The following is a 43,326-nucleotide window of genomic DNA, read 5'->3' as shown; positions in this document are numbered from 1 at the left end:
CTATCACCGTCTATGGCCAAGCTTTCCAACTTGTTCTAGTTCATCACCGCTCGAACGTCGTGGTCCTACAACCCCGCTGTCGCCGAAACGACAACGGTTTGGACTAATCCGATTTCGCTCGCCGCTACTATCGGAATCACTTTTGTTTTCTCCTCCTCCGGGTACTTAGATGTTTCAGTTCCCCGGGTTTGCCTCCCTTGCGGGATACCATGTCTTCAACATGGTGGGTTGCCCCATTCGGATACCTGCGGATCATATCGTGTGTGCCGATCCCCGCAGCTTTTCGCAGCTTATCACGTCCTTCTTCGCCTCTGAGAGCCTAGGCATTCCCCATACGCCCTTTTCCAGCTTGTCGCCAAACCTTCTTATTGCTTACTTATTATTATGTTCGTACTCTTTACTTTCATCGTACGCACAAGTGCGTACGACTAAGATTCGTGTTTCTTTCTTTTTAGGTATATACGACACTGATGTCGTATATCCTGTTCCAATATGTCAATGAACGTGTGGCGGGGTCGCCACGTACAGATTTAACCGTCGTGTCGACCTTGATACACTAGGGAATAATATAAATTATCCCTAGGCATCGCCTAGTGGAGAATATCGGAGTCGAACCGATGACCTCCTGCGTGCAAGGCAGGCGCTCTAGCCAGCTGAGCTAATCCCCCGTAATTCAGTTGTCGGTTATCAGTTAACAGTTATCGGTTAATTGATGACTATGCGCCAACTGGGGTTACCCAACTTCAAGAATTTCCTTCAATATTTCAATCTCAATGAACGTTCCCCTTCCAAAAAAGGGGGCCTGTAGTCCCAGGCAGACTCGAACTGCCGACCTCTACATTATCAGTGTAGCGCTCTAACCAGCTGAGCTATGGGACTGTCCCTACCACTCTTGGCAATGTACCAAAAGGGCAATTACTTGTATATTATGATTGTGGAGGCTACGTAGAGGGAACGATATCATGAAAAAAATAGACCGAAAGACCGGGACCGGAAACTTGTTTCCGAAAACCGTCGGGGACCGTCCTTAAAAGGACAATCTCTAGAAAGGAGGTGTTCCAGCCGCACCTTCCGGTACGGCTACCTTGTTACGACTTAGCCCTAGTTACCGATCTTGCCCTAGGCCGCTCCTTACGGTGACGGACTTCAGGCACTCCCGGCTTCCATGGCTTGACGGGCGGTGTGTACAAGGCCCGGGAACGTATTCACCGGATCATGGCTGATATCCGATTACTAGCGATTCCAGCTTCACGGGGTCGAGTTGCAGACCCCGATCCGAACTGTGACCGGTTTTGTAGATTCGCTCCGCCTTGCGACGTGGCTGCTCTCTGTACCGGCCATTGTAGCACGTGTGTGGCCCAGGACGTAAGGGCCGTGATGATTTGACGTCATCCCCACCTTCCTCACGGTTTGCACCGGCAGTCCCGTTAGAGTCCCCATCATGACATGCTGGCAACTAACGGTAGGGGTTGCGCTCGTTATAGGACTTAACCTGACACCTCACGGCACGAGCTGACGACAACCATGCAGCACCTTGCAAATTGCCCGAAGGAAAAGGTATCTCTACCCCTGTCAAAATGCATTTAAGCCCTGGTAAGGTTCCTCGCGTATCATCGAATTAAACCACATGCTCCACCGCTTGTGCGGGCCCCCGTCAATTCCTTTGAGTTTCATTCTTGCGAACGTACTCCCCAGGTGGGATACTTATCACTTTCGCTTGGCCGCCCAGGTCTCAAGGACCCGGACAGCTAGTATCCATCGTTTACGGCGTGGACTACCAGGGTATCTAATCCTGTTCGCTCCCCACGCTTTCGTCCATCAGCGTCAGTACATGGTTAGTCAGCTGCCTTCGCAATCGGTGTTCTATGTAATATCTATGCATTTCACCGCTACACTACATATTCCGCCAACTTCACCATGACTCAAGACGATCAGTATCAAAGGCAATTCTACAGTTGAGCTGCAGACTTTCACCACTGACTTAATCGCCCGCCTACGGACCCTTTAAACCCAATAATTCCGGATAACGCTCGGACCCTCCGTATTACCGCGGCTGCTGGCACGGAGTTAGCCGGTCCTTATTCTTACGGTACCGTCAACAGGCCACACGTGGCCCTTTTTCTTCCCGTATAAAAGCAGTTTACTACCCATAGGGCATTCTTCCTGCACGCGGCATGGCTGGATCAGAGTCTCCTCCATTGTCCAATATTCCTCACTGCTGCCTCCCGTAGGAGTCTGGTCCGTGTCTCAGTACCAGTGTGGGGGATCCCCCTCTCAGGGCCCCTACCCATCGTAGCCATGGTAAGCCGTTACCTTACCATCGAGCTAATGGGACGCATGGCCATCTTCTACCGGCCGAAGCCTTTAACCGGTAAACAATGCTGTTAGCCGGTACCACGGGGCATTAATCCAAGTTTCCCTGGGCTATTCCCCTGTAGAAGGTAGGTTCCATACGCGGTGCGCACCCGTGCGCCGGTCGCCGGCAAAGTGCAAGCACTTCCCGCTGCCCCTCGACTTGCATGTGTTAGGCCTGCCGCTAGCGTTCATCCTGAGCCAGGATCAAACTCTTCATCGTTGTTTCATTTGTATTCGTCCCAACGTCTCCGAAATTTCCGTCCCCGGCCCCGATCCGATCGATCTAATTCTTGATATCTTAATATATTCTCTACCGCCACCACCGGAAAAGACCCGAAGACCCCTCCCGATGATAGCTTTGTTCTCCACAATATGTCAATGAACTCCATAAACCCGGGAAAAACTCCCCGGACATCGCCCCAGGTATCTCCCAAAGCGGGTGCAAATATAAGAGTGTTTTTTTAATTAAAAATAAAATTAACCTCTTTTTTACACTTTTTTTTACTCAATTTTTAACCTCTTCAACCCTAGGTTATTATGAACCATAAAAATTTAAAGGGCATTGAATTTAGCAAATAAATGCAATATAAACAACGGAGATAATAGAAAAATTAATTTTGCGTTAGGGACAGAAATGATATCCCCGAGCGCAGTGAGGGATATAATGTGTGGCCCGACCCCATATTACCCCGTGGGGAACGCCCAAAACATAGTTCCAATAAATTGTGGACTTGAATACTAGATATTATCTTTGCCCACTTACATATACAACGATGATTAAAATTACTTTGCCGGACGGCTCTATAAAAGAATTTGAACAAGGCACTACCCCAATGGTGGTTGCCAAGAGTATTAGCGAGGGGCTTGCGAGAAACGTTATTTCCGCAAAGTTCAATGATACCGTCGTTGAAACTTCTACTCCTTTGAACGAGGATGGGGCTTTAATACTTTATACTTGGAACGATAAGGAGGGTAAAACCGCTTTTTGGCATTCTACCTCACATATTGTTGCACAAGCGTTGGAGGAGCTATACCCGGGGGTTAAACTTACTATAGGGCCAGCCATTGAAAATGGGTTCTACTACGACGTAGATTTACCGGATGGCACTATCTCTGAAAAAGATTTTCAGCGTATAGAGCAAAAAGCCATTGATATCGCCCGAGGCAAACATGATTTTAACATGAGGTCCGTTTCCAAATCGGACGCATTGGAATTTTATAAAAGCGAAGGTAACGAGTACAAAGTTGAACTGATCGAAAACTTGGAGGACGGGACCATTACGTTTTGTGACCATGATACATTTACAGATTTGTGCCGCGGGGGACATATACCCAATACGGGTATCGTAAAGGCCATAAAAATCCTGAGTGTTGCGGGCGCCTACTGGCGCGGAAACGAAAACAATCCACAACTAACTAGGGTATACGGAATTTCATTCCCGAAACAGAAAGAGCTCACAGAATATTTGGAGCTTTTGGAAGAAGCAAAAAAACGAGACCATAGGAAGTTGGGCAAGGAACTGGAGTTGTTCACATTTTCACAAAAAGTAGGACAAGGTTTGCCGTTATGGCTTCCTAAAGGAGCAGCTTTGCGGGAACGACTTGAAGATTTTCTGAAAAAGGCCCAGAAAAAAGCAGGCTACGAAATGGTGGTCACTCCTCATATTGGACAAAAAGAGCTGTATGTAACTTCCGGACATTACGAAAAATACGGGGCGGATAGTTTTCAGCCTATCAAAACCCCAAAAGAGGATGAGGAGTTTTTACTGAAACCTATGAACTGTCCTCACCATTGTGAGATATACAACGCCAAACCTTTTAGCTATAGGGAACTACCCAAAAGATATGCCGAATTCGGTACAGTATATAGATACGAACAGAGTGGGGAACTGCATGGACTTACTAGGGTCAGGGGTTTTACCCAAGACGATGCGCATATTTTTTGTACCCCTAATCAGGTAGATCAAGAGTTTAAAAATGTCATTGATCTTTCCCTTTATGTATTAGGGTCCCTTGGTTTTGATAATTTTACCGCCCAAGTGTCTGTTCGTGATCCGGAAAATCCAGATAAATATATAGGAACAAAGGAGAACTGGGAAAAAGCGGAAAACGCCATTATTAATGCCGCCAAGGAAAAGGGACTGGATTTTGTTGTTGAGGAGGGTGAAGCAGCATTTTATGGACCTAAGCTAGATTTTATGGTGAAGGACGCATTGGGAAGGCAATGGCAGTTAGGTACAATACAAGTAGATTATACGCTTCCTGAGCGATTTGACCTAACCTATAAAGGTAGTGACAATGAACTCCATAGGCCTATTATGATACATAGGGCTCCTTTTGGTAGCATGGAAAGGTTCATAGCCCTTTTGTTGGAACATACTGGTGGTAATTTCCCCTTGTGGTTAATTCCAGAACAGGCGATTATACTGCCCGTGAGTGAGAAACATGAAAAATATGCGGAAAAAGTTTTAAAATCCCTAGAAAATAACGAAATTCGCGCCCTCATTGATAATAGGAGCGAGACGGTTGGCAAGAAAATAAGGGAGGCAGAAATGAATAAAATTCCCTTTATGTTGATTGTAGGTGAAAACGATGAAAATGAGAATACAATTTCTGTCCGCAGACATGGCGGTGAAGATTTAGGAGCCATCTCTATAGAACAGTTTACTGACTTGGTCGATACGGAAATAAATAGTACCTTAAAGTCGTTTTGAAATTTATAAGTTTAATTAAAAATAATTAGTCATAGCAATACGTAAAAGATTTAGACCCCAACCTAGAAGGGAAAATAAGAACCCTCACAATATCAATGAAAAAATACTTGCTCCAGAAGTAAGGTTGGTAGGCGACAATGTGGAAGTAGGTGTATACCCCATTCGAAAGGCTTTGGACTTGTCCAATGAATTAGAGTTGGATTTGGTTGAAATTTCGCCAAAAGCGAAACCTCCTGTTTGTAAAATCATAGACTATAAAAAGTTTTTGTACGAGCAGAAAAAAAGGGATAAAGCCATGAAAGCGAAAGCTTCCAAGGTGGTAGTCAAAGAAATAAGATTTGGTCCCAACACGGATGATCACGATTATGAGTTTAAGAAAAAACATGCTGAGAAGTTTCTTAAGGATGGTGCCAAATTAAAGGCATATGTTTTTTTCAAGGGAAGATCTATCGTTTATAAAGACCAGGGTGAAATTTTGCTTTTAAAATTAGCATCCGAACTGGAAGAATTAGGCAAAGTGGAGCAAATGCCTAGATTGGAAGGAAAGAGAATGACAATGTTCATTGCCCCTAAGACAAAGAGCAAATAAAATAAGGATTAGTCCAACATTACACTAAAGTGTAATGATGGAAGCATTTTATCAAGCCCGTTTTAGGGCTTGTTGAATGAAAAAAAATACTGGAACTTGAATTGGCTTTGTAGCTAAAACAGGTTTCGGTACAAAGTGAGATCAATTAATATAAACTAGGAGAAAATGCCTAAACAGAAAACAAAATCCAGTGCCAAAAAGCGTTTTAAGCTTACGGGTACCGGTAAAATTAAAGAAAGCACGCTTTTAAGAGCCATATTCTTACAAAGAAGTCTAAAAAGCGGAAGCTTGCGTTAACTCATGACACATTGGTTCATCCACATGATGTTAACAGTATTAAAGAGCAATTACGTTTAAAGTAAAATAGCTCAAAAGGTAAAATTATTAACCATGGAGTTAGGCCAAAACTTTAACTGTCCACAGTGAGACAACTAGAAGTTAAAAAACAAAGAGTCGATTTTAGACCGCCTACTACAAAAACAATTAGAAAAAAATGCCAAGATCAGTAAATGCAGTAGCTTCCAGAGCCAGAAGAAAAAGGTAATGAAGCAAGCCAAAGGTTACTTTGGAAGACGTAAAAACGTTTGGACAGTAGCAAAAAATGCGGTGGAAAAAGCAATGTTATATGCTTATAGAGACCGTAGAAACAAAAAAAGAACTTTTCGTGCCCTATGGATTACCCGTATTAATGCCGGTGCCAGATTACACGGAATGTCATACAGCCAGTTCATGGGCGGTGTAAAAGCTAAAGGAATAGAATTGAACCGAAAGGTACTTGCCGATTTAGCAATGAACCATCCGGAAGCTTTTAAAGCTGTTGTAGAACAGGTAAAATAAAAATAAGAAATCTCACTTTTAGAAAATCCGGTCCGCCAGTAGGTGGACCGGATTTTTTCTTTTTATTAACCAATAGAATTAGGCCTTTTTAATCTTGGAGACGGCCATTTTAAATTCTTCCCAATCAATCAATTCATCCTTGTTCTTGTCATATCCCTCAATGAGTTTTGAAGAAACAATTCCTCTTAAAAAGCCATTGATTTCTGCTTCTTTCAATAACTTCACGATTTCCCCTTTATTAAGTTTTCTATCGTTGTCCTGGTCAAAAAATTCAAAAGCCTCTTCCGGTGTTTGAAAATGATTGGTAATCAAAATTTGAATTTTATTTAAAATAGATTCTTCCGTTGTCATAAATTATTTTTTTTAATTAATTATTGTAATTACAATACTCCTACCAGAAGCTCGATCCCGATGTTCACAGAGATATATCCCTTGCCAGATACCTAAATTTAATTTTCCCTTTGTAATGGGGATCTGCACGGATGCGCCCATTAAAGATGCCTTTATATGAGCCGGCATATCATCGGCCCCTTCATAGGTGTGAATATAATATGGTGCGTTTTCAGGGACCATTACATTCATATGACTTTCAAAATCGGTTCGAACCGTAGGATCGGCATTTTCATTCATAGTTAAACTTGCGGAAGTGTGTTTGATGAAAATATGGCAGATGCCCATTTCTATATTACCCATTTCACGTAGTGTGTCATTTATCTGATTGGTGATTAAATGAAAACCTCTAGGGTAGGCACGAAGTCTAATTTCCTTTTGAAAAAAACTCATTAGCTGCAAATATGAATTAAAGGTAAAACTTTAGGATGAATACCCATAAATAACCCATATTGAAATACCTTTGCCTACTAATAGTATGAAGTTTATGAATTTATCCAAAGTGAAGATGGTAGTATCGGATATGGATGGGACCTTGTTAAATTCCAAGCATGAGGTGAGCGACCGTTTTTTTGAATTATTTCAACAATTAAAGACTCAGGACATTCAATTCATAGCGGCAAGTGGCAGACAATATAATAGTATTATTGAAAAGCTTCATCCAATTAAGGATGATATAATCGTGATTGCCGAGAATGGGGGATTTGCAATGAACAAAGGGAAGGAAATACTTTCTACGCCATTGCCCCAAAAAAACATCGTTGAAATCCTTGATACCCTGGCAAATGTTCCTAATATTTACCCCATACTATGTGGTAAACATAACGCTTATGTTTCCAGAACCTCCGAAGTGTTCATCAACAAACTCAAAGAATATTATACCGAATTTAGTTTGGTTGATGATTTTTACCATTTTGAAGAGCAAATCATTAAAATAGCCATCTACCATTTTGAAAGCTCCGAACGTTACATCTATCCTTTTGTGAGTCATTTAGAGGATACGCTGCAGGTAAAAATTTCCGGGGAGAATTGGGTGGATATATCCAGTCCTAATGCCAATAAAGGATATGCATTGGATAAAGTCATGTCGCTTTATAACATAAAGCCGGACGAATTAATGGTCTTTGGCGACTACAACAACGATTTAGAAATGTTGGCCTTGGCAGATTTTAGTTTTGCTATGGAAAATGCGCATCCTAATGTAAAAAAAGCCGCGAGCTATTCAACAAGCAGTAATGACAATTATGGTGTTGAGAAAATCTTAGAAAAATTGATTTTTTAGGTCTTTTGCTTTTTCTTTCTTGCGGCAGGAAACAACACATTGTTCAGTATCAAACGATAGCCGGGTGAGGTGGGATGTAGTTCCAATTCTGTTTTCGGGTCCCCTACCCTATGCTGGTAATCCTCAGGATCATGTCCGCCGTAAAAGGTAAAAAAACCTTTTCCCTTTATCCCATGAATGTACCTAGCTTCTGAGTTTAATTTATTCTCTCCTAGAACCAGTACCGTAGGTTTGAGTTCAGAACGTGTAAAAGCTGTCGTTTGCCCCATAAAACCTTTGACTAGGGATGTATGGTTCTGACATAGCATCGTAGGAACAGGGTCCCATTTGGCCGAAAAGTCCATCAAAGAAAAATAGTCCGATTCCTTTGGAACATTGCCCCTTTTGTTTGTCATATCGATTGATGAAAACTCATACTTTAGAGGACTACGTTCCAAAGTAAAATCTTTGAAGGCAAAGGTTCTGGAATAATCCAAACTTGCTTGGTAGTTGGGGTCGGAAGCATCCCCGTCAAACATAGGTTCGCAGATATCTACGCCATCGGCTGCCAATGCAATATCAAAACTATCCGTTGCGGAGCACATGGCAAACATAAATCCACCACCAATAACGTAATTCCTAATCTTTGAGGCTACGGCGCCTTTCTCTTTGGAGACCTTATCATACCCCAACTTCTTGGCCAATTGCTCAGCCTCCTTCTTTCCATCAATATACCAAGGTGTTGCCCTGTAGGCCCCATAAAATTTACCATACTGTCCCGTAAAATCCTCATGATGTAAATGAAGCCAATCATACAGCGCCAATTTATCGTTAAGAACTTCTTCGTCATAAATGGTAACATAAGGAATCTCTGCGTATGTAAGCGCCATAGTAACGGCGTCGTCCCATGGTTGATTTCCTTTTGGGGAATACACCGCTATTTTAGGTGGCTTTTCTAATATGACTGCATCCTGATTTCTAGACGGACTACTAATCTCGTCCAAAATGGCATTAGCCTGGCTATCTGAAAGAATTTCGAACGACACCCCTCGTATTTGACATTCTTTTCGAATGCTTTCCCCGTCAGGAAATAAAAATGAACCTCCTCTATAATTCAATAACCATTGTACCTTCTGCTGCTTTGAAAGCACCCAATACGTTATTCCATATGCCTTTAAATGATTTTTCTGCCCTTCGGCATCCATTGGGATAAGGATGGATGACGCAGTCATTTGCAGGATACTGAAAAGAATAAATAACCAAGAAACAAGACCTTTACTCATGAATTAACTTTGTGGGCGTTATTCAAAGTTAACGAGAAAATCAAATAATGAATTGCGTGGTGAGTTAAAGATTTCGTAATACAGAAGATTCAATGGTTATTGAAGAATAACAATAAACCCAAACGTCTATCTACAAATTATTTTTAAAAAGGCACATCGTTATCGTCCTCAGGGCCCAAACCGTCGTTCAGGGAGCTGCCAAAAGCTTCATCCGTACTAGGTAGATTTTTAGTTAAGAATGGATTCTCCTCATTGGCGTTCATTTTCGATTGAAACTCAAAAGGGGAATCAAAATCATCTAAATTATCGAACTTACCAAGGTTACCAATGAACTTTAATCGAATGTTATCCAACCCACCGTTACGGTGTTTGGCCACAATAAATTCCGCCTGACCCTGAGTAGGTGTTCGTTCTTCATCATCCCATTCTTCAATCTTATAGTACTCCGGCCTGTAGATGAAGGAAACGATATCCGCATCTTGCTCAATGGCCCCGGACTCCCGTAAATCTGAAAGAATAGGTCTTTTGCTACCGCCCCTGGTTTCCACCGCACGGGATAGTTGCGATAGTGCAATCACCGGTACGTTCAATTCTTTGGCCAATGCTTTTAGGTTTCGGGAAATGGTCGAAATTTCCTGTTCCCTGTTTCCGCCCTTCTGACTACCACCAGCTGTCATCAACTGTAAATAATCTACAATGACCATTTTGATACCATGTTGCGATGCCAAACGCCTAGCTTTGGCCCTTAGGTCAAAAATGGAAAGTGAGGGCGTATCGTCTATAAACAAAGGCGCCTTCTCCAGTGTTTTGACTTTAACGTTCAATTGCTCCCACTCATGCTTCTCCAATTTACCTGTTCTTAATTTTTCCGATGACAATCCTGTCTCAGAAGAAATTAACCTTGTAATTAACTGTACAGAAGACATCTCCAGCGAAAAGAATGCTACTGGGATATTGGAGTTAACGGCAATGTTTCTGGCCATTGAAAGTGTCAACGCCGTTTTACCCATACCCGGTCGTGCCGCAACGATTACCAAATCACTTGGTTGCCAGCCAGAAGTAAGCTTATCTACTTTGTCAAATCCGGATGGAATACCGCTCAGGCCTTCCTTATTGGCGATTTCTTCAATTCGCTTTTTGGCCTGGATGACCAAATTTTGGGCAGTTTCGGCGGACCTTTTTAAATTACCCTGGGTTACGTCGTATAATTTGGATTCCGCGTTGTCCAATAAATCGAAAACGTCCGTTCCTTCATCATAGGCATCCTCAATAATTTCATTCGAAATCTTAATAAGGCTACGTTGAATGAACTTTTGTAAAATAATCCGGGCATGAAACTCAATATGAGCAGAAGATGCCACTTTTTGGGTCAGTTTTATAAGATAAAAATCCCCTCCGGCAGCCTCTAATTTTCCTGCTTTCTTTAATTGGGCGGAAACGGTTAATAAATCAACCGGTTGCGATTCCTCGAAGAGAACAAAAATGGCCTCATAAATAAATCTGTGGGAGTCTTTATAGAATACATCTGGATGTAGGATATCTATTACTTCATCCACACCCTTTTTGTCAATCATCATTGCCCCTAACACAACCTCCTCTAAATCAACCGCTTGAGGTGGTATTTTACCTCTTTCAAGATTAATTATAGTAGATTTAGCGATCTTACGACCGATTAAAGGGTTTGTGTTCTCCATGAGTGCGAAAATATGCAATTAACCTTTAGTTAACGTGAAATTTGTGCTTTAGGATGTTCACAGTTGACTAACAATTACGTGTTAATAAGTTACGATTTTATGTTGATAACAAAAAAATCCGAAGGTATATAGCTTCGGATTTTTCTGAGGTTGCTAAAACGGCATATTAGCCATTAAAAACACCCATTTCTGCGTACTTATCCATACGTTGTGTCACCAGTTCTTTTGGTGATAACTTTTGCAACTCCTCAAAAGTAGCAACGATTTTATTCTTTACAATTTCAAAAGTTTTGTCCCTATTGGCATGTGCTCCTCCAGCAGGTTCGCGAACAATTTCATCAATCAGTTTTAATTTTTTCATGTCCGTTGCCGTAAGTTTTAGGGCATCAGCCGCTCTTTCCTTAAATTCCCAGCTGCGCCATAGAATTGATGAACAGGATTCCGGAGAAATAACGGAGTACCACGTATTTTCCAACATAAGGACCTTGTCCCCCACTCCAATACCCAAGGCCCCTCCAGAGGCACCTTCTCCAATAATCACCACAATAATAGGAACCTTAAGACGGGTCATTTCTAGAATATTCCTAGCTATAGCCTCGCCTTGCCCACGTTCCTCGGCTTCAATACCAGGATAAGCACCAGGGGTATCAATAAGGCAAACTACAGGGATACCAAATTTTTCGGCAGATTTCATTAAGCGGAGTGCTTTGCGATAACCCTCCGGGTTCGCCATTCCGAAATTACGGTACTGCCGGGTCTTTGTATTATATCCTTTTTGCTGACCGATAAACATATAGCTTTGATCACCAATTTTTCCTAAACCTCCGATCATGGCCTTGTCGTCCTTTACATTACGATCACCGTGAAGCTCTAAAAAGGTTTCACCGCAAATGGCTCTAATATAATCTAAGGTATAAGGTCTGTTGGGATGCCTGGACAACTGTACTCTTTGCCAAGCGGTGAGGTTCTTATAAATTTCTTTACGGGTCTCCGTAAGTTTTTGCTCTATCTGTTTACAGGTCTCCGTTACATCAACATCACTCTCCTCTCCAATAATCATGCACTTGTCCAATTGCTCCTCCAATTCCTTGATTGGAAGTTCAAAATCCAAATATTCCATAGTAAAAAAGCTTTAGTTTTTTGGTCACCACAAATATAGAACTTTAAGCCGTAAAGTCTTAAATCTTCCTGTTCTTTAAAATTCCATTGGCGATTACAGTGAGTAATATTATTGCGGCACCAACATAAAACAATGGATTCATTTTTTCATCGGTGCCAAAAATAAACCATGCCAGAATTATTCCGTAAACAGGTTCCAAATTGGTTGTAAGCATTACGGTGTAAGGGGTGAGAACGCGCATTATTTTAACCGAAGCAATGAAGGCGTACGCCGTACATGCAAGCGCTAAAACCAATAAATAGGTCCAATCCATAATATTCAAAACAAAAAAAGCACTGTTGAATTTTCCACTTACGCCGAGCACCAGAGAAAGGAATAGCACACCAATTCCCAATTCGTAAAATGAAATGATAGATGGTTTATGGGTTTTGACCAATTTTCCATTGATAAGCGCAAAAACCGCCGCCAAAAATGCTGAAATCAGGGCAATAACCATACCGTAGGCATATTTGGATTCTACTCGGAATATGAGGTATAGCCCTATAATAACCAATAATCCGAAAAAGACTTCATAAACAATAATTTTTCTTCCATACCAGAACGGTTCCATTAACGCCGTGAAAAAAGCTCCGGTAGACATCATGGCCAATGCCACGGAAACAGTAGAAACTTTTATCGCCAAAAAGAAAGTCACCCAATGCAAAGCGACCACAATACCTCCAATAGAAAACCAGCCCAAAGTCCTTTTTGTGATTTTTAAATCAAATTTTGACAAAAAAATGTAAACCAAAATGAATAGCGATGCAAGACCCATACGGTACCAGACCAACGGAAGGGAATCTATGGAGATGAGCTTGCCCAAAATAGCCGTAAAACCCCAGATAAAAACGATAAAGTGAAGGTGGATAAGATTCCCTATTCTATCTTTTTGCATTTTGTAGCAGATAAAAAGCTAAGACGCCGAAAACTACATTGGGAATCACGACTGCCAAAAGTGGTGAAAAGCCAGATTGTTCCGCCAATGTCCCGAATACTTTGTCAAAAAAGATAAAAACGAAAGCCACGAGAATACCAAAGGCTAAATTTACGCCCATTCCACCCCTGCGTTTAACAGAGGAAACGGCTACCGCAATAATGGTCAAGATAAATGCGGTGAGCGGCAAGGCCCATCTTTTATATTTCACCAAAATATAAGTATTGATGTTAGACGCTCCCTTTCTTTTTTGGTCGGCAATGAACTTATCCAGCTCATATAGGTTTTTAGTTTCCGCTACATAGGAAACTGGGGTAAGGTCATCTATTTTAAAGGTGAACAAGGTATCTAACCGTCTTTTGCTTTCAATTATGGATGTATCTCCCCGAACGGTTCTTTTTTTATAGGATGTGAGCCGATAGATACTGTCTTTATCTACCCATCGTATGTTGGCTGCAGAAATCTTAAAATCCAATTCATTATTATTGTCGAACCTTTCAAACGTGAAGTTATGGCCCAACTGTCTGGACGGGTCAAAACTACTTACATAGATAAAATCAGTTTCGTTGAGTTGATTAAAAATATTATTGGTAATCCTATCCTTCTTTCCTTTTTTTAGATATTTATATACAAACTCGTTGAAGCCCACGCTCGCCTTAGGCACAATGAACATAGTCATAAAAAACATAAGAATGGCAACCAAAGTGGCCCCAATCAAATAGGGTCTGAGAAACCTACCGTATGAGACTCCAGAGCTTAAAATTGCCACGATTTCCGTATTGTTCGCCAATTTGGAGGTAAAAAATATGACCGATAAAAAGAGGAAAATAGGGAAAAGCAAGCTCCCAATATAAATGGTGAAATTCATGTAATACACCAGAATTTCGTTCAAGGGTGCCTCATTATCAATCATCTTACCGATCTGCTCCGCAAGATTGGCCATAATTCCTATGGGGATGAACAACAATAGCATCACAGAAAAAGTGACTAAGTAACGTTTTAGTATGTATTTGTCTATGATGGAAAGCATTACAATCGTTTGTCCATTTGTTTAACCATTACCGTTTTCCATTCCATAAAATCACCTGCCAAAATATGTTTCCTTGCTTCGCGTACCAACCAAAGATAGAAACCGAGATTGTGTATGGTTGCTATTTGCTTCCCAAGATACTCATTGGCAGCAAATAGGTGGCGTAGATAGGCCTTTGAATATTCCTTGTCCACGAACGTAGTTCCCATGTCATCCAATACGGAAAAATCATCCTCCCACTTCTTGTTCTTTATATTGATGGTACCATGGGCGGTAAAGAGCATGCCGTTACGGGCATTTCTGGTCGGCATTACACAGTCGAACATATCTATTCCCAAGGCTATATTTTCTAAAATATTTATGGGTGTACCAACACCCATCAGGTATCTAGGTTTGTCCTCTGGTAATATTTCACACACTACCTCCGTCATTCCATACATCTCCTCCGCAGGCTCTCCAACGGAAAGCCCCCCTATAGCATTCCCTTCAGCACCAGCGTTGGCAATATATTCTGCCGATTGTCTTCTTAGGTCTTTATAGGTAGAACCTTGTACGATAGGAAAGAAACCTTGTGCATAATCATATTCAAAAGGAGTTTTCTCCAAATGGGCAATACACCTGTCCAGCCATCTATGGGTCATGTGCATGGACCGCTTCGCGTAATTGTAATCACAAGGATACGGGGTACACTCATCAAAGGCCATAATGATATCCGCACCAATTACCCGTTGTATTTCCATAACATTCTCCGGCGTAAATAAATGTGTGGAACCATCTATATGTGATTTGAACTTTACGCCCTCTTCTTTTATTTTTCGGTTGGCCGAAAGGGAATACACCTGATAACCACCACTATCTGTAAGGATATTACCATCCCAACCCATAAATTTATGAAGGCCGCCAGCGGCTTTGAGTATATCGGTTTTTGGACGTAGAAACAGGTGATAGGTATTTCCAAGAATAATGTCTGGTTTAATCTCTTCCCTCAATTCCTTTTGATGAACTCCTTTAACCGAGGCCACCGTACCTACGGGCATAAAAATCGGAGTTTCTATAACACCATGGTCGGTGACAAGGGTACCAGCCCTTGCCTTAGTTAATAAATCTGTTTTATGTAGTGTAAATTTCAATGGCTAGGAATGAAGTTGCAAAGATAATGAACCGGATTTCTTTTAAGCTTAATAAAAAACTAAAGATGTCTATACCGTTCGCGTCAATATTTCAGTTGAAAAGATACTAGGCCATATGTTACAAATGCGAACTTTAGAAAGCGCAATAAAGGACTATCCTTTACGTTTTGATGGTATAACGAGAATTTGATGATGTGGTATTATTCTTGATGCCCATTTATCACTAAAAACAAAACGATTATGAAAAAAACACTTTTGCTTGCAGCTATGGTATTGTTTGGGCTTTCTGCAACGGCCCAAAGTGAATCTGGTTTTGGTATTAAAGGAGGATTGAATTACAATGCCAACGGAGATTATTTTGAATCGGCCGGGGAGGCCGCTCGCAACCCTGACAGAAATGTAGGCTATCATCTGGGCGTTTTCGGTAAAATAGGTATTTCTAGAATTTATTTCCGTCCTGAATTGGTGTACACGAAGACCAAATCCGATTATGACGGAAATGATTTTGATATGAGTAAATTGGATGCCCCCTTACTACTGGGAGTTAAAGTGATAGGACCTTTGCATCTGTTTGCCGGACCTTCTTTTCAGTATATTCTGAACACAGAATTCGATGGGATTACCATTGATGATGTGAACAATGATTTTACGGTTGGTTTAAACATTGGTGCCGGTGTTAATCTAGGTAAGTTGGGAATAGACTTGCGTTACGAACGTGGTTTTAGTGATAACGAAGCCAATTTCATTAACACGAATCTTACAACGGTTGGTCCTAGCCGCATAGATACGAGACCTGATCAACTAATTATAAGTCTTAGTCTAAAAATATAAGTGTATTTATATTAAACAAAAAAGCCCTCAAGCAAAATCTCGAGGGCTTTTTTTATTTGTGCAATGCCTTAAAGGTCATTATCCAGATGGTCAAAAATACCATCTCCGTCGGTATCTAAAAAACCTACGAAATTTCCTTCGGCATCTAATTCTATTTCTTCTATTGTTGGAATACCATCTCCATCATCATCGGTATCGTTATAATTGGCCAAATAAATAGTTATTGGTTCCGTATCACCATCCGTATTATCGTTATCTAAATTTCCGTCATTATTTAAATCCTCTAAGATTGAAGGAATACCATCGCCATCAAAATCAGTATCCTCCTCATAAGCAAAAGCGTCAATTTTAAAAATTAAAGGTGAATATGACGGTATAGAACTACTCGGGGAAACGTCAAAATATGCAAGCCCTGAAGGCATAAAAATAGCACCAATTCCAAAACCTTCATAACTTATGGTTCCATCCCCATTTTCAATTGGACCCATACCGGTTTGAAAATACTCAACACCGTTTCCAAATCCACGTCTTGTTCCAGCAGATAAATTTAAAACTACTGGCTGGTTCGACGAGGCATCAAACAATGTTCTATTCAACAAGAGACCTTCATATCTTAAAACTACATTATCTCCAATGGTTGGATTTCCTTCTTCAGATCCTTGCCTAGCAACCAAAACATATAATTTATGATCAACTACTTCCTCGTCACTTCTTCCAAAATCCGATGCCGCAACCGAGATGGTTTCGGTGATAAATTCTACACCATCTAGCATTCCGCTTTCCAGAATAGAAACTTTGTCCGCATTCTCACCCGCAATGGTATCGAAACGGATTTTATAGTCAAAATCAGCGGGAGGAGACTGAAACTCTTCGTAATTATAAAAATGAGTGGATAAAAAAGCTTGAATTTCCGCATCGTCCTCAACGGCCACCTCGCTCATCAATCTGGGAGGTACAATTTCTCCAATTGGATTATCATCATCCTTACAGGACCAAATTCCCAAAATAGCGAGTCCTATTAAACAGGCGTTCTTCAATTTCATCAACACAGATTTTTAAGGGCGCAAGATACAATTTTCCCCTATTTTTGCAGGAGACCTTAACAAAGATTTCTAATTACCATGCGAATAGACAAATACTTATGGTGTACGCGCTATTTTAAGACTAGGAACTTGGCTACCACACAGTGTAAAAAAGGTCACGTACAAGTTAACGGACAGGTGGCCAAACCCAGTAGGGAAATATTTCCTATGGACAAGCTTATAGTAAGAAAGAACCAAATTAACTATACCCTAACCGTTTTGGATATCCCAGATAGTAGGGTTGGTGCCAAGTTGGTCGACATGTACCGAAAAGACACCACGCCCGCATCCGCTTTTGAGCATAATGAACTGCTCCAATATTCAAAGGACTATTATAGAAAAAAAGGAGCCGGTAGGCCCACGAAAAAGGACCGTAGGGAAATTGACGATTATCTGGAAAGCCCTTCCCATAGTATGGACCATGAGGTAAATGAATCTCCCAAGTCTACAAAAGACGAAAAGGATTGAATCTTTTTTAAAAACATCCCTATCTTTAATTCTTATTGAAATCTTATGGAGCAGACTATACTTTCGCATCAGCAAATACAGCATAAAATTGAGCGCATTGCCTATCAAATTTATGAAGCAAATGTTTCCCAGAAAGAAATAATCATTGCTGGGATTGAAGGGGGAGGAATTAATTTTGCCAAAAAAATTGTGGCTGTTCTAAAAAAGATTACTGAAGCAGAAATCATTCTGTGCAAAGTTCATATGGACAAAAATAATCCATTAGAGAGCGGAGTTACCACCTCGATTCCTGAAGCAGACTATAAAAATAAATCGGTTGTACTGGTGGATGACGTCCTTAATTCTGGAACTACATTGATTTACGGGGTCCAGCATTTTTTAAAAACTCCACTGAAGCAACTAAAGACCGCTGTGCTCGTTAATAGAAACCATAAAAAATATCCCGTGAAGGCAGATTTTAAGGGAATCTCGTTAAGTACATCTTTACAAGAACATGTTAATGTGAGGTTTGAAGCCAAAAACGACCGCGTCTACTTAAACTAAGATTTGTTTTATTTCTTCCGATAGCTCCATTGGATTTTTTTGGTCCGCATTAATGGTATGAAAAGCTTGACTATAATAGAAACTACGTTCAAAGAGATGTTTACCAATGAATTCCGGTAGCTCTTCCACATCAATATTCTTTATCAGCGGTCTGGTTTCTTTTTGATTGGCTAGTCTGGCAACCAGTTCAGCGATAGACACTTTAATATAGCACACATTTGGTGTAGCCGCCAGTATGATTTTCATGTTATTTCCATAACATGGAGTTCCCCCACCGGATGAGAGCACAAAATCATGCTCTAAGGCTAAAATTTCCTTTAAATATTGAAATTCCAATTTTCTAAAATATATCTCTCCCCTTTCCTTAAAAATAGTTTTTATTGAAATGGATTCGGATTCCTCTATGTAATCGTCCAAGTCTAAGAATTTAATATTCAAATCCTTGGCGAGTATTTTACCGATTGTGGTCTTACCACTCCCCATATAACCTACAAGTACTATTTTCACTTATTTGCTTTGTGTAAAATTGAACTAAATTATACTCATTTCAAAAAAAAAGAAATTTCTATTAAAATCGACTTGGAAAATAAATGAATCCCCTTATATTTGCACCCGCATTCAGAGAATTGAATGCTTATTTTTTGACCTGGTAGCTCAGTTGGTAGAGCATCTCCCTTTTAAGGAGAGGGTCCTGGGTTCGAGCCCCAGCCAGGTCACAAAAAACCTTCCTTTTCGGAAGGTTTTTTCTTTTTAAGAGCGGTGGCTTTACTTTTTGAATACTGGTTTTTTACGAATTTTCTAATCCTCATAAATAGCGCTTATTTCGCTACTATACTTTTCCCTTATAATTCTTCTTTTCAATTTTAAAGTAGGCGTTAATTCGGCATCGGAACCGTCTTCGTGAATGGGTAGCCAAGCAGTAGCAATCAATCTAAACTTCTTGATTTGCTCAATATGTCCGAATTCGGGATTATATCGATCTATTACTTTCTGATATTTTCGCGTCACTTTTTCATGCAGAATCATCTCCTCTAAAGTGGTCCAATTCATTTTTTTATGAATACACCAATTCTTTAGTGCTTCTTCTGAAGGAACTATTAATGCCGAAACGAATTTTTGTTTATCGCCGATCACCATCATCTGTTCAACTAGAAAATCTTCCCTTATCCTATTTTCAATGGGTGCAGGGGCTACATACTTTCCTCCAGAGGTTTTTAATAATTCCTTTTTCCTGTCCGTAATCTTTAAAAATTTTCTCCCGCCGGGTCCGTTTACTAATTTTCCAATATCTCCTGTACAAAACCATCTTTTACCATCAATTGTTTTAAAAACTCGCTCATTAATTTCTGGTTTCTTGTAGTAGCCAAGCATTACGTTAGGGCCGTGAGCCAAAATTTCTCCTTCATCCTCTTTGTAATCCCCAGATGTTTTATCTATGAACAACTCAACACCATCAATAGGGTATCCAACCGTTCCGATCAAGGTGCCATTCGGCTCCATAGTGTTTCCGGTCAATGTGGGTGAAGTTTCCGTCAATCCGTAAGCCTCCCGAATGGGTATACCTGCAGCACAAAATACACGTAATATTTTTATGGGGCATGGAGCAGCACCGGTAACAATCTGCCTAACATTTCCGCCTAAAGCAGCTCGCCATTTGCTGAAAATTAATTTGTCCGCTAATTTCCATTTCAATTTCTCGAAAAAAGACAAACGTTGCTCTATTTCATAATCGTCCGTTAAGCTTAAAGCCCAGAAGAAGAGTTTTCTTTTGACACCTTCCAGTGCCAGACCTTTATTATAAATAGCTTCATATATTTTTTCCAATAATCGTGGTACTGTTGTAAAAGCTACGGGCTGCACAGCTGCCAAGTCGCCCTCGGGTCCACTGAGATTGTCCGTTCCGCAGAAAAATACTGAAACTCCTTTATAACAATAGCAAAAAGAAACCGCCCTTTCATAAATATGACAAAGCGGAAGAAAACTTAAAACTTTCTCCTCTGGCTTTGCCACAAGCAAATCAGAAGTCGCAATCACGACATGCATTATATTATTATGACTCAGCATCACTCCTTTAGGATTTCCGGTAGTCCCAGATGTGTAGATAATCGTTACCAAATCCTCCCCTTTTATTTCAGATTTGATACTTTCAAGACCCAAAACACCATCAGGATAAAACATTGTTTCCCAAAAAGGGCTGCCTTCGAAACCATCAAAAGTGAAAATATGTTCCAATGTAGATACCGCTTTCTGCGTTTTGGATAACTTATCGTAAAGGTCCAAACCGCCACAAAAAGCCGCTTTCACTTCTGCCTCGGTCAAAATATATTCATATTCCGATACGCTTATGGTCGGATATAATGGTATACTAATCATACCTGCCATTTGAATGGCGTAATCCATTATGACCCATTCCGGCCTGTTCTTGTACGCTACAATGGCCACCTTGTCGCCAGGCACGAGGCCAAGTTTGAGCAAGCCTGCTCCGGCCTTATTGGCAGCATCCTTTAATTCTTGGGTACTGTAGGATTGCCAATTCCCGCTATTATCCCTTCCGCTTATGGAAGCTTCCAAGGGTGTATTTTCTAATTGATAGTCTAATAAATCGAAGAGTCTGGTCATTGGTTTGGTATATTTTGGCAACCTTGGAATATACAAAATAATGTATATTCAATTTTGTAAAAATCTCTGGAATCGGTTGATTTTACTCGAACATTAAGCTTATAAATTCTGCGACACAGGCCGGTTTATCCGCCCCATCAATTTCTACAGAACATTGCCATGTAACTTTTACACCCGTATCAGCATAGTCCTCAATAGTAGTTATTTTCGCATGTAACCTTAATTTACTGTCCACCGTAACCGGATGGGGAAACCTGACTTTGTTCAACCCGTAGTTTACACCCATCTGGACCGATTGTACCTCAATCAAATCTCCCAACATTTTGGATAAGAGGGATACTGACATAAAACCATGTGCAACAGGTTTTTTAAACGGTGAATGTTTGGTAGCCTTTTCAACGTCTACATGTATCCACTGGAAATCTAGTGTAGCCTTGGCGAAATTATTGATCATTTCCTGAGTGATAGGAATCCACTCCCCAGTGGGAGGAGACTTACCCTCGAAACTGCGAAACTCATTTAAATCCTTCAAAACTAATTTTCCCATACTATGTATTTTATCTTGAGGTCCCGCCGTCAATAGTCAAACAAATTCCAGAGACGAAGCGTGCTTCGTCCGATGCCAGATATAAGTACCCATATGCAATATCAATAGGTTGCGCTACGGTCTTTAGCGGAATGCTAGCCTTTATAGCATCAAAATGCTCAGTCGGAATCTTATCCACCATATCGGTCATGGTGAAGCCCGGAGCTATGGCATTAGCGGTGATACCGTACTTTCCCAATTCCATCGTCCATGTCTTGGACATGGCAATTACCCCTGCCTTGGTTGCGGCGTAGTTCGTTTGTCCAAAATTGCCACGCAATCCGACATTGGAGGCAGCGCTTACGATTCTGCCGTACTTATTTGCCTTCATATAGGGTGCAACGGCCTGTGTACAGATAAAGACCCCCTTTAGGTTTACATCGATTACGGCATCAAATTCTTCCTCACTCATTTTTTCCAAGGTGCGGTCACGCGTAATCCCGGCGTTATTGATTAGTATATCAATTTTACCATGTTTGGAATTCACTTGTTTAAAAAGTTTTTCGACAGCTGATTTATCCGTTACCGAAACATCGTGAAATTCAGCTTTTCCTCCAGATGCGTTAATATCATCCGCTACGTCTTGACCTTGAGGCAATAGGTCCATAATAATTACGGTAGCGCCTTCCTTGGCAAATAATTCTGAAACAGCCTTTCCGATTCCTCTAGAACCACCCGTTACTACTGCAATCTTATCCTTTAATCTCATATCGATATTTTTATTAGATTTTAACCACCATTTTTCCCTTTACCTTTCTATCCATCATCTCTTCTAAGGCTTCCTTAGTATTTTCTAAGGAGACTATTTTGTGAATGTGCGGCTTTAGTTTTCCTTCGGTATACCACTGCATTAAATTTATGGTATTGGCCATATTTTCTTTCGGATATTTCATAGCAAATCCGCCCCAAAAAACACCAACTATTGATGCTCCTTTAAGTAAGGGGAGATTTAGTGGAATTTTTGGAATCTTCCCAGCCGCAAACCCTACGACCAAAAATCGTCCGTTCCATGCCGTACCTCTTAGCGCCTGTTCTGAAAAATCTCCCCCAACAGGATCATAAACGACATCCACTCCTTTACCACCTGTGATATCTTTTAAAGTAGATTTTAAATCCTGTGTAGTATAATTGATAAGTTCGTCGGCACCATACTGTTTGCATAGTGATAACTTTTCGTCCGTTGATGCAGCTGCAATTACTTTTGCGCCCATCAATTTTCCCAATTCAACAGCTGCCAGACCTACTCCGCCAGAAGCGCCCAGTACCAGCAAGGTCTCTCCTTCCATCAAAATTGCCCTGTCTTTTAAAGCATGATATGATGTGCCATAGGCCATCATGAAGGATGCTGCTATGGGAAAATCCATTTGGTCAGGTTTTGGAAAACAAGCATTACCCGGTACAATGACTTCTTCCGCAAGCCCTCCATGTGCTACAAATCCAAAAACTTCATCCCCCACTTTTAAATGACTTATCCCCTCTCCAACTTCCTTTACAATACCAGAAATATCGCTTCCTGGAGTGAATGGTAATTCAGGCTTAAACTGATACAAGCCTTGAATGATCAAGGTGTCCGGAAAATTTAGACCGCACGCCTTAACTTCGACTAAAACCTCTTTGGGACCTGCATGCAGCCCATCAATTTCCTCCAACTTTAAATTGGATGGTGGTCCATAAGATGTACACCGAATTGCTTTCATTTTTTAGATTTTGCTCTTTTATTTTTAAAATAGGGCTTATCTGCAATATAAATTGTTTTCCATACCTCACAGAATACAATGTCCCTCTCTTTATTGGTGAGTGCTGTCTTCTTAACGATTTCCGTTTCATTTTTAAGCGCAACGCTTTCCCTTATCCTATCAATCTCTTCTATGGAATAAGAGAAGTGCGCATAGAGGTTTTCCTTTGCGGGACGCTTAAAAAATATTTCAGCGGACTTATCCCAAACCACATAGTCGGAGCCTAAAATATCCATGAGTTGCACCATTGGAATCGGATCCACGGCAGCAAACATACTTCCACCAAAAATAGTGTTCACATAATTCCGGTTTTTATAGCTGATGGGTAGCTTAATTCTTATATCCATCATATCCTCAGAAACATCTACAATTCGACCGGTGCTACGCCTGTACATTGGTGAAAGGTTAAAACCATACTTGAACATCTTAGGTTTCCCGATAAACTTTGAGCCTATTTTCGCTATTTTTTGATAGAACGACATGCTTCGAAATCAATCTTCAATAACCTTTAATACTAATTTTCCTAGTTTTTCCCCTGTGAAAAGTCGGTTATACGTTTCTAGAAAGTTCTCGATTCCCTCATAGACATCTTCACGGGATTTCAACTTTCCTTCGGCCATCCATTTGCCCATTTGCTGACTGGCTTCTCCATATCTATCCGCCCAATCAAATACGATCATTCCTTGCATGGTAGCCCTGTTCACCAACAAGGATAAATAATTGGCAGGCCCTCTCATATTTTCTTTGTTGTTGTATTGTGAAATTGCGCCGCATATCACTACTCTAGCGTGCATCCGCAATCTTCCCAACGCAGCGTCCAATATTTCACCACCCACATTATCAAAATACACATCCAATCCTTTGGGGCACTCCTCCTTTAGTCGCTCCTTGATGTCTTCATTTTTATAATCGATACAGGCATCGAATCCAAGTTCATCCACTACATATTTACATTTTTCCGATCCACCGGCAATGCCAATTACCTTACAGCTCTTTATCTTGGCAATTTGTCCTACGATACTACCTACCGCACCAGCTGCACCAGAAACCAGAACAATGTCACCTTCCTTTATTTTACCAACCTCCAAAATTCCAAAATAGGCCGTCATTCCTGGCATGCCCAACGTACCAATGTAGGTGGGTAAGGAAGCTAAGTTCGGATCAACCTTGTAATAGCCCTTTCCATCAGTGGCAACATATTGCTGAACTCCCCCATGCCCTGAAATATAATCCCCCTCTTTAAACGTTGGATGGTTTTTGGCCTTTATGACTTCGCCAACCGAGCCTGCCCGCATAACGTCTCCGATTTCTACGGGCGCTATATAGGATTTTCCTTCGTTCATCCAGCCTCGCATGGCTGGATCCAGAGAGATGTAATGATTCCGCACCAATACTTGGCCTTCTTCTATTTCTGGAATAGGGTTCTCTTCTAAGGACCATGTATTTTCATCTGCGGCCCCTACTGGTCTTTCTTTAAATATGAGTTGTTTGTTCATCTTTTTATTCTTTTATTTTTTGTTCTTATTTGTAAAACTCTCTAGATAAGCCTTCATTTTTGCCCTAATTTCTGGTTTCCACCATAAAACAGAAGCTTCTTGTAATGCATTCTCTGCATTCAAATCCAACTTATCCCAAAGGCGCTTCCGTAGTTTTTTCTTTGTATTTATCAAGATTTCCTGATCGGCTTTCATGTAGTGTTTCATCTGTCTCTCCGACCGCTCAAAAACCTGATCTAAAGGAACCAATTCATCGACGAGACCAGCATCTAGAGCCTCTTTTCCACTCAACAATTTTCCTTCCAAAATATACCGATGCGCAAGTCCATCACCCATCCAAAAAGCATAAATTTCCGTAAGGTTTTGGCTTATTTGAATATTTACGGCCACTTCATTAAGACCTATTACGTAGGCCTCTCCATCGGCCATAAAGCGATTGTCACTTGTAACGGCCAACACACAGCCGCCCGCAGGCGAATGTCCGGTGATAGCCGAAATAAAGGGTTTTTTAAACTGTACCAATTGCAAATAAAGCGCACCAAATGCCGTAAAAAATTGCTGTATCTGCTCTTTATCGTATTGATACAATTCTATAAGGTCCAATCCGGCAGAAAAATAATGGGGTTGACCAGAAAGTATAACTCCCATTACATCAGGGTCATCTTCCAATTTTTTAAAAACTTCCCCCAGTTCTTTCACCATCTCATAATTTATGGCATTCACTTTTCCACGGTTCATTTGAACAATGGTGTAGTTTTCCTTTTCAATTAGTTCTAATGTATCCATGCGTCTTTTATAATGATGTTCCTCCGTCCAGCGTAAGCGTTTGCCCCGTGATAAATTTCGAATTATCGGAGGCTAACCAGCAAATGGCTTCCGCAATTTCCTCCGCCTCCCCAAATCTTCCCATGGGAATGAATCGTTTTAACTTATCGCCCATATCCGGGCTTACCGCCAACAATTGCTCCAATAAAGCCGAATGGGTGAATCCTGGACAAACTGCGTTAATGCGAATATTTTTTCTTCCATATTCCAAAGCGGCGGATTTGGTCATTCCTACCACAGCATACTTGCTGGCGGAATATGAAAGGTTATTTCCTGAAGCTTTTAGACCGGCCAAGGATGCTACATTTACAATATTACCATGACCTTGTTTCAGCATTTGTTGTAGGGCAAGTTGCATGCAATAGAATACGCCGGTCTGATTCACGGCAATAACGTTGTGCCAGTCTTCGTGGGAATGGTCTGCTGTTTTTGCCTGATGTTTACCGCCTATTCCGGCATTATTCACCATTACATCCAGCTTCTTATGTTTCTCAACTACAGTTTTCAACAGATTTTCTACTTGCTCAAATTTTGTGACGTCGGTTTCAAATGCAAATGCTTTTCCTCCCTCATTTTTTATATCTGTGGATACCTTTTCCGCATTCTCCATGTTGATATCGGAAACAATTACGTCAGCTTTATGCTTTCCAAAGAGCTTTGCCGTAGCTGCCCCTATACCGCTGCCGGCTCCCGTAATGACCACTACCTTGTTTTTCAAATTCATTCTTAGCGTATTGTTTAATTTTTAATGCGGCTAGTTTGGTGCGCAATGAATCAACCGAGAATCATCCAAAGCCGCTGCGCGTAACTGTGAGGGATATCCTTCGGTTTTGACCATTTTCATAAAATCTGAAACAGATTCATATTTAACCAATAGCACATCATCCCAAAGTTCCTCCTCCACCGGACCTATCAACATATGTTTAGGTGCTCCGTAGAACAGAACCTCGGCCTTCGCTTTTTTAAAAAAGGGCATCGCCTGCCGCATATATTCCTTATAGGCTTCCTTTCCCGTTATACCTTTATCGGGAACTAGTGCCTTGTATTTGACCAAATTCAACATCACCACAGGTCGGTCCGATGCACTTTCAACAAAATCCGATACTTGGTCAGGATTAATTTCCAAATACGCTTCACTTCCCATGCTTAATATAAATTATCGATTTTATTTTTCTGAATGGCCTGCCAAGCGGTATTACAGCACAATTCCGCCGCCTTGTTCAAATTGGCAAATTTTGGATCGCTAGTATGCCCGTGCTTATAGCGATAATAGATTTGCTGGGCAATGACGGCGATTTTAAATAACCCGTACACAAAGTAAAACGTAAGATTATCGATATTTCTACCGCTTTTAAGCGCATACTGCTGTACAATTTCCGTCCGGGTGGGATTACCTTTCATCACCGTAGGTGAAGGTAAACCTTGCTTCATAAATTCTGGGTCGTTAGCCGTTGTCCAATACCCTAGTGAAGTCCCTAAATCCATCAACGGGTCGCCCAACGTACACATTTCCCAGTCCAGAACAGCCGTTATCGTTTTCCATTTATCGTCCTTGAAAACTACGTTATCATATTTAAAATCGTTATGGATGATGGTATGATCATAATTTTTTGGCTGATTTTCTTCCATCCATGCCATTACCTTCAGGGCCGCCGGTACCTCATCGGTTGCCGCAGCCAGATATTGCTTGCCCCAATTCCTGACCTGACGTTCCACATAGCCTTCTGGTCTTCCCAATTCCATAAGTCCTGCCTCCTTGTAATCGATATTGTGAAATTCAATAAAAGCATCTATCCACGTATTGGAAATAGTTTTATAATCTTTCGGGGAGACCGCGCTACTTTGCGCCGATTTATACGTTAGAATTCGACCCTCCACCTTATCCATAATGTAAAAGTGAGCCCCAATTATGGAATTGTCCTCGTTGAAGACATGTACCCTGGGACTTTTATCATAAATAGGATTCAAACCTTGTAATACTTTGAATTCACGTCCCATATCGTGGCCTCGTTTTGGTGCGGCAAATGGCGGTCTTCTTAAAACATATTCCTTGCTTTCTATCCTAAGAAGGTAGGTCAAGTTGGAGTAGCCGTTAGTAAACTGTTGTACCGTTAATTCACTGCTTACTTTTGATATTAGTGAATGCCGTAGCATAAACTCCTTAAGTTTCACCTCATCCAGCTCTTCCCCTTCCCTGACTTCCTTTACTGCGTTTTGGCTAGTCATCTGAATTATTTACGTACTTATTTATCGTGCTTTTTCCTAACTGACTCATATGTACCTCATCGGGGCCATCAGCCAGACGTAACATACGTGCGGCAGCAAAAAAGTGTGCCAGCGGGGTATCGCTTCCTACCCCTTTGCCACCTAAAATTTGAATAGCCCTATCAATAACCCGTAGCGCCATATTAGGGGTTACAATTTTTATCATGGCGATTACATCCTTTGCTTCCTTATTCCCCACCTTATCCATCTTATCGGCCGCTGACAATACTAATAATCGTGTTTGCTCAATCTCGCATGCCGAAAGGGCAATATCCTGACGCACGCTACTATACGTATCCAAAGTTCTACCAAATGGCTTTCGTTGCACCGTTCGTTCCGACATGATTTCCAACGAGCGTTGTGCCATGCCGATCAAACGCATGCAATGATGAATACGTCCCGGACCTAAGCGACCCTGGGCAATCTCAAAACCTCTGCCCTCACCCAACAAAAGATTACTCTTCGGTACGCGAACGTTATCCAAAATAATTTCTGCATGACCCTCTGGGGAGTCGGTATATCCAAATACACTAAGGTGTCTTTCTATTTTTACCCCTGGGGTATCCATGGGTACCAGAACCATACTTTGCTGTGCATGTCGTGGGGCATCAAAATCAGTCTTGCCCATGACAATGGCAATCTTGCAATTGGGGTCCATTGCCCCGGAAGACCACCATTTTCGCCCGTTGATGACATATTCATTCCCATCGGATACTATGGAGGTTTCTATATTGGTGGCATCGGAGGAGGCCACTTCCGGTTCTGTCATTAAAAAAGCGGAGCGGATTTTACCATCCATAAGGGGTTTCAACCATTTATCCTGTTGTACCACAGTGCCGTATTTGGCAAGCACCTCCATGTTTCCGGTATCCGGAGCACTACAGTTAAAAATTTCCGAGGACCAAACAATCCGTCCCATGATTTCCGCCAGCGGGGCATATTCCAAATTGGTAAGTCCTGGACTCAATTCCCCGTAAGATACGGGTAGAAACAAATTCCATAACCCGGCCTCTTTTGCCTTTTGCTTTAGCGCCTCCAATCCTGGCCATCGTTTCCATCTATTTTCTGGATTTTGATGGAACAGTTCTACTTCCTTCTCAACAGGATGTACATGGGTCTCCAAAAAATGCTTCAATTTTTCTTGAAGCGCTATTGATTTTTCGCTGTAGTCAAAATTCATAGTTCTTTAGTATTATCCCGAAATTAGGTATCCACCATCTGCCGTATACACGCCACCGGTCATGTAAGAACCCGCATCGGAGGCCAATAGCATGACTATGCCCGCCATCTCGTCCGGTTCCGCCACTCTTCTTAAGGGTACGACTCCGGTATATTGCGCTACCAATTTTTCATCGGACCAAAGGCTTTCACTGAATTTTGTTTTAATCAAGCCCGGACAGACCACATTGGAGCGTATGCCATAGCGGCCCCATTCTTTAGCTTGATTTTTTGAAAGCATAATCAGAGCGGACTTCGTCATACTATACAAGCCCAATCGGAATCCCGGGTGAATACCTTCAACCGATGAAATATTGATAATGCTTCCTCCCCCGTTTTCCTTCATGTGTGGCTGTACCAAATTTGATAATAACCAAGGCGCCTTTACGTTGACGTTCATAATTTTATCGAACACTTCCTCGCCCGCCGATTCCAACGGACCGTAAAAGGGATTAATTGCGGCGTTGTTCACCAAAATATCGATGCGCCCATAGGTATCCATTGTTTTGGCAATTAATTGTTTACGCTGTTCGGAATCCCCAATATGGCATGCAATTCCTATAGCTTTCATACCTGCTTCCGAGAATTCTTTAGCCAGTGTATCCACAGCCTCTTGTTTTCTGCTGCTAATCACCACTTTTGCCCCTTTCTCGGCAAGACCTCTTGCTATGGAAAGTCCTATACCCTTACTGGAGCCCGTAACAATAGCTACTTTTCCCGTTAGGTCGAATTTTGAATTAATGCTCATTGTATTCTAGTTGTTGTTTGTTGGCTGTAGGTCAAGAAAATACTTCCTTGTCCGTTTTCAGTGTCAATGCTTGTTTATCCGTAAGTATTTCCGCCAGTCCCGAGGTTTTGGGGAGTTCGTATTTGAAATAAAACTGCATGGCATGCAACTTGTTCTCATAAAATTCCGAACTGTATTCCGTAGTTCCAGATATCAGTGCTTCTTGTGCTTTTCGGCCAATATCCAACCATTGCCAGGCGATAATGATTGTGCTAAAAAATTCCATAAACGGAGTTGCGTCCGCCAAGAACCTTTGGTAATCTCCCTTCATAGCGTATCCCATCAGGGATTGTAATACCTTTTGTGTCAGCTCCAGTTTACTGCCCAATTGTTTCGCTAATGGTTTCAACAACTCGTAAGATAAGCTTTCTTGAATGGTGTTTTTTATCTCTTCCGAAAGTAACTGCAAGGCCTTTCCGTTGTCCATCGTGATTTTTCTTCCTAAAAGGTCTTGCGACTGTATGCCCGTGGTCCCTTCATAGATAGCTGAAATTCTGATATCCCGTAAATACTGCTGCAAGATGTAATCGGAACAAAAGCCATAACCTCCTAAAACCTGGACTCCGTTATTTACGGAAGTGATACCCATTTCCGAAGGATACGTTTTAACCACCGGTGTTAACATTTCCAACAACAATTTATATTTTTCCCTTTCCGCTTCATCTTGGAGCGATTGTGATAAGTCCTGATACCTGGAAGTTAAAAAAATCAGGCTCAAAGCTCCCTCGGTGATAACCTTTTGCAACAGCAACATTCTACGAACATCCGGGTGATTGATGATAAGGGTCTGTTCTTGGGATACATCTTTCTTTCCCGTTCGCTGCAGCTCCCTACCCTGAGGTCTTTCCTTAGCATAATTTAAAGAAGCATGGTAAGCCCCCGTAGCAATCGCCGCCGCACCACGACCCACTGCAATGCGTGCTCCGTTCATCATAAGGAACATATATTTTAGGCCTTTGTTGGGTTCACCTACCAACCAACCTGTACAATCATCCTTATCCCCAAAAAATAAGTGTGTAGTACAATAGCCCTTTTGACCCATTTTTTGAAAATCAGCAACCGTGGTTACGTCGTTGTCTGTTAGATTTCCATCATTCGTTGGGCGTTTCTTTGGCACCACGAAAAGTGAAATACCTTTGGTGCCGGCAGGAGCTCCTTTGATACGCGCCAAAACTAGATGCACGATGTTTTCGGCCCCTTTATAATCTCCACCCGAAATGAAAATTTTTTGTCCATGAATTTTATAAGCATCCCCGTCGGGCACGGCAGTGGTGACTATATCTGAAAGTGAACTTCCAGCTTGTGGTTCTGTAAGGCACATGGTACCGCCCCACTCTCCGGCCATCATCTTGGGAACATAGGTTTCCTTTAAGATTTGATTTCCAAAATGCACGATCAGTTCCGCAGCGCCTACGGTAAGACCTATGTAGCCTGGTAGGTGGTTATTGGCAGCTTCCTGAATAAAGGCAGAAGCATGCACCACCATGGATGGCATTTGCATTCCACCATCCTCATAGGAAAACGGACCCGATAAGAAACCCATTTCCCCACCTTTTTGCATATATTTTGTTACCTGCGGATGCACTATTATTTCCCCATCCATGAAATGAGCGGGGTTCTCGTCCATCTCCCGGAAGTAGGGATACATTTCCTTATCGGCAAAATCCTTTATGGAGCCCAGCATCATATGTATGGACTCCTCATCATAATCCTTAAATCGCTCTTGTTCCAACACACTTTTTAGGTCGTGTACTTGGAATAAAAGAAATTTTAAAGTTTCTAAGTCTACATAGGTATTGGCCATAACAAGAGTGTTTACGTTTAACGGTATTCAAGTTAGGATTTATTCCAAGGAATCTCGTTAAACTAGTTTAATAAAAATTACAGATTTTCCCTTAAGTTTCTATTATAGATTACAGAGGGCACAAAAACATTTATTTTAGAGAGAAATAAAATAAATGTGAGTGCATGTGTAATCCTGTGAACTTGTTGATATCACTATGTTTTGTCACAATTACGGCGGATGTCACCGTATTTTATAACACTCCGAATTGGAGAGGTCAAAACTTAAAGGAATTTTAGTAATTTACGAAGACCAGATGAAAGTCAAATTAGAACATGAGAAACAATTTAGTTGAAGCTTTACCTTTACTATCAAAGCAACCTTGTCCAAAAGCAATGTACTCCAACTACTCCATACACGTATCTTCATTAATGTGCAAAACGCATTTTCCCTTAAAAAAAATGCAATATGAATATATTAGGTAAATCCATTAGGCCTTTTATCGGTGCGAAAAACTATTCCATTTCCCGTAGTTTTTATCGGGATTTAGGATTTGAAGAAATAATCACGTCAAAAAATATGTCCTATTTCCATAGTGGGGCCTTCGGATTTTATTTACAAGATGCCTTCGTAAAGGATTGGATAGACAACTCCATGATTTTCTTTGAAGTGGATGATTTGGAAAAAAGTCTGAAAACCATACAAGATTTGAAATTAACCCAGAAGTACCCCAAGGTGAGATTGTCCAACATAAAATATGACGAATGGGGAAATGAATTTTTTCTTCACGACCCGAGTGGAATATTATGGCATTTTGGAAAATTCAATTCGGTTAAAAAATGAAAGTGCCTCTAAATCCCTTATACCAAGTAATACAACATTGTCTCATGAAAGGTCTAATAATGGAGAAAAGACTGGCCCATATCGTGAAACTGGCCAATTTTCAGGTTATTATCCTTTCTGTATTTATATTTTTTCAATCATCGGATTGTTTATTGGTTATTGGATGGTAGTTTCCATAAAACCACTTATTATTAAAGCATAAAAATGATTGTATGTCTAAAAAATCAAATAAAGAAATTTGTCTAAACTATCTTCAGAAATATGAAGAGAAAGACATCAAAAGTATCGAAAACTTATTCTCCGAAGATATCGTCTTACGTGATTGGAAGATTCTTGTTTATGGCAAGAAGAATGCTTTGAGGGAAACACGGAAGAATTTTGCTGCCGCCTATTCTATTGCTATTGACGTACTGTTTACCTATGAAAATAATAATACCCTAGCTGCAGAATTGAAAATTACCATCAATGACAGTGAAGAACTCTATGTGGTTGATGTGATTTCAATAAATTCAGATGGTAAGATAAGTTCCATTCGTGCGTATTTGGGAAGAGGTGAAGACTGACCAAATAAGATTGATTAAAGTGGCTAAAATTATTGACCCTTCCCCAATCGTTTCCTAAGTTTGGAAAGTCCCACCGGCGTTATTCCCAAATAAGAAGCGATTAAATATTGCGGAACGCGCTGAAAAAGGTCAGGACGTTTTTCCATCAGACGCAAATAACGTTCCTCATTCGTACGGCTGCTCAACCTTTCCACCCGTGTAAAAATCTTCATAAAAGCTTCTTGCATAGAGAGCCGGCCAAAGCGCTCTAACTCATGAGACTTTTTAAAAGAATTTTCTGCATCGGATTTCTTTACAGCATATACCAAGCTCTTTTCTGTTGCTTTTAGAAAGTAATTGGAAGGCGTGCCCTTTACATAGGCTGGCAAATCGGTAAAAAATACATCCTCAGTATAAAACTCCATTACTTTTTGCTCACCATCTTCCAATTTGTAATAATAAATACATCCAGCCGCCACATAATAAAAGTGATGCACGAATTGACCCGGTGCTACCAACATATCACCTTTTCTTAGTTCTAGACATTCGTAATACCGCATCTCTTCTTCAAGGACTGCGTCCGGCACTTTTGTGTAGGACAGAATCTTCGACTTTAGCTTTTCAAGATGTGTTTTTTCTGGTGCGGTTTTCAAAAGATGTAAGTTAATCTTATCAAAGGATTAGCTAAAATAATGAAGAGCGATGAATCTTTTTGAAATTAATTCGCTCACTGTGTTTAGTTCTAATCAGGATGGTATTTATCAAGAGAAAGTATCCGTAACGTCGGGCAAAACAAGTGTTGTCCTCTCATATCACAGAATTTTCCAGCATTTGGACTAATTAAACCTAATTTTTATCAATTCCTCACGTACTTAGCTGCCCCAAATCTATTGTATGCTTTCATTTTCAATTTGCAATGTTAAGGTAAGTGCCTTTGCCAAAATAAATTTTGTGATTGTGTTGCTACTCTCTATACACAATCTTACGGCTCAACATATAATTGATCAACCCATCCTAGAGGAGGTATCTCTAAGTGAGCATGCCCAAATCTTTAACGCCAGACATAAAAAATATTCCATAAAGAGCTTTATAGAAAATCAAAAGCATATGGTTTCCGATACGTTGGCAGGACCCCTACACAATATAGGGTTTAGTCAAGACTATATTTGGGTGACTTTTGAAATTAAAAATGAAACCGACGAGAAGCTTAACTATTTCCTTGAAACTGCCCGACCTATAATTGATGAAGTCATACTATATACCCAAACAGGAAATAAACAAATAACAGTACAACAAAGCGGTGATCTTAAACCGTTTGAAGAAAAAAGCATTCCTCATAGAAAAACTCTTTTCGCAATTACCCTAGAGCCAAATAGCCTCCTAAAAGGTTACATAAATCTTAAAAGTGACGGGGAGTCTCTCATTATACCACTAAAATTACATAGCTCAAATAATCTATTTAAACATATTTTTAAAGAACAAATACTATTTGGACTGTTCTATGGTATTCTTTTTTTAGCATTTATCTTTTATTTTTTATTCTATAAAGGATTTAAGGATGTTATTTTTCTCTATTACAGTTTTTACATTCTTTTTATTGGTTTGCTGCAATTTTCTATTGATGGCCTTTTTCATGAATACATTACCCCCAATGGGGGCTGGCTAAATAATGTTGCCGTTCTTTTAATGGCTAATTTTTCCTTCATATTCTTTTTGAGCTATTCCTATAGATTTTTACAAATAGAGCGTAATCGCTTATTTTCTTATATTTTCAAAATCACAGGATTGTTCGTAACCCTTGTTATTTTTTCCCTTTTTATTCCAAAAAACAACATAGCTCTTTATTATCCCATTACAAATATCATGGGGCTTATTGTTATGCTTCAAGTGGTTGCAATCGCGGTGCTAAATATTTTAAATGGAAAAAAACCTGACTCATTCTATTTAATGGGAATAGGAATTTTGTGCCTTGCCTTTGTAACTTTCATTTTCGCCAATCTGAACATATTACCTGCCACCTTAGTTAGAGAAAATATTATAAAGTTAGGGACAAGCTTGGAAATCATTCTTTTTTCTATATCCATGAGCAACAGGGTAAAAGCGTTAAGGTTAGAAAATGAAGTAAATGAAAAAACCTCTTTACAGCGAAAAAATGATTTGAACGATATAAAAAGTTACTTCCTGTCCAACCTAAGCCATGAACTTCGTACACCGTTGAACCTTATTATGGGCGTGGCCTCCTCAATTGAGAGCGAAACGTCTACGACCAATCTGAGGGAGCAGGTGGAACTTATCACGGCATCTTCAAAGTCCTTGATATCGTCCATAAACGATATCGTTGATTTCACTGATATTGAAAAAGGAAATTACACGCTTAGAGAGGCTCCTTTTAACCTCCATGAATTACTACTGAAAGTACAAGATAACATTGCTCCGCTAGCCGAGGAAAAAAACCTTAATTTTGAGCGACCTTATTTGGAGAACCTCCCCCAAGAAATTATTGGTGACGAAAAGAAACTCACACAAATCCTAACCAACTTGTTGGACAATGCGGTTAAATTTACGAACGCAGGTGAAATCGCTCTCAGGGTAAAGGTGTCAAATTTACAGAAATCAAAGACCAGGCTCACCTTCTATATTCGTGATACCGGGATAGGTATTTCAGACGAGAAAGTACGTACAGCCTTCGAATCCTTTACCAAACATTCCTTCGATGATAAACGACAGTTTGATGGACTAGGCTTGGGCCTTTATATTGCCAAAGCCTATATTGATCTTCAAGGGGGTAGTATAAACCTTAGAAAAAATTCCGATGCCGGCACCACCTGTAAAATACAAATGGATTATGAATTGGTTTCGGCAGAAGCAGATGAGCAGCCCGCTTTACGAGATTGTAAAATACTGCTAGTGGAGGACAACAAAATGAACCAAACAGTGATTAAGCTGTTCATGAAAAAGTATCCTGGAGTAAAATTGGTCATCGCCAATAATGGCCAAGAAGGTTTGGAGCAGTTGAAGGCTGATAAGTTTGATATTGTGTTGATGGATCTGCAAATGCCCATCATGGACGGTTTCGAGGCCATTGAGAAAATTAGAAAAGAAAGTATACCCACAATTTCCAATAGTATACCTATAATCGTACTAACTGCAGACTGCACGGTAGAAAGTTATACTCGAGTACAAAAATTGGGTGTGAACGATTTTATGACCAAACCTATTTTGGAAAAATTATTACTTCAAAAAATTAAGACCGTTGTAGACGCGAAACTGAAAATTGCCAGTTGATCAAGTAGTTTTGGTTCCTGAAAATTTCAATAAATAAGATATTACTTCTCTATATCGACAGAAAACTTGTAACTACATACCGAAGTATACGTTTCCCCAGGCTTTAAAACTGTAGAAGGAAAATCCGGTTGATTGGGCGTATCCGGAAAATGTTGTGTTTCTAAACAAAAAGAACCTCTCTTTATATAAGGTTTGCCGATCTTTCCTATAGTTGTCCCATCCAGAAAATTGCCGCTATAGAACTGCACGCCAGGCTCGTTGGTATACACCTCCACTACACTACCGCTTTGAGGTTCCAAAACTTTAGCAGCTAAGACAAGTCCATCCTCATTGGTCGGGCCTTCATTAAGGACAAAATTATGGTCGTAACCACCGCCCATCTTTAATTGTTCATTCTCCAATTCCAAATCCCGTCCAATGGCTTTTGGAGTCCTAAAATCAAATGGCGTTCCTGTAACCTCCCTTAGCTCCCCTGTAGGTATCAATCCGGCATCGACCGGTGTAAATCTATCTGCATTTATACTAAGGATGTGGTCATTGATATCACCCTCACCTTCTCCCTTTAGATTGAAAAAGGAATGGTGGGTAAGGTTTACATGTGTTGCAGCGTCTGTGGTAGCTTCGTATTCTATGCGTAGTTCATTGGTATCTGTCAAGGTATAGCTCACAGTGACTGTAAGATTGCCTGGATAGCCTTCTTCCATATCCGGAGAAACTCTTTTGAACGTAACTCTGTTACCTGTATGGTCCACAATATCCCAAACCACATCATTAAATCCACTCACACCACCGTGTAGGTGGTTTTCATTGTTGTTAACGGCTAACTGGTATTCCTTGTCCTCTAGCGTAAATTTACCCTTAGCTATCCTATTTCCATACCTGCCTATCACCGCTCCAAAATACAAACCACCAGGTTCCTGATAACCTTTCAAGTCATTTAGACCCAAAACCACATCCTTAAATTCTCCGTTTTTATCCGGAACATAAAGCGACACTAAGCGTTGTCCGTAGTTAGTAAAAGCAACTTTAATCCCGTTGCCGTTATAAATCCATAATAATTTGACGGGCTTGCCATCCAATGTCGCATTAAAATTTTCAGTTTTAGGTTCGTTTTGATATACCGGTATTTTATTTTCATCGATTGTATCCTTTGCCATTTTGGTTTCCTGTTTACATGAATTCATGAGCAATAGACCCAATGATAGCAAACCCATTTTTAGAAGTTTTTTCATACTATTCCTTTTGTAGTAACATTTCTAAAGTTAAGTAAACTTTCTGCTTGGTAAGAAGGCATCTATGGACATGGATGTTTTTTTCCCGTCTATGATTTCCGAAACTAATTTTCCGGTTGCCGGACCCAGACTCCAACCCATCATGGCGTGTCCCGTAGCTATGATAAGGTTATTATAAGTATCTGATTTTCCAATATATGGAAGTCCGTCCGGAGAGACTGGGCGCATACCTGTTTGTGCCTGATCAATTTCTTCTTGACGAATCTCAAGTTCTGGATAGAACCTTCTTGCACCATTGGCAATGGCATGCACCCTTTCCTTTCTTATTTTCGTATTGATACCGGAAAACTCCATAGTACCTGCAAAACGGGTAAAACCTTTCATAGGCGTAACCGCCATTTTGGCTTCCATCAAGATGGCGGGGATTGAGATTCCGGTTTCCCTAGCCACGTTTATTCGATAGCCCTTTCCAGCTTGTAAGGGCAACTTCAAATCTAATTTTTTTGCCAATTTACCACTCCAAGAGCCTGCTGCCAAAACAACTTCATCAGGGGTGTACACCTGTTTATTGCTCTTTATTTCACTAATTTTTCCGTCGGATGTCTTCAGATCCAACACCTCTTCATTTAGCCTAATGGATACCCCGGCACTCTTTAAATAATTCATCATTTTTGGCATGAACTCGGTGGGCGTGGTATGACCATCACATTCATAGTGAATTGCTCCTTTAGCATCAATTTTTATATTCGGTTCAATTTCGTCCAGTTCAATTTTATTCAATTCCTTTACTTCCAATCCGAGAAAACTTGCCTTTTTCGCAACTTCAGCCTCATGCTCGTAGGAAGCATCGGTCTTATATAGCATTAAAAGCCCCTTCCTTTCCAGTTGAAATTCCCCTAAATCTCCAGAATTCTTAATATCTGAATATAACTCCCTGCTTATTATATTGATGTCCTTTATAACAGGTATCGCACGTTCTACTTTCTCTGCCGTAGAGGATTTATGAAAATACCATGACCATTTAAGAAAATCCCAATCCAATCGGGGTTTCATATAAAAAGGACTGGCAGAATTGAACATCATTTTAAGTCCGATACGTATCATTCCGGGTGATGCTAGGGGAATGATATGGCTTGGCGTAATATAACCTGCATTTACAAAGGAAGCACCAGAAGTAATGTCGGACTTATCTACTACCGTAACCTGATGGCCTTCCTTACAAAGGAAATAGGCCGTACTCAACCCTACAATACCACCTCCAATTATTAGAATATTCTTGCTCATATCAAATTACTTGAAACCCATGGGCATAAGGGTCATCGTCATCAATAGTTATGGTATTATGCCCGTAAATTTTGGCCCATCCCTTTATACTTGGAATAATTGCCGGGATAACACCTATTTTAGCTTCGGCTTCGACCTTTCCTGTAAATTGAGAGCCTATTATACTCTCGTGGATAAAATCTACGCCCAGCTCCAGCTTTCCCTTGGCAAACCATTGTGCCATTCGCGCCGAGGTGCCCGTACCACAGGGAGAACGGTCAATAGCCTTGTCGCCATAGAAGACAGCGTTTCTTGCCGTAGCCTCTGGGGCAATGGTTTTCCCCGACCATAAGACATGACTTACATTTCTAATGGTATCATCTTCCGGATGTATAAATTTATCGGCATATTTCTGATTGATTTTCTCTCGGATTTCTTGACTGAACTGAATTAATTTGCTTGCTGAGAAATCCTGTATTCCAGAGAAATTCTTTTGTTCATCTATAATGGCGTAAAAATTACCGCCGTAGGATACATCGAAAATTAGTTCTCCCAAAGCAGAACAATTGATTGTCAGTTCGGTGGCGGCAAGATAAGATTTCACATTGGTCAACTTTACCCAGTCTACTTTCTTATCCGATTGTTGATATTCAATTTGGACCAAGCCAGCCGGGGTTTCCATAAGGATTTTACCCTGTGTTTTAGGCTTTATCAGACCTTCTTCCAAACCAATGGTAATTGCCCCTATGGTACCATGCCCGCACATGGGAAGGCATCCACTGGTCTCAATAAAGAGAATTCCAAAATCATTTTCGGCGTTGGTTGGCGGATAGAATATACTACCGCTCATCATGTCATGTCCTCGTGGTTCGAACATTAATCCTTTGCGGATCCAATCGTATTCCCTTAAAAAATGCTGCCTCTTTTCACTCATAGTAGCGCCCCGAAGTTCTGGACCTCCGCTTTTAACTACCCTTACCGGATTACCACAGGTATGCGCGTCAATACAAACAAAAGTGCTTTTGGACATGTATCTCTATTTTGTGGCCAAAATATAATTATCAATCCTTCTTTCTAAAATGGGAAGCGTTACTGTGCCCTGTTCCAAAATAACTTCATGGAATTTCCGAATATCAAACTTACTTCCCAATTCCTTTTCCGCTTTCTTACGCATTTCCCTAATTTTTATTTCGCCCATTTTATAGGAGATAGCCTGTCCCGGCCAAGCAATATATCTATCGGTTTCCGTACCTATTTCATGCTTAGAAAGGGCTGTATTGGCCAACATATAATCCACAACCTGCTCCCTGGTCCAACCTTTTGCGTGGATACTGGTATCCACCACCAAGCGGCATGCACGCCACATTTCATAGGTAAGTTTCCCAAATTCCTCATAGGGCGTGGTATAGATGCCCATGTCATTTCCCAAAAACTCCGTGTACAACGCCCAACCTTCCCCATAAGCGGAGAGGTACATCCTCTTTCTAAAATCGGGAATACTATTACCCAACTCCTTGTTTAAGCTTCCTTGCAAATGATGTCCCGGTACCGCCTCGTGGGCAGTAAGAGAAGGTAAAGTGTACAAGGGCCTACTTTCCAATTTATACGTATTGACCAAATAAAAACCAGGTTCCGTATCCGAAGAAGGACCTGAATAACGACCCCCGGTATATTTAGGTGCAATGGCATCCGGCACTTTGATAACTCCATATGGTCTTCTAGGTAAAGTGCTGAAAAATTTTGGTAGTTCGGCATCGATTCGTTTGGCAATGTCCCTAGCGTGCATCAATAATTCATCGCCCGTTTTGGCATAAAATTGGGCATCTGTTCGTAAGAAGGTCAAAAATTCCTTAAAACTTCCCTTGAAATCTACACGTTTAATAATGTCTTCCATCTCAGCTTTTATCCGTGCTACTTCCCGTAATCCTATTTGGTGGATATCATCTGCCGTGTACTCCGTTGTGGTGGTATAGTAATTTATACGATTTTGATAGAATTCTTTACCATTTGGGGTTTCCGACACTCCAAGTGCATCTCTCGTATTCGGGATATATTCTTCTTCGAAGAATTCTTTGATTTTTTTGAATGATGGTACAACACTTGTCGTAATGGCTCGTTTAGCGGCGGAAAGAACCGAATCTTTCTGATGCTGCGTCAATACCGTTGGTAAATCCTTAAACGGTTCCCAAAAACCACTTTGGGTAATATCCTCAACGATATGGGTGTCATACGTACTCTCGTATCCATTAAAAATAATCTTGGGCTGGGAAAGTCCTTGTTTTAGACCTTCCCTTAACAATACCAAATGCTCATCAACATATTGTGGAATGGCATTAAGCGTATTTAAATAGCGTTTAGCATCGTCATAGGTCAAAATGGGTTTCACCCTATAATTTAAATTCAAGTGAAATCCTTGATCCGCCTGTATTGGATTTAAGTACGTTTTATAGTCATACTCATCCACTCTATTCTGTAACGTAAAACGCAGCAGTTCAACAGAAATCCGCTCTGTTTCCGAAAGGTTTTCAATTTCTAGTTGCGCTAATGCAGTTAATTGCTTTTTGGCAAATTCAGCATCCTGTTTCTCAAAATCAGCTACATACCTGCCAAGAGGAGATTCTTCATAATCAAAAAGTTTAAAGTTTTCTACATTACTAATGATTGTTTCTAATTTTTCGGAAGCGGGATTTTGAGCAATGGTATAGCTTACATAGAAGGTGCAAAGAAGTAACAGTAGTAAGTGTTTCTTTTTGATGAATTCTGCCATCACTTATATTTTACGATTGGTATGTTCTCCGTCCACAATACGCATAATTTCCAACGGATTATCATCCTTAAGCTCCATGGGCAATAAATGTTCCGGCCAATTTTGATAGGTAACAGGCCGCACCCAGCGCTTAATGGCCGATGTACCTACGGAGGTGAACCTACTATCCGTAGATGCAGGGAAAGGACCGCCATGTTGCATAGACGGGCAGACTTCAACTCCCGTGGGCACACCATTGAACAGCATACGACCCACCTTACTTTGTATGGCTTGGACAATTTTTGAATATTTTTCCAGCTCCGAGGAAGTTCCTAAAATAGTACCGGTCAGCTGACCATCCAGCTTTGATATCACTTGCTCCAACTGGTTGGCATCCTCGCACCTTACTACGATGGAAAAGGGACCAAAAACTTCTCTTTGTAATTTGTTGTTCTTTAAAAAATTACTTCCGTTTACCGTCAAGACTTTTTGTCGCGCATAATTTGGAGAAACACTTTTTTCATTTTCCGCTACCACATTCACCCCGCCTTGGTTCGAAAGTTTCTGTTTTTCCTTTTCATAATTTTCATGGATGTTCGGATGTAGCATGCAGCTTGATTCCAATTCTCCAATTTCTTTTCCCAAGTCCGTTATGAAGCTATCCAACGAAGTACTTTTTATGGCTAAAATAAGTCCTGGATTCGTACAGAACTGACCAGCGCCAAGCATGATGGATGAGGCATACTGCTTTGCCCAATTTTCCCCGTTTTCCAATAACGCGGAAGGAAGGACCACAACTGGATTAACACTCCCCATCTCTGCAAAAATGGGAATAGGTTCCTCTCGCTCGCCAGCTAGGTTGTACAATGCCATACCTCCTTTTATACTGCCGGTAAAACCAACGCCCTTAATTTTTGGATTCAACACCAATTGCTGCCCTACCTCAATACCGCTACTGTTCAAGTTGGAAAAAATTCCATTGGGCATTCCTGTCTTTTCGGCAGCCGTAATAATCGCAGAAGCTACCAGTTCGCCAGTGCCGGCATGCATGGGGTGACTCTTAACAATTACCGGACAACCAGCCGCCAAAGCACTTGCGGTATCGCCGCCCGCGGTAGAAAAGGCCAAGGGAAAATTACTGGAACCGAAGACGGCAATCGGTCCCAGAGGAAATAGCATTTTACGAATATCAACTTTTGGTTGTGGCTCCCTGTTGGGTTGTGCGGAGTCAATGATAGCTTCTACCCAAGACCCTTCTTCTAAAAGCGACGCAAAGGCCCTTAACTGATCCATGGTTCGACCTCTTTCGCCAATTGCCCTTCCCTCTGGCAATCCGGACTCTTGGGTGTAAACCGATATGAGTTCGTCCCCCAGACCCTCTATTTCATCTGCAATAGTTCGCAGAAATTCGGCCTTTTTTGCCCCGGGCATCTGTTTGTATATCGGAAACGCCATCTCTGCCAAACTACATGCCTCATCAATCTCCTCTTCGCTTGCCTCATGAAATGACCAAGAGTTGGGTATATTTAGCTGTGGATTGAAGGTTGTAAATGTCTCACTGTTCTGGGCCGAATTCTTATAGCCGATATAATTTTCACCTGAGATGTTCATAGTCTTCTATGCTTTCTATCAAAAATAAGAAACGCCAATGTACGGTAGCGTCTTTATGCTATTTCTTTATTACAGATTGATTAAAAATTTTAGATGTTCACCGAATTCAAGTTCTTGTATTCCGGTAAAACTGGTCTTGTTGCCATTCCCTTAGCGATAATTTTCTCCACACGACGCCTTTCATCGCCT

Annotated in this window: 40 protein-coding genes, 3 tRNA genes, 2 rRNA genes and 2 pseudogenes (2 of these 47 running past the window's edge); 13 read left to right on the top strand and 34 right to left on the bottom strand. The window is 40.8% G+C overall.

Annotated elements, in window-relative coordinates:
• The 4 genes from N8A89_RS14240 to N8A89_RS14225 form a co-directional block, all read right to left on the bottom strand.
• Nucleotides 1-356: ribosomal RNA gene (locus N8A89_RS14240) — 23S ribosomal RNA — on the bottom strand; it reaches 2,477 nt to the left of the window's first position.
• Between the two features lie 238 nt (nucleotides 357-594).
• Nucleotides 595-668, bottom strand: a tRNA-Ala gene (locus N8A89_RS14235).
• Nucleotides 669-805: 137 nt separating this feature from the next.
• Nucleotides 806-879, bottom strand: a tRNA-Ile gene (locus N8A89_RS14230).
• Between the two features lie 167 nt (nucleotides 880-1,046).
• A 16S ribosomal RNA gene (locus tag N8A89_RS14225) occupies nucleotides 1,047-2,575 on the bottom strand.
• Together the 16S and 23S rRNA genes with 2 tRNA genes alongside form the textbook arrangement of a ribosomal RNA operon.
• A gap of 553 nt (nucleotides 2,576-3,128) precedes the next feature.
• Here N8A89_RS14225 and thrS point away from each other — a divergent pair.
• From thrS to rplT, 4 genes and pseudogenes are all read left to right on the top strand, one after another.
• Nucleotides 3,129-5,069 carry a threonine--tRNA ligase gene (gene thrS, locus N8A89_RS14220; RefSeq protein ID WP_281542833.1) on the top strand — a complete coding sequence of 647 codons (1,941 nt, stop codon included), beginning with the start codon at nucleotides 3,129-3,131 and terminating at the stop codon, nucleotides 5,067-5,069.
• Between the two features lie 31 nt (nucleotides 5,070-5,100).
• A complete protein-coding gene (gene infC, locus N8A89_RS14215) occupies nucleotides 5,101-5,658 on the top strand; it encodes a translation initiation factor IF-3 (protein WP_430682125.1) in 558 nt (185 codons plus the stop codon).
• A gap of 165 nt (nucleotides 5,659-5,823) precedes the next feature.
• A pseudogene (gene rpmI / locus N8A89_RS14210) lies at nucleotides 5,824-6,020 on the top strand (50S ribosomal protein L35).
• 131 nt (nucleotides 6,021-6,151) lie between these two features.
• Nucleotides 6,152-6,495, top strand: a pseudogene (rplT, locus tag N8A89_RS14205) (50S ribosomal protein L20).
• Nucleotides 6,496-6,573: 78 nt separating this feature from the next.
• Here rplT and N8A89_RS14200 read toward each other — a convergent pair.
• Both N8A89_RS14200 and N8A89_RS14195 read right to left on the bottom strand, forming a co-directional pair.
• The gene (locus N8A89_RS14200) at nucleotides 6,574-6,846 is read right to left on the bottom strand and encodes an EF-hand domain-containing protein (protein ID WP_281542832.1); all 273 of its coding nucleotides are present in this window, start codon (nucleotides 6,844-6,846) and stop codon (nucleotides 6,574-6,576) included.
• Between the two features lie 12 nt (nucleotides 6,847-6,858).
• Nucleotides 6,859-7,278 (bottom strand): secondary thiamine-phosphate synthase enzyme YjbQ, encoded by a 420-nt coding sequence (locus tag N8A89_RS14195; RefSeq protein WP_281542831.1) that lies wholly within the window; start codon nucleotides 7,276-7,278, stop codon nucleotides 6,859-6,861.
• Nucleotides 7,279-7,372: 94 nt separating this feature from the next.
• Here N8A89_RS14195 and N8A89_RS14190 point away from each other — a divergent pair, with 94 nt between their 5' ends.
• Nucleotides 7,373-8,167, top strand: coding sequence for an HAD family hydrolase (locus N8A89_RS14190; RefSeq protein WP_281542830.1), 795 nt, complete (start codon nucleotides 7,373-7,375; stop codon nucleotides 8,165-8,167).
• Here the strand turns inward: N8A89_RS14190 and N8A89_RS14185 are convergent.
• The 6 genes from N8A89_RS14185 to tgt all read right to left on the bottom strand — a co-directional run bounded on the left by N8A89_RS14185 (nucleotide 8,164) and on the right by tgt (nucleotide 15,376).
• Nucleotides 8,164-9,429, bottom strand: a complete 1,266-nt coding sequence (locus N8A89_RS14185) for an asparagine synthetase B (RefSeq protein WP_281542829.1) — start codon at nucleotides 9,427-9,429, stop codon at nucleotides 8,164-8,166. The two genes, N8A89_RS14190 and N8A89_RS14185, sit on opposite strands and share 4 nt — an antisense overlap.
• Nucleotides 9,430-9,572: 143 nt before the next feature.
• On the bottom strand, nucleotides 9,573-11,123 hold the full coding sequence (dnaB, locus tag N8A89_RS14180) for a replicative DNA helicase (RefSeq protein ID WP_281542828.1): 1,551 nt from the start codon (nucleotides 11,121-11,123) through the stop codon (nucleotides 9,573-9,575).
• A 166-nt stretch (nucleotides 11,124-11,289) separates the two neighbouring features.
• The gene (locus N8A89_RS14175) at nucleotides 11,290-12,243 is read right to left on the bottom strand and encodes an acetyl-CoA carboxylase carboxyltransferase subunit alpha (RefSeq protein WP_281542827.1); all 954 of its coding nucleotides are present in this window, start codon (nucleotides 12,241-12,243) and stop codon (nucleotides 11,290-11,292) included.
• A gap of 58 nt (nucleotides 12,244-12,301) precedes the next feature.
• Nucleotides 12,302-13,177, bottom strand: a complete 876-nt coding sequence (locus N8A89_RS14170) for a DMT family transporter (RefSeq protein WP_281542826.1) — start codon at nucleotides 13,175-13,177, stop codon at nucleotides 12,302-12,304.
• On the bottom strand, nucleotides 13,164-14,246 hold the full coding sequence (locus N8A89_RS14165) for an LptF/LptG family permease (RefSeq protein WP_281542825.1): 1,083 nt from the start codon (nucleotides 14,244-14,246) through the stop codon (nucleotides 13,164-13,166). Before N8A89_RS14165 ends, N8A89_RS14170 begins: the two co-directional genes overlap by 14 nt.
• Complete coding sequence (gene tgt, locus N8A89_RS14160; protein ID WP_289644493.1) at nucleotides 14,246-15,376, bottom strand: tRNA guanosine(34) transglycosylase Tgt; 1,131 nt, start codon at nucleotides 15,374-15,376, stop codon at nucleotides 14,246-14,248. The genes N8A89_RS14165 and tgt overlap by 1 nt, the downstream gene beginning before the upstream one ends.
• Before the next feature lie 240 nt (nucleotides 15,377-15,616).
• Between tgt and N8A89_RS14155 the strand changes: the two genes are divergently transcribed.
• Nucleotides 15,617-16,207 (top strand): porin family protein, encoded by a 591-nt coding sequence (locus N8A89_RS14155; RefSeq protein WP_281542824.1) that lies wholly within the window; start codon nucleotides 15,617-15,619, stop codon nucleotides 16,205-16,207.
• Between the two features lie 68 nt (nucleotides 16,208-16,275).
• Here N8A89_RS14155 and N8A89_RS14150 read toward each other — a convergent pair whose 3' ends face one another.
• A complete protein-coding gene (locus tag N8A89_RS14150; protein WP_281542823.1) occupies nucleotides 16,276-17,250 on the bottom strand; it encodes an FKBP-type peptidyl-prolyl cis-trans isomerase in 975 nt (324 codons plus the stop codon).
• 78 nt (nucleotides 17,251-17,328) lie between these two features.
• Here N8A89_RS14150 and N8A89_RS14145 point away from each other — a divergent pair, with 78 nt between their 5' ends.
• Both N8A89_RS14145 and N8A89_RS14140 read left to right on the top strand, forming a co-directional pair.
• Nucleotides 17,329-17,757, top strand: coding sequence for an RNA-binding S4 domain-containing protein (locus tag N8A89_RS14145; protein ID WP_289644492.1), 429 nt, complete (start codon nucleotides 17,329-17,331; stop codon nucleotides 17,755-17,757).
• A gap of 45 nt (nucleotides 17,758-17,802) precedes the next feature.
• Nucleotides 17,803-18,300, top strand: coding sequence for a phosphoribosyltransferase family protein (locus N8A89_RS14140; RefSeq protein ID WP_289644491.1), 498 nt, complete (start codon nucleotides 17,803-17,805; stop codon nucleotides 18,298-18,300).
• Here N8A89_RS14140 and N8A89_RS14135 read toward each other — a convergent pair.
• Nucleotides 18,292-18,807, bottom strand: coding sequence for a shikimate kinase (locus N8A89_RS14135; protein ID WP_289644490.1), 516 nt, complete (start codon nucleotides 18,805-18,807; stop codon nucleotides 18,292-18,294). The two genes, N8A89_RS14140 and N8A89_RS14135, sit on opposite strands and share 9 nt — an antisense overlap.
• Nucleotides 18,808-18,943: 136 nt before the next feature.
• Here N8A89_RS14135 and N8A89_RS14130 point away from each other — a divergent pair.
• Nucleotides 18,944-19,016, top strand: a tRNA-Lys gene (locus N8A89_RS14130).
• Nucleotides 19,017-19,098: 82 nt separating this feature from the next.
• Here the strand turns inward: N8A89_RS14130 and N8A89_RS14125 are convergent.
• The 13 genes from N8A89_RS14125 to N8A89_RS14065 form a co-directional block, all read right to left on the bottom strand.
• Nucleotides 19,099-20,919 (bottom strand): AMP-dependent synthetase/ligase, encoded by a 1,821-nt coding sequence (locus N8A89_RS14125; RefSeq protein ID WP_281542822.1) that lies wholly within the window; start codon nucleotides 20,917-20,919, stop codon nucleotides 19,099-19,101.
• An 82-nt stretch (nucleotides 20,920-21,001) separates the two neighbouring features.
• Nucleotides 21,002-21,466, bottom strand: a complete 465-nt coding sequence (locus N8A89_RS14120) for a MaoC family dehydratase (protein WP_289644489.1) — start codon at nucleotides 21,464-21,466, stop codon at nucleotides 21,002-21,004.
• 10 nt (nucleotides 21,467-21,476) lie between these two features.
• Entirely contained in the window at nucleotides 21,477-22,214 is a 738-nt protein-coding gene (locus N8A89_RS14115; RefSeq protein ID WP_281542819.1) for an SDR family NAD(P)-dependent oxidoreductase, read from the bottom strand.
• A 13-nt stretch (nucleotides 22,215-22,227) separates the two neighbouring features.
• Nucleotides 22,228-23,202, bottom strand: coding sequence for an NADPH:quinone oxidoreductase family protein (locus N8A89_RS14110; RefSeq protein WP_281542818.1), 975 nt, complete (start codon nucleotides 23,200-23,202; stop codon nucleotides 22,228-22,230).
• Nucleotides 23,199-23,723, bottom strand: a complete 525-nt coding sequence (locus N8A89_RS14105; protein WP_281542817.1) for a DUF4442 domain-containing protein — start codon at nucleotides 23,721-23,723, stop codon at nucleotides 23,199-23,201. The genes N8A89_RS14110 and N8A89_RS14105 overlap by 4 nt, the downstream gene beginning before the upstream one ends.
• A 9-nt stretch (nucleotides 23,724-23,732) precedes the next feature.
• Complete coding sequence (locus N8A89_RS14100) at nucleotides 23,733-24,737, bottom strand: NADP-dependent oxidoreductase (RefSeq protein ID WP_281542816.1); 1,005 nt, start codon at nucleotides 24,735-24,737, stop codon at nucleotides 23,733-23,735.
• A 12-nt stretch (nucleotides 24,738-24,749) separates the two neighbouring features.
• The gene (locus N8A89_RS14095; RefSeq protein ID WP_281542815.1) at nucleotides 24,750-25,523 is read right to left on the bottom strand and encodes an enoyl-CoA hydratase/isomerase family protein; all 774 of its coding nucleotides are present in this window, start codon (nucleotides 25,521-25,523) and stop codon (nucleotides 24,750-24,752) included.
• Between the two features lie 7 nt (nucleotides 25,524-25,530).
• The gene (locus N8A89_RS14090; protein ID WP_281542814.1) at nucleotides 25,531-26,286 is read right to left on the bottom strand and encodes an SDR family NAD(P)-dependent oxidoreductase; all 756 of its coding nucleotides are present in this window, start codon (nucleotides 26,284-26,286) and stop codon (nucleotides 25,531-25,533) included.
• 30 nt (nucleotides 26,287-26,316) lie between these two features.
• On the bottom strand, nucleotides 26,317-26,706 hold the full coding sequence (locus N8A89_RS14085; protein WP_281542813.1) for a DUF1330 domain-containing protein: 390 nt from the start codon (nucleotides 26,704-26,706) through the stop codon (nucleotides 26,317-26,319).
• A 2-nt stretch (nucleotides 26,707-26,708) separates the two neighbouring features.
• Entirely contained in the window at nucleotides 26,709-27,788 is a 1,080-nt protein-coding gene (locus tag N8A89_RS14080) for a phosphotransferase family protein (RefSeq protein ID WP_281542812.1), read from the bottom strand.
• Nucleotides 27,781-29,007 carry an acyl-CoA dehydrogenase family protein gene (locus N8A89_RS14075; RefSeq protein WP_281542811.1) on the bottom strand — a complete coding sequence of 409 codons (1,227 nt, stop codon included), beginning with the start codon at nucleotides 29,005-29,007 and terminating at the stop codon, nucleotides 27,781-27,783. Before N8A89_RS14075 ends, N8A89_RS14080 begins: the two co-directional genes overlap by 8 nt.
• A gap of 12 nt (nucleotides 29,008-29,019) precedes the next feature.
• A complete protein-coding gene (locus tag N8A89_RS14070) occupies nucleotides 29,020-29,793 on the bottom strand; it encodes a glucose 1-dehydrogenase (protein WP_281542810.1) in 774 nt (257 codons plus the stop codon).
• A 31-nt stretch (nucleotides 29,794-29,824) separates the two neighbouring features.
• A complete protein-coding gene (locus N8A89_RS14065) occupies nucleotides 29,825-31,636 on the bottom strand; it encodes an acyl-CoA dehydrogenase family protein (RefSeq protein ID WP_281542809.1) in 1,812 nt (603 codons plus the stop codon).
• Between the two features lie 447 nt (nucleotides 31,637-32,083).
• On the opposite strand from N8A89_RS14065, the gene N8A89_RS14060 reads away from it, so the two are divergent.
• Genes N8A89_RS14060 through N8A89_RS14050 form a run of 3 tightly spaced genes read left to right on the top strand, consistent with a single transcriptional unit; the run spans nucleotide 32,084 to nucleotide 33,021 of the window.
• Nucleotides 32,084-32,458 (top strand): VOC family protein, encoded by a 375-nt coding sequence (locus tag N8A89_RS14060; protein ID WP_281542808.1) that lies wholly within the window; start codon nucleotides 32,084-32,086, stop codon nucleotides 32,456-32,458.
• A gap of 44 nt (nucleotides 32,459-32,502) precedes the next feature.
• Nucleotides 32,503-32,628 carry a hypothetical protein gene (locus tag N8A89_RS14055; RefSeq protein ID WP_289644488.1) on the top strand — a complete coding sequence of 42 codons (126 nt, stop codon included), beginning with the start codon at nucleotides 32,503-32,505 and terminating at the stop codon, nucleotides 32,626-32,628.
• 42 nt (nucleotides 32,629-32,670) lie between these two features.
• Nucleotides 32,671-33,021: a nuclear transport factor 2 family protein gene (locus N8A89_RS14050; protein ID WP_281542807.1), complete on the top strand. Its 351-nt coding sequence runs from the start codon at nucleotides 32,671-32,673 to the stop codon at nucleotides 33,019-33,021.
• A 29-nt stretch (nucleotides 33,022-33,050) separates the two neighbouring features.
• On the opposite strand, the gene N8A89_RS14045 is transcribed toward N8A89_RS14050, so the two are convergent.
• Entirely contained in the window at nucleotides 33,051-33,653 is a 603-nt protein-coding gene (locus tag N8A89_RS14045) for a Crp/Fnr family transcriptional regulator (protein ID WP_281542806.1), read from the bottom strand.
• Between the two features lie 241 nt (nucleotides 33,654-33,894).
• Between N8A89_RS14045 and N8A89_RS14040 the strand changes: the two genes are divergently transcribed.
• A complete protein-coding gene (locus N8A89_RS14040; protein ID WP_289644487.1) occupies nucleotides 33,895-36,285 on the top strand; it encodes a hybrid sensor histidine kinase/response regulator in 2,391 nt (796 codons plus the stop codon).
• Nucleotides 36,286-36,326: 41 nt separating this feature from the next.
• Here the strand turns inward: N8A89_RS14040 and N8A89_RS14035 are convergent, their stop codons facing one another.
• From N8A89_RS14035 to N8A89_RS14010, 6 genes are all read right to left on the bottom strand, one after another.
• On the bottom strand, nucleotides 36,327-37,517 hold the full coding sequence (locus tag N8A89_RS14035; RefSeq protein ID WP_281542803.1) for an aldose epimerase family protein: 1,191 nt from the start codon (nucleotides 37,515-37,517) through the stop codon (nucleotides 36,327-36,329).
• A gap of 30 nt (nucleotides 37,518-37,547) precedes the next feature.
• Nucleotides 37,548-38,801: an NAD(P)/FAD-dependent oxidoreductase gene (locus tag N8A89_RS14030; protein ID WP_281542802.1), complete on the bottom strand. Its 1,254-nt coding sequence runs from the start codon at nucleotides 38,799-38,801 to the stop codon at nucleotides 37,548-37,550.
• Between the two features lies 1 nt (nucleotide 38,802).
• A complete protein-coding gene (locus tag N8A89_RS14025) occupies nucleotides 38,803-39,810 on the bottom strand; it encodes a 4-hydroxyproline epimerase (protein ID WP_281542801.1) in 1,008 nt (335 codons plus the stop codon).
• 6 nt (nucleotides 39,811-39,816) lie between these two features.
• Nucleotides 39,817-41,547 (bottom strand): DUF885 domain-containing protein, encoded by a 1,731-nt coding sequence (locus N8A89_RS14020; RefSeq protein ID WP_281542800.1) that lies wholly within the window; start codon nucleotides 41,545-41,547, stop codon nucleotides 39,817-39,819.
• 3 nt (nucleotides 41,548-41,550) lie between these two features.
• Nucleotides 41,551-43,137 (bottom strand): aldehyde dehydrogenase (NADP(+)), encoded by a 1,587-nt coding sequence (locus N8A89_RS14015; protein WP_281542799.1) that lies wholly within the window; start codon nucleotides 43,135-43,137, stop codon nucleotides 41,551-41,553.
• Between the two features lie 89 nt (nucleotides 43,138-43,226).
• Nucleotides 43,227-43,326 carry the final stretch of a dihydrodipicolinate synthase family protein gene (locus tag N8A89_RS14010; protein WP_281542798.1) on the bottom strand. It continues 830 nt past the right edge of the window, so 100 of the gene's 930 nt are visible here — the last part of the coding sequence; its start codon lies off the right edge, out of view; it ends in the stop codon at nucleotides 43,227-43,229.

This window comes from Maribacter aestuarii (genome assembly GCF_027474845.2).
Taxonomy (GTDB): Bacteria; Bacteroidota; Bacteroidia; order Flavobacteriales; family Flavobacteriaceae; genus Maribacter; species Maribacter aestuarii.
Note: the sequence above shows the minus strand (reverse complement) of the source record. Positions and strands in the feature narration are given on the sequence as shown.

Excerpts from the sequence above, each read along its gene's own strand:
- N8A89_RS14025 (WP_281542801.1), bottom strand. The coding sequence starts at position 39,810 with ATGTCCAAAAGCACTTTTGTTTGTATTGACGCGCATACCTGTGGTAAT.
- N8A89_RS14110 (WP_281542818.1), bottom strand. The coding sequence starts at position 23,202 with ATGAAAGCAATTCGGTGTACATCTTATGGACCACCATCCAATTTAAAG.
- N8A89_RS14175 (WP_281542827.1), bottom strand. The coding sequence starts at position 12,243 with ATGGAATATTTGGATTTTGAACTTCCAATCAAGGAATTGGAGGAGCAA.
- N8A89_RS14070 (WP_281542810.1), bottom strand. The coding sequence starts at position 29,793 with ATGAGCATTAATTCAAAATTCGACCTAACGGGAAAAGTAGCTATTGTT.
- N8A89_RS14080 (WP_281542812.1), bottom strand. The coding sequence starts at position 27,788 with ATGACTAGCCAAAACGCAGTAAAGGAAGTCAGGGAAGGGGAAGAGCTG.
- N8A89_RS14170 (WP_281542826.1), bottom strand. The coding sequence starts at position 13,177 with ATGCAAAAAGATAGAATAGGGAATCTTATCCACCTTCACTTTATCGTT.
- N8A89_RS14050 (WP_281542807.1), top strand. The coding sequence starts at position 32,671 with ATGTCTAAAAAATCAAATAAAGAAATTTGTCTAAACTATCTTCAGAAA.
- N8A89_RS14100 (WP_281542816.1), bottom strand. The coding sequence starts at position 24,737 with ATGAACAAACAACTCATATTTAAAGAAAGACCAGTAGGGGCCGCAGAT.
- N8A89_RS14095 (WP_281542815.1), bottom strand. The coding sequence starts at position 25,523 with ATGGATACATTAGAACTAATTGAAAAGGAAAACTACACCATTGTTCAA.
- N8A89_RS14085 (WP_281542813.1), bottom strand. The coding sequence starts at position 26,706 with ATGGGAAGTGAAGCGTATTTGGAAATTAATCCTGACCAAGTATCGGAT.
- N8A89_RS14105 (WP_281542817.1), bottom strand. The coding sequence starts at position 23,723 with ATGTCGTTCTATCAAAAAATAGCGAAAATAGGCTCAAAGTTTATCGGG.
- N8A89_RS14195 (WP_281542831.1), bottom strand. The coding sequence starts at position 7,278 with ATGAGTTTTTTTCAAAAGGAAATTAGACTTCGTGCCTACCCTAGAGGT.
- N8A89_RS14020 (WP_281542800.1), bottom strand. The coding sequence starts at position 41,547 with ATGGCAGAATTCATCAAAAAGAAACACTTACTACTGTTACTTCTTTGC.
- N8A89_RS14200 (WP_281542832.1), bottom strand. The coding sequence starts at position 6,846 with ATGACAACGGAAGAATCTATTTTAAATAAAATTCAAATTTTGATTACC.
- N8A89_RS14060 (WP_281542808.1), top strand. The coding sequence starts at position 32,084 with ATGAATATATTAGGTAAATCCATTAGGCCTTTTATCGGTGCGAAAAAC.
- N8A89_RS14185 (WP_281542829.1), bottom strand. The coding sequence starts at position 9,429 with ATGAGTAAAGGTCTTGTTTCTTGGTTATTTATTCTTTTCAGTATCCTG.
- N8A89_RS14145 (WP_289644492.1), top strand. The coding sequence starts at position 17,329 with ATGCGAATAGACAAATACTTATGGTGTACGCGCTATTTTAAGACTAGG.
- dnaB (WP_281542828.1), bottom strand. The coding sequence starts at position 11,123 with ATGGAGAACACAAACCCTTTAATCGGTCGTAAGATCGCTAAATCTACT.
- N8A89_RS14090 (WP_281542814.1), bottom strand. The coding sequence starts at position 26,286 with ATGAATTTGAAAAACAAGGTAGTGGTCATTACGGGAGCCGGCAGCGGT.
- N8A89_RS14120 (WP_289644489.1), bottom strand. The coding sequence starts at position 21,466 with ATGGGAAAATTAGTTTTGAAGGATTTAAATGAGTTTCGCAGTTTCGAG.
- N8A89_RS14140 (WP_289644491.1), top strand. The coding sequence starts at position 17,803 with ATGGAGCAGACTATACTTTCGCATCAGCAAATACAGCATAAAATTGAG.
- N8A89_RS14155 (WP_281542824.1), top strand. The coding sequence starts at position 15,617 with ATGAAAAAAACACTTTTGCTTGCAGCTATGGTATTGTTTGGGCTTTCT.
- N8A89_RS14115 (WP_281542819.1), bottom strand. The coding sequence starts at position 22,214 with ATGAGATTAAAGGATAAGATTGCAGTAGTAACGGGTGGTTCTAGAGGA.
- N8A89_RS14075 (WP_281542811.1), bottom strand. The coding sequence starts at position 29,007 with ATGAATTTTGACTACAGCGAAAAATCAATAGCGCTTCAAGAAAAATTG.
- N8A89_RS14065 (WP_281542809.1), bottom strand. The coding sequence starts at position 31,636 with ATGGCCAATACCTATGTAGACTTAGAAACTTTAAAATTTCTTTTATTC.
- N8A89_RS14015 (WP_281542799.1), bottom strand. The coding sequence starts at position 43,137 with ATGAACATCTCAGGTGAAAATTATATCGGCTATAAGAATTCGGCCCAG.
- thrS (WP_281542833.1), top strand. The coding sequence starts at position 3,129 with ATGATTAAAATTACTTTGCCGGACGGCTCTATAAAAGAATTTGAACAA.
- N8A89_RS14040 (WP_289644487.1), top strand. The coding sequence starts at position 33,895 with ATGCTTTCATTTTCAATTTGCAATGTTAAGGTAAGTGCCTTTGCCAAA.
- N8A89_RS14055 (WP_289644488.1), top strand. The coding sequence starts at position 32,503 with ATGAAAGGTCTAATAATGGAGAAAAGACTGGCCCATATCGTGAAACTG.
- N8A89_RS14030 (WP_281542802.1), bottom strand. The coding sequence starts at position 38,801 with ATGAGCAAGAATATTCTAATAATTGGAGGTGGTATTGTAGGGTTGAGT.
- N8A89_RS14190 (WP_281542830.1), top strand. The coding sequence starts at position 7,373 with ATGAATTTATCCAAAGTGAAGATGGTAGTATCGGATATGGATGGGACC.
- N8A89_RS14125 (WP_281542822.1), bottom strand. The coding sequence starts at position 20,919 with ATGACCAGACTCTTCGATTTATTAGACTATCAATTAGAAAATACACCC.
- N8A89_RS14035 (WP_281542803.1), bottom strand. The coding sequence starts at position 37,517 with ATGAAAAAACTTCTAAAAATGGGTTTGCTATCATTGGGTCTATTGCTC.
- N8A89_RS14150 (WP_281542823.1), bottom strand. The coding sequence starts at position 17,250 with ATGAAATTGAAGAACGCCTGTTTAATAGGACTCGCTATTTTGGGAATT.
- N8A89_RS14165 (WP_281542825.1), bottom strand. The coding sequence starts at position 14,246 with ATGCTTTCCATCATAGACAAATACATACTAAAACGTTACTTAGTCACT.